Origin of the sequence: Nocardioides sp. YIM 152315 (assembly GCF_029210375.1) — a bacterium.
Classification (GTDB): Bacteria; Actinomycetota; Actinomycetes; order Propionibacteriales; family Nocardioidaceae; genus Nocardioides.
This window is the reverse complement of record NZ_JARGER010000027.1, coordinates 1-56,277: the sequence shown is the minus strand read 5'-3', so window position 1 is coordinate 56,277 and position 56,277 is coordinate 1. Positions and strand designations below refer to the sequence as shown.

Sequence of the window (56,277 nt, the reverse complement as noted above, 5' to 3'; positions counted from 1 at the left end):
GTCGGAGACCGCGGACCTGCTCGCGGACCTGGTCACCTCCGACGCCCGCACGCTCGCCTTCATCCGGTCCCGCCGCGGCGCCGAGCAGGTCGCGCTGACGGCGGCCGAGCTGCTCGCGGAGGTCGACCCCTCCCTGCCCGGGCGTGTCGCGGCGTACCGCGGCGGCTACCTTCCCGAGGAGCGCCGCGCGCTCGAGGAGTCTCTGCGCAACGGCGAGCTCGTCGGGCTCGCAGCCACCAACGCCCTCGAGCTCGGCATCGACATCAGCGGGCTCGATGCCGTGCTGATGGCCGGCTTCCCCGGCACCCGGGCGGCGCTGTGGCAGCAGGTCGGGCGCGCCGGTCGCGGTGCGCGCGACGCGCTCGGCATGTTGATCGCCCGCGACGACCCCCTCGACACCTACCTGGTCACCCATCCCGAGGCGCTGCTCGGCCAGCCGGTGGAGGCGACCGTCTTCGACCCCGCCAACCCTCACGTCCTCGGTCCCCACCTGTGCGCCGCCGCCCAGGAGATCCCGCTGACGGAGGACGACCTCCCGCTCTTCGGACCGTCCGCCCGCGAGGTCGTGGACGTCCTGACCGACGGCGGACTGCTGCGGCGTCGGCCGCGCGGCTGGTTCTGGACCGACCGCCGCCGGGCCAGCGACCTCGCCGACATCCGATCCGCGGGCGGATCGCCCGTCCAGCTGGTCGAGGGCGAGACCGGTCGCGTGGTCGGCACCGTCGACGCCGCGAGCTGCCACGCGACCGCCCACCAGGGCGCGGTCTACGTGCACCGCGGCGAGACCTGGCTGGTGCGCTCGCTCGACCTCGACGAGCGCGTCGCGGTCATCGACCGCGCCGAGACCGACTACTCCACGACTGCTCGCGAGCTGACGGACATCTCGATCGTCGAGGAGCGGGAGCACGCGCGCTGGGGCGACTGCCGGCTGTCCTTCGGGACGGTCGACGTCAGCCACCAGGTCGTCGCGTACCTGAAGCGGCGTCAGCCCGGTGGAGAGGTGCTCGGCGAGGAGCCCCTCGACCTCCCCGAGCGGTCGCTCCGCACCGCCGCGGTCTGGTGGACGGTGCCGGGGCAGGTGCTCACCGAGGCCGGACTGCAGTCCCGTGACCTGCCCGGCGCCGCGCACGCGGCCGAGCACTGCTCGATCGGCCTGCTGCCGCTGTTCGCGACCTGCGACCGGTGGGACATCGGCGGGGTGTCCACCGCGGTCCACCCGGACACCGGGCAGCTCACCGTCTTCGTGTACGACGGCCACCCGGGTGGCGCCGGCTTCGCCGAGCGCGGCTTCCACGCGGCCCGAGCCTGGCTGACGGCCACCCGCGACACGATCGTCTCGTGCGGCTGCGACGACGGCTGCCCCTCGTGCATCCAGTCGCCGAAGTGCGGCAACCAGAACAACCCGCTCGACAAGGCCGGCGCCGCCGCCCTTCTCGACCTGCTGCTCGGGGACGGATAGCGTCGCTCCATGGTCGCCGGTCTGCTGCTCGTGGTCGTCGGTGCTCTGGCGGTCGTGGCGGCGGTGTTCACCGCCACCGGGACCGACGTCGAGCTCCTCGGCTTCGACGTCACGGCTGTCGGCCTCTACCTGGTCGGCCTGGCCAGCGGTGTGGCCATCCTGTGGGGCCTCGGCCTGACCAAGTGGGGAGCCAAGCGCACCCTGCGGCACCGGCGCGAGTCCCGGAGGCTCGACGAGCTCTCGACGAAGCTCGACCGGCAGGAGGCCGAGCGCCGCGGCGAGAGCGACGGCGAGCGCACCATCTGAGCTCACCGCCGGCCGTTCATCCGGGCCCGGCACGTGCCTCCGCGCCGAGGTCGGCCGTCTGGCCGAGCCACCGGGGTCCGGCGACCTCGACCCGGAGCCGCACCTCCCGGCCGCTGACCTCGCACGACAGGAGTCGCGCGCCGTTGGCGGTGGCGATCCGACCGCCCTCGCCGCAGCCGTCCGCTCCCTGGGCGATCGCCCGCGCCGCGGCCAGGGCCGCGAGGTCGGCGGCACCCTGTGCCTGGCGATGCGCGTGGATGAGGGCGGCGACCACGCCGAGCGCGGCGGCGAGCAGGACCAGCACCCCGAGGCAGGCGACGGCGAACGGGGTCGCCGAGCCGCGGTCGTCCCCGCTCACCCGCTCCCCACCCCGCTCCCCACCCTGCTCGCCGTCTCCTCGACCACGGCGACCGCGTCGGCGGACACCTCGGCGTGCGGCAGGTCGAAGAGGCCGCCCGGCCCGCTGACCCGGCCGACGACCGTGACGACGACCTCGCCGCCGCCGGTGTCGACGCTGACGCGACTCCCCGGCGGCGCCACCTGCTCCCCGCGCGCCACGGCCGCACCGATCTCGTCGCCGCGCGCGACGGCGCGTGCGGTCTCGCGAGCGGCGTCGACCGCACGCACCTGGGCGCTGCCGACCGCGAGCAGCCAGACCAGACCGATCGTGGCGGCGATCAGCAGGGGCAGCACCATGGCGAGCTCGGCCGTGGCAGCGCCGCGCTGGTCGGCCCGGCTCGCGCGCGGAGCGGGGTGTTTCATCGGGGTCCTCGCGGAATCGTGGACCGGAGGAGCGCAGCGGGGGAGGGCCACGATTCCGTGGGGTGAGTCATCCGATGCCCAGGAGCCCGAGGACGTGGTCGAACAGGGTCTTGAGCAGCTGGTCGCCGAAGCCGCCGGTGAGCAGCTTGTAGAGCAGCCCGGCGAGGCCGGCACCGGCCGCGGTGCCGACGGCGTACTCGGCGGTCGTGATGCCGCGCTCGTCACGCCTGCCGAGGCTGCGACGGCGCAAGCGGTGAAGGTGAAGGGACATGCGAATCTCCTTGTCGTGAAGGCTCCTGAGCGCCTTGCCGGGTTGCCCGATGCGACCCGGGAGCACGACGATGCGCCAGCACGGGGACGGTCCGCGACCGGGCGTGGCGCGGTTGTGGACGACCCGGTCGCAACGCGCGCGGTGGACGACTTCTGGCGCGTGCCTCGGCACGACTCACAGGTCGAGCCCGCTCATCAGCGCCACGACGAGCGGCACGATCCCGATCAGCACGAACGCGGGCAGCAGGCAGAGACCGAGCGGCACCGCGGCCCGGACGCCGACGGCGCGGGCCCGCTCCTCCTGGTCGGCGCGCGCGGCGTGCGCCAACTCGGCGGCGAGCCGTTCGACGGCCGCCACCACCGGCGCACCGGTGTCGTGCGCCCGGGCGAGCGTGCGGCCCAACGGGGCCAGCGCCGGCTCGTCCGCCAGCGACGCCCAGACCTCGGCCGCGTCGAGACCGAGCGACAGCCGGGCGGCCACCCCGGTGAGCCGATCGGCCGCCGGTCCGGGCAGCGCGGCGCAGACCTGGGCGACGCCCTCGGGCGGCGCCGCGCCTGAGCGCAGCGTGGCGGCGAAGAGCGCCACGACGTACGGGAGGTCACGGGCGAGGGCGCGCCGACGTGGCGTTCGGAAGCGGGCTCGGCGCGACCGATCACGACCCACACGACGACGCCGGCCATCGCCCCCGTGACGACGCCTCCGGGCCCGGACACGAACACCAGTGCTCCGGCACCGGCGCTGGCCGACCACAGCAGGCGGTGCCGGTGCAGCCAACCGGCTTCGACGGGCGCCGCCGCTGGGACGACACGAGCGGGCAAGGACGGACGCGTGCGCACCAGCAGCGCGGCGGCGGCCGCCGCGGCCAGCGCCGCCAGCCAGCTCATGATGCCGGTCCGGCCCGGTCCGCGTCGCGGGCGATCGCCTCGATCCACCACAGCCCGCCGAGCCCGAACGCCAGCCCCGCGGCCAGACAGGCCATCCCGGCGGGCGTGCCCAGCAGGAAGCCCCAGGGATCTCCCCCGGTGCCCGACCCCATGAGCAGCGCGACGATCGGGAGGCCCGCCACGAGCCGCGCCGTCGCTCGCGCCGAGGCGAGCTCACCGGACACCACCCGGCGGGTGCCGGAGTCGGCGCGGAGGGACTCGGCGACGCGGTCGACCGTCGAGGCGAGCCCCTCACCCGTGCGGTGCGCGACCTGCCAGGCGGCGGCGACGACCCGCAGGTCCGCGGCGCCCTCGACCCCGGCGGCGACCGCGCGCATCGCTCCCGGCACGTCCGCGCCGACCCGGAAGGCGGCCGCCACGGGCGCCAGCGGCTCCCAGGCTCGCGCGGCCCGGTCGAGGCAGTCGCCCGGTGGCAGACCGCCGGCCAGCTCGCTCGCGATGGCCTCACAGGTCTCGAGTACCCGCGCCGCCGTGGCCTCCGCGGCCCTGCGCGCGCGCTGACGGCGCACGAGCGCGACACCGCCGACCGCGGCAGCGCCGCCGACCACGATCAGGGCCGCGAGGTCGGGTACGAGGAGCACGGCGAGCAGGACGACCGCGGCTCCCCCCAGGAGCAACGCCCGAGGCGCCGGCCGGGGCCGACCACCCAGGCGAGGGGGCGGACGCACCAGGAGGGCGACGGCGGCCGCCGCGCACCCGGCGGCCAGCGCCGCGCTCACGGCTCGCCGCGCAGCCGGGACGCCAGGGCGGCGGCTGCCGGCCCGGGACGGGACCTGCCGTCGGCGTCGACCTCGAGCGCGGCGGTCATCGAGACCAGCCCGTCGGCGGACCGGGTCGGCACCGCGACCTGCCGCAGTCGCCGGATCCCCGCGCGGTCGCGCGCGAGATGCAGCACGACGTCGACTGCCGAGGCGAGCTGGCTGTGCGCGGCGTCGCGGCCCAGCCCACCGGCCAGCGCCAGCGCCTCGATGCGAGCCGGGACGTCGAGCGCGGAGTTGGCGTGCAGCGTGCCGCAGCCGCCCTCGTGGCCGGTGTTCAGCGCGGCGAGCAGGTCGACGACCTCACCACCGCGGACCTCGCCCACGACGAGCCGGTCGGGGCGCATCCGCAGCGCCTGGCGCACCAGGGTGCGGACGTCGACGGCGCCGGCCCCCTCGATGTTGGGCGGCCTGCCCTCGAGAGCGACGACGTGGGGATGGTCCGGGCGCAGCTCGCTCGCGTCCTCGACCACCACGACCCGCTCCGTCGCCGGCACCCTGGTGAGCAGCGCGGCGAGCAGCGTGGTCTTGCCGGAGCCGGTGCCCCCGCTGACCAGGAACGCGAGCCGCGCACCGACGATCGCGTCGAGGAGGTCGGCCGTGCCCGGGTCGAGGGTCCCGCGCTCTGTCAGCTCCTCGAGCGTGAACGGCTGGCGGCGCGGCACCCGCAGCGAGATCGCGGTGCCGGGGCGCGACAGGGGTGCGAGGACCGCGTGGAAGCGCGTGCCGTCGGGCAGCCGCAGGTCGACGTACGGCGTCGCGTCGTCGAGCCGGCGCCCGCCGAGTGCGGCGAGCCGCTGCGCGAGCCGGCGGACGCCGCCGTCGTCGGGGAACCGGACCGTCGTGCGCTCGAGCCCTCTCCCGCGGTCGAGGTAGACGTGCTCGGGACCGTTGACGAGCACGTCGGTCACGTGCGGCGTGCGCAGCAGGGGCTCGAGCGGTCCGGCGCCGACCACGTCGCGCCGCAGCGTCTCGTAGACGGCGAGCACGGCTGCGTCGCCGACCGGTCGTCCCCGCTCCCGCAGCGCCTCGGCGACCCGGTGGGGGGTCAGCTCGCCGGGCGAGCTGGCGAGACGGTCGCGAACCGCCTCCAGGTCGGTCGGATCGACGTCCACGGTGCTCATGGGGACGCTCAGGCCGCCGCGCTGGCGTGCATCAGGGACAGTTGGTCGAGGACCTCGCCGGCCGCCCGGCCGAGCGCCCCGCGGTGGGACCGCACCGGCCCGAGCCCGAGGTCGATCGCCTCGGAGAGTCCACGCTGGTCACCCATCGTCGTCAGCACCGGGACGCGCGTCGCCCGGGCGATCGCCTGCGGATCCACGCCGCTGCCACGCACCACGAGACGCACCCGGCCGGGGTCCGGATGGCGGGCGCAGATGCGCACCGCCGACGCGACGCCCGCGACGGTCGGGACGACGACCACGAGCAGCCGATCGCACCGTGCCGCCACCTCGTCGACCAGCGGGTCGCCGGTGCGTGGAAGGTCGACGACCACGAAGTCATGACCCCGCTGCGCGGCCGATAGCACCTCTCGCACGGCGAACGCCTGCAGCGAGCCCGGCGGTCCGGCGCGCCAGGTCAGGGCGGCGAGATGCTCGCGCCGCGGCAGCGCCTCGCGCAGGGACCGGGCGCTGAGCCGCCCGGTCGCGTGGCCCAGGCCGTCCCACCGCACGCCGTCGCGTTCCTCGAGCCCGAGCACCCGGTCGACCCCGGGGCCGAGCGGGTCCGCGTCGACGACGACCGCCCGCCCCCGGCGAGCCGCGAGCTGGCCGAGTGCGCAGGCGAACGTCGTGGCGCCCGCACCTCCGCTCCCCCCGGTCACGCCGATCACCACCCCGACGGTGCGGTGCGGGTCGCCGAGATCGGTGAGCGCCTCCACCAGCCAGCCCTCGGACGCGGGCAGCTCCGCCACGCTCTCGGCGCCGAGGGCGACCGCCACGCGGAAGAGGTCGTCCGGCACCGGCCCCCACGCCACGACGTGCACCCCGGGTCGTCGCGCCGGGAGGATCGCCGCCAGCTCGGGCGCGACGTCGGCGCCGACCAGCACCAGCGGTGCGACCGGCCAGTGGCGAAGAGCGGCACCGAGGTCGGGCGCGACCTCGGGTTCGATGCCTGCCGCGGCCGCCAGGCGGTGCAGCTGGTCGAGGAGGGAGCGATCACGGGTCACGATGAGCGGAGCTGTCATGCCGGCGATGGTTCCCGGATCGCGATCCCGGCGGCGGAGGACGGGATCCCTTTGTGGACAGGGGTGTCGGACTGCGGTGTTGTGGACGAAAGGTGGGCCGCCGACCTCTACGATTGAGGGCATGGCGCCGACCGCGGCCTTCTTCGACCTCGACAAGACGATCATCGCGAAGTCGAGCACGCTCGCGTTCAGCAAGCCGTTCCAAGCGGGCGGGCTGATCTCGCGGCGCGCGGTGCTGCGCTCGGCGTACGCCCAGTTCGTCTACCTCGTCGGCGGCGCGGACCACGACCAGATGGAGAAGATGCGGCAGTTCATGTCGCAGCTGTGCACCGGCTGGGACGTCGCCACGGTGCGCGAGATCGTCGCCGACACCCTGCACAACGTCGTCGAGCCGCTCGTGTACGACGAGGCCGTCTCGCTCATCGAGGAGCACCAGCTCGCCGGGCGGGACGTCGTCATCGTGTCCGCGTCCGGCGCGGAGGTCGTCGAGCCCATCGCCGCGATGCTCGGCGCCGACCGGGTGATCGCGACCCGGATGGAGATCGTCGACGGTCGCTACAGCGGCGAGATCGAGTACTACGCGTACGCCGAGGAGAAGGCGCGTGCGATCCGCGAGCTCGCCGACGAGGTGGGCTACGACCTCGCCAGCTCCTACGCCTACAGCGACTCCGTCACCGACGTCCCGATGCTGGAGGCGGTGGGGCACTCCTACGCGGTCAACCCCGACAAGGAGCTGCGGCGGGCCGCGGCCACCCACGAGTGGCCGGTGCTCGTCTTCACCAAGCCCGTCGCCCTGCGCGCGCGGGTGCCGCTGCCGCCTCCCAAGCCGACCCTCGCCGCCCTCGCCGTCGGCGGCGTCGTGGCCGTCGGCGGCGTGATCTGGGCGAACGCACGCAAGCGCCGCCTCGGCGCCTGACCGGCCCACCCTCAGCTCCCAAAGTCAAGGGACGCCGGGGGTTGAAGAGCCCCGGAGACCGGCGTACAAACGAAGCCAAGAACTCCACATCCGCACGTGAGCCGGGTACCCACGCGGCGATCTACCCTTCCTACAGGGCGCAGGCCGAGCCGGGACACTCCCGGGGCCGCAGTTGGATGATGCACGCCTGGTAGCCGACGGACTCACGTGTCAGCGGCGGCACCCGGCCCAACCACTCGAGATCCGGGTGCCGTTCGCATCTCCGAGTGCCGCGAGTCTCGAGACCCGGTGACCTTCGGGCGAACGGTGGGCGGACACCGAGCGGGGTTTCGAGAGGGGACTTCGTCCCTCCTCAACCACCGCAGGACGGACTCCGTCCCTCCTCAACCACCGTGGACGGGGCTGGCCTGGGCGCCGGCGGCGTACGCCTCCGCCGCGTAGAGCAGCCAGGCGTGCGTGCCCGCGGGGCCACCGTCGGCGTACCCCCGCAGGTTCGACTCGTACGCCGCGCGCAGGGCCAGGTGCCCCGCCTCCGGCACGACCAGCGACTTCTCGTCCACGCCGCGCGCGACGAGCACCAGCCGCTCGGCGGCCCGGGCGACGATGCCGTTGTGCGACGGGAACGCCGCCGCGGTGACCAGCTCCGCGTGCACCACCGCGGCCACGAGCAGAGCGGGCGCCGAGGTCGTGGCCGACAGCAGATCGGCGACCGCGCGCAGCCGGGCGGCGGCGGCGCCGGCGCGCGGGCGGCCGCGGCTCTCGTCCGGCAGCCCGGCGGCCGCGAGGGCATGGATCCGCGCCAGCGCCTGCAGCGGCGACCGGCCGAGCACCGGCGCCAGGCCGAGCAGCTCGGTCGAGACCCGGACGGCGTCGACGGCGACCTCGTCGCCGCGGCCTTCCCGCACCTCGGCGAGCGTCGAGCCCGAACCCTCGAGCACGGCGCTGGCGTGCGCCCCGCGCAGCAGGCTCTCGGCCGTCGTCTCCGGGGAGGTACGGCGCAGCCCGCGGTCGCGCAGCGTCACGTCGATGCCGTCGCGCGCGGCGGCGTACGCCGAGGGCACCCCCTCGAGGGCGATCAGCCGCGACAAGGCATCGTCACTCATTCGGGGTCCCCGCGGAATCGTGGGCTGGAGGAGCGCAGCGGGGGAAGCACGCGATTGCGTGGGGTGAGCTCACGTCCGGAAGGCTATCCAGCAGGTACGGTGAGCCCGATGACCGACCAGCCCGACCGCGCCCTCTCCTTCGGCTCCGTGGCCGAGGCCTACGACCGCGGCCGGCCGACCTACCCGCGCGAGGCCGCGGCCTGGCTGGTCGGAGACGAACCGGTCGTCGTGCTCGAGGTCGGCGCGGGCACTGGCAAGCTCACCGAGGCGCTGCTCGCCCTCGGGCACGAGGTCCACGCGACCGACCCCGACGACGCGATGCTGGCGCGGCTGCGCGCGCGGCTGCCCGACGTACCGACGTCCGTCGCCTCCGCCGAGCGACTCCCCGCGGCCGACGCGTCGTACGACGTGGTCGTGGCCGGCCAGGCGTTCCACTGGTTCGACCACGAGCGGGCGCTGCCCGAGATCGCGCGCGTCCTGCGGCCCGGTGGCCGGCTCGCGCTGGTGTGGAACGAGCGCGACGAGCGCATCCCGTGGGTCAAGAGGCTCGGCGCGATCATCGGCAGCCAGGAGCAGGCGACCGACCCCACCGAGACGATCGCGGCGTCGGGTCGCTTCGGCGAGGTCGAGCGGACGACGTTCAAGCATTGGCAGGTGATCGACCGCGAGTCCGTGCAGGACCTCGTGGTCTCGCGGTCCAACGTCGCCACCCTCGACCACGACGCGCGGCAGGCGAAGCTGGCCGAGGTGCTGGCGTTCTACGACGACTACGGCCGCGGCATGGACGGCATGCAGCTGCCGTACGACGCCTCGTGCTTCCGGGCCACGACCGCCGACCGTCCCGAAGGCGCGTCGGGCGCCCCCACGGACGCCACCGACGCGGGCAGCACTCCGACGGCGACCGGGGGCGAGCCGGCCGGCACCGACGACGTCCTGCTCATCGACTTCCGCTAGCGACCGGCGACGACATGCCCCGACCGTGGCGCCGCCGTCACCTGGGCACGGAGGCGGACCGCGCCACGTTCCGCACCCTGCACAGCGCGTCGCTGGCGGCGCCGGCGCTGCGCGCCGGTCTGACCGCGGAGAGCGCCGAGCGCAGCATCCGGCACCTCCACGACCTGCTCGGCAGCCCCGCGCTCGCGATGACCGACACGGCGGGCGTCCTCGCCTGGCACGGGTCCGGGCAGCACCACGAGGAGCAGTGCGGTCGGATCGCCGCCCTGACCGTCGAGGCCGGCCGCACCCGCGTCTACGACCGGCACGACCTGCCCTGCGACCTGCCCGGCTGCGACGTCCGCGGCGCCATCGCCAGCCCGCTCGTCGTCGACGAGCGGGTGGTCGGCACCCTCCAGGTCTTCGCGACGGCGCCCACCGCGGGGCTGGCCCGCGCCACCGACGAGGTCGCGGCCTGGGTCGCCTCGCAGCTCGAGCTCGCCGAGCTCGACGCCTCCCGCAACCGGCTGATGGAGGCCGAGGTGCGCGCGATGCGCGCCCAGATCAGCCCGCACTTCATCTACAACTCACTCGGCGCGATCGCGAGCTTCGTGCGCACCGACCCCGACCGGGCCCGTGAGCTGCTGCTGGAGTTCGCGGACTTCACCCGCTACTCCTTCCGCAGGCACGGCGAGTACACGACGCTCGCCGAGGAACTGCGCTCGGTCGAGCGCTACCTGCTGCTCGAGCAGGCCCGCTTCGGCGAGCGGCTCCAGGTGACGCTCCGCATCGCGCCGGAGGTGCTGCCGGTCGCCGTACCCTTCCTGTGCATCCAGCCGTTGGTCGAGAACGCCGTCCGGCACGGGCTCGAGTCGGCGGAGGGCGGCGGGGCGATCCGGATCGTCGCGCGTGACCAGGACCAGGAGTGCGTGATCGAGGTGGAGGACGACGGCGTGGGCGAGGACCCGGACGTCGTACGCCGGGCGCTGGCCGGCGAGACCGGTCTGGACTCCGTCGGTCTCGGCAACGTCGACGGCCGGCTGCGCACGACGTTCGGCGACGACTACGGGCTGGTGGTGGAGACCGCGCCCGGCGCGGGCACCCGGGTCGTGGTGAGAGTGCCCAAGTTCGCCCCGGGGGTGCACGCATGACCACCCCACGAAATCGCGGTCTTCCCCCGCTTCGCTCCTCCAGCCCACGATTCCGCGGGGACCCCGGATGAGCCCGCTGACCGTGCTCGTCATCGACGACGAGCGACCCGCGCTCGACGAGCTGGCCTACCTGCTCGACACCGACGACCGGATCGGCGAGGTGCTCACCAGCGACTCGGCGACCGACGGGCTGCGGATCCTGCGCGAAGGGGCCGTCGACGCCGTCTTCCTCGACATCCAGATGCCCGGCCTCACCGGGCTCGAGCTCGCGCAGGTGCTGAGCCGCTTCCGCACCCCGCCGCCGGTCGTCTTCGTCACGGCCCACGAGAAGCACGCGGTCGAGGCGTTCGACCTGCGCGCGGTCGACTACGTGCTCAAGCCCGTGCGCCGGGAGCGGCTCGCCGAGGCGGTACGCCGCGTCTGCGGCGTGCTCGACGGCGTCGCGGAGTCCTCCCCGGCCCGCGACGACGCGCAGGTCGCGGTCGAGCGCGGGGGCGTCACCCGCTTCGTCAACCGCTCCGACATCACCCACGTCGAGGCGCAGGGCGACTACGCGCGGCTGCACACCGCCACGGAGTCCCACCTGGTCCGCAGCCCGCTGACGACGCTCGAGGTGGAGTGGGCCACGGCCGGATTCGTACGCATCCACCGGTCGCTCCTCGTCTCGCTCGCGCACGTGACCGAGGTGCGCATGGACGGCGGCCGCTGCACGGTCGTGGTCGGCCCCCGCGCGGTCGAGCTCGGCGTCAGCCGTCGCCACACCCGCGAGCTGCGGGAGCTGCTGATGGACAAGCGCACGGTGCAGCCGCGGACCGGGTCGTGACCCAGCCCGTCGGGCCTCCCTCGCGGGTGCGCGTCACCGGGCCCCCGCGCCGCCGGCCGCCCGCCGGCCGCACGTCGGACATCGACGCGGGCACGCGGCTCGGGGGCGTCTACATGCGCTCGCTGCTGCGCGAGCAGCTCCGGCTCGCGGTCGGCGTCCTGCTGGTGATGGGGTCGACGATCGGGCTGCTGCCGCTCGTCTTCTACCTGGCACCCGGGCTGTCCGACGTACGCCTCCTCGGCCTGCCGCTCGGCTGGCTGCTGCTCGGCGTCGTGGTCTACCCGACCCTGGTGCTGCTCGGCTGGGGCTACGTGCGCCGGGCCGAGCGCAACGAGCGCGACTTCGCCGAGATCCTCTCCGAGGCCGACAGATGAGTCACACCCCGTGAGTCCGGGCCTCGACGCCGCGCCCGGCATCGTCGCGATCACGCTGGTCACGATCGCGACGCTGGCGATCGGCACCTGGGGCCTGCGGTTCTCCCGCACGACGAGCGACTTCTTCGTCGCGTCCCGCACCGTGCACCCGCGGCTCAACGCCAGCGCGATCGGCGGCGAGTACCTCTCGGCCGCGTCGTTCCTCGGCGTCGCCGGGCTGGTGCTGATCAACGGCGCCGACATGCTGTGGTACCCGGTCGGCTGGACCGCCGGCTACCTCGTGCTCCTCGTGCTCGTGGCCGCTCCGCTGCGCCGATCGGGCGCCTACACGCTGCCGGACTTCGCCGAGGCGCGGCTCGGCTCCCGCGGCGTACGAGCCGTCTGCTCGGTGCTGGTGGTCGCGATCGGCTGGCTCTACCTGATCCCGCAGTTCAAGGGCGCCGGGCTCACCCTGCGCTCGGCGGTGGGCGCCCCCATCTGGGTCGGTCCGGTCATCGTGAGCATGGTCGTGCTCGCGAACGTCACGATGGGCGGGATGCGCAGCATCACGTTCGTGCAGGCCTTCCAGTACTGGCTCAAGCTGACCGCCCTCCTCGTCCCCGCGGCCGTGCTGCTCGTCGTGTGGGCCGGCGACGGCGCCACCCGCACGGACGGCGGTGGCGAGTGGTCGCTGCCGCTCGCCCCGGGCGGAGCGGAGGGGCTCTACGTCACGTACTCGCTGATCGTCGCGACGTTCCTCGGCACGATGGGGCTGCCGCACGTGGTCGTGCGTTTCTACACCAACCCGGACGGCCGCGCGGCCCGTCGTACGACGCTGGCCGTGCTCGTGCTGCTGGGCCTCTTCTACCTGCTGCCTCCGGTGTACGGCGCGCTCGGGCGGATCTACGCGCCGGAGCTGGCCACCGCGGGGTCCTCCGACGCGCTCGTGCTGGAGCTGCCCCGCATCATGGTCGACGGGCCGCTCGGGGAGGTGCTGACGGGGATGGTCACGGCGGGAGCGTTCGCGGCGTTCCTGTCGACGTCGTCCGGGCTGTCGATCGCGGTCGCGGGCGTGATGAGCCAGGACATCACCGGGCGGGCGCGGTTGCGCGGGCGCCGGCTGGGCGGGGTCGCGGCGTTCCGCCTCGGTGCGGTCGCGGCGGTGACGGTGCCGTGCATCATCGCGCTGCTCGCACCCGACCTGGGCGTCGCCCGGGCGGTCGGGCTCGCGTTCGCGATGGCGGCGGCGACCTTCTGTCCGCTGCTGCTGCTCGGCATCTGGTGGCGCGGGCTGACCTCGGTGGGCGCGATCGCCGGGCTGGTGGCGGGCGGGATCGGCTCGGCGGTGGCGATCGCGTGGACCGTGCGGGTCTCGGCCCCGTCGGGCTGGGTCGACGCGCTCATGGGGCAGCCGGCGGCGTGGACGGTGCCCCTCGCGCTCGTGACGATGGTGGCGGTGTCGCGGCTGACGCGGGCCCGGGTGCCCGCCGACGCGGGACGGTTCCTGGTGCGGCTGCACACGCCGGAGACCCTGGAGCTCGACCGTGGATGACTTGGCCGTCCTCGTAGCCTTGCCGACGTGCGCCTGATCCTGATCCGCCACGGCGAGACGCCGTCCAACGTCGCGGGCGCGCTGGACACCGCCCGGCCCGGCGCGCCCCTCACACCGCTCGGTCATCGCCAGGCCTCGGCCCTCCCGGCGGTGCTCACCACCGAGCGGATCGCCGCCGTCCACGCGTCGCCGCTGGTCCGCACCCAGCTGACGGCCGCGCCGCTCGCCACGGCACGCGGCCTCGACGTCGTCGTCAGCGAGGGGCTGGAGGAGGTCGGCGCCGGGTCGCTGGAGATGCACACCTCGGTGGAGTCGATCGACACCTACGCCGACACCGTCGCCGCCTGGATCGGCGGCGACCTGGACGCCACGATGCCGGGCGCCGAGAACGGGCGCACGTTCCTCGGGCGCTACAACGCGGCCGTCCGCGACCTCACCAGCAGGCACCCCGACGACGCGACGGTGGTCGCCTTCAGCCACGGCGCCGCCATCCGCACCTTCGCCTCGATGCACGGCGGTCCGCGCGAGGAGCGGCTGCTCAACACCGGAGCGGTGGTGCTGGAGGGATCGCCCACCAGCGGCTGGAAGGTCGCCGCATGGTCGCGCGACCCGCTCGGCGGTCCGCACCTGATCGACGCCGGCGCCGTCGACCCGACCGGCGACCCCGACCCGGTCTGAGGGGGGCCGCCCGGGCCGGCGCGGTCGGGCGGCGCGGAGGGATGTAACGGGGTGTTGTGGGGTCTTCCACCCCGTCATGACGGGTCAGCAGACCCCACAACACCCCGTTACAGCGCTACGACGGCGACACGACCGCCAGCCGGTACCCCCGCTTGACGACCGTCTGGACGGCGCGGGTGCCGAGGGCCGCGCGCAGGCGGGCGACCGCCATCTCGACGGCGTGCTCGGAGCCGGCGGTGCCGGAGGGCAGCATCGACAGCAGCGCCGGACGGGAGACGACGTTGCCGGGGTTGGCGACGAGCGCGTTGAGCACCGCGGCGGGTGCGGGCGTGAGCCTCACCGGGCTGCCGTCGAGGAGCACGTCGTCGCCGTGGAGCAGCAGCTGGTGGCCGCCGACGAGCTCGACCACCAGGCCCGAACGACGTGACGGCAGCTCGACCTCGAGCTGCTTGACCATCGCGGCGAGCCGGGAGCGGGCGGGGTGGATCGACGGCACGCCCCACATCTCGAAGGCGGCCGCGGTCACCGGGCCGACGCACGAGGCGACGACATCGGCCTGGAAGGCCCCGACCAGCTCGTCGCGGCGCCCGGTCGACCCGGCCGCCTCCATCAGCGCCGCCACCGCGGGAGCGGAGGTGAACGTCACCGCGTCGAGCGCCCGGTCGCAGACCAGGTCGACGAGCTCGAACACCGGCTCCGGGTCGCCGGCGGGCTCCACCCGGTAGACCGTCACGGTCGTCACGTCGGCCCCCTGCCGGCGCAGCGCGTGCGCGACCATCGACAGCGACTGACCGTGCTCCTGCACGACGATCCGACACCCCTCGAGGGGCCGCCCGCGAAGGTGCTCCAGCACGTCCTCGAAGCACTCCGACTCCGGTGCCCACAGCTCACGCAGCCCGCGCCGCCGCAGGGCCCCCACGCTCTTCGGCCCGCGGGCGAGGATGTCCGCCGACCCCAGGGCGGTCAGCAGGTCCGGCAGCACGCCCCACCGCTCGGCGGCGTCGAACCAGGAGCGCATCCCGATGCCGGTCGTGGCGACGAAGACGTCGACCGGCCGCGTCAGCACGTCGTCGGTCGCCACCCTCAGCCGTTCGTCGTCGATCCGGTTCGGGTCCAGGGACAGGGCCGGCGCCCACGCCACCGAGGCGCCGCGGCGCTCGAGCAGCGCGACCTGCTCGTCCGCCTTCCGCGCGGCCGTCACACCGATGCGAAAGCCGCTCAACGGAAGGGACTGGTTCACGGACTCTCCAAGCGTGGACCGACGAGCACCACGCCCTCGTCGACCCGGACATCGTAGGTCGGGACCCGGACGGCCGCGTCGTCGAGGCACTGCCCGGTGCGCAGGTCGAAGGCCTGCTTGTGCATCGGCGAGGCGACGAACGGCGTGCCACCGCGAGTGCCGATGATGCCGCGCGCCAGCACCGATGCCCTGGAGCAAGGGTCGTAGTTGGACATCGCATAGACGTTTCCGTCGTGTGTCCGGAAGATTGCGACCGCCACGCCGTCGACGAGCGCCGCGACACCGCCCTCGACCTCGATCTGGTCGACGCGGCAGACCGGGGTCATGTCCTCGGGGTCCCCGCGGCGTTGTTCGCCGGAGGAGCGAAGCGGGGGAGGCGAAGAACGTCGTGGGGTGTTCACCGGGCTCCCCCCACCGGGATCGTGGGTCCGAGGGACACGGCCGGGGCGATCTGCCCGCGCTCCTCGCGGAAGCTGATGTCCGGATCCGGTACGTCGGGCGCGTTCACGAAGGAGACGAACCGGGCGAGCTTCTCCGGATCCTCGATCGTGGCCCGCCACTCGTCGAAGTAGCCGTCGACGTGCCGCGCCATCGCCTCCTCCAGCTCGGTCCCGAGGCCGAGCACGTCGTCGACCACGACCTCCCGCACCCGGTCGAGCCCGCCGTCGAGGGAGTCGATCCACGACGCCGTGCGCTGGAGCCGGTCGGCCGTGCGCACGTAGTACATGAGGAACCGGTCGAGGTAGCGGACCAGCGTCGCGGTGTCGAGGTCGCCGGCCAGCAGCCGGGCGTGGGCCGGGGTGGCGCCGCCGTTGCCGCCGACGTACAGGTTCCAGCCCTTCTCGGTGGCGATGACGCCGAAGTCCTTGGCCCGCGCCTCCGCGCACTCCCGGGCGCAGCCGCTGACCCCGCCCTTGAGCTTGTGCGGCGAGCGCAGCCCGCGGTAGCGCAGCTCCAGGTCGATCGCGAGCTGCACGGAGTCCTGGACGCCGTAGCGGCACCACGTCGACCCGACGCAGGACTTCACGGTGCGCAGTGCCTTGCCGTAGGCGTGCCCGGACTCGAAGCCCGCGTCGACCAGCCGTCGCCAGATGGCCGGCAACTGCTCCATCCGGGCGCCGAGGAGGTCGATGCGCTGTCCGCCGGTGATCTTCGTGTAGAGCCCGTGGTCGCGGGCTATCTCGCCGATGACTATCAGCCCCTCGGGGGTGATCTCGCCGCCGGGGATGCGCGGCACGACGGAGTAGGTGCCGTTGCGCTGGATGTTGGCGAGATAGGCGTCGTTGGTGTCCTGGAGGGTGCGGGTGCTGCCCGCGAGCACGTGCCCGCCCAGCTGCGAGGCGAGGATCGAGGCGATCGCCGGCTTGCAGATGTCGCAACCGCGGCCGGTCCCGTGCGCCTCGACGATCCGGTCGAAGCTGCGGTAGCCGTGGACCGCCACGACGTCGAAGAGCTCCTGCCGGGTCAGCGGGAAGTGCTCGCAGATGCTCCGGTCGACCACCTGGCCCTGGCCGGCGTAGTGGTCCTCGATGATCTTCCTGGTCTGTGCCTTGCAGGAGCCGCACGTCGTGCCCGCGCGGGTGACGGCGCCCGCCTCGGCGGCCGCGATGATGTCGCCCTTGGTGACGTCGTTGCACGAGCAGACCTGCGCCTCGGTCGGCAGCGTGAGCCCTCCGCCACCACCTGCCGGCAGGATGAGGTCCTCCGGGTTGTCGGGGAGCGGCAGCCCGGAGGCGGCCAGCGGGCGCAGCACGCCGTACGCCGACGCGTCGCCCACGAGCACGCCGCCGAGCAGACGCCTGCCGTCCTCGGAGATCACCAGCTTCTTGTAGACGCCGGTCACGTCGTCGGCGTACGTCAGCTCCAGCGCGCCCTCGGTGGTGCCGTGCGCGTCGCCGAAGGAGGCGACGTCGACGCCGAGCAGCTTGAGCTTGGTGGACATGTCGGCGCCCTCGAAGCTGCCCTCGCCGCCGAGGAGCCGGTCGACGACGACCTCGGCCATCGAGTACCCCGGGGCGACCAGGCCGTACATCACGCCGCCCGGCGCGGCGCACTCGCCGATCGCCCAGATGTGCTCGTCGCTGGTGCGGCAGTGCTCGTCGACCAGGATCCCGCCGCGCTCGGCGACCGCCAGCTCGGCGGCCCGGGCGAGCGAGTCCTGCGGGCGGATGCCGGCGGAGAAGACGACCAGGTCGACGTCGAGCGACTTGCGGTCCTTGAGCGCCATGCCCGTGACCTTGCGGGCGCCGAGGATCGCCTCGGTCATGGCGCCGGTGTGCACGCTGAGCCCGAGCCGCTCGACGTGACGGCTCAGCGTGCGGCCACCGGCCGCGTCGACCTGGATCGCCATCAGCCGCGGCGCGAGCTCGACCACATGGGTCTCGAGGCCCAGCCGGCGCAGGGCGTTCGCGGCCTCGAGGCCGAGCAGGCCGCCGCCGACGACGGCGCCGCTCCGCGCCCGCCTGGCCGCCTTGCGGATCGCCTCGAGGTCCTCGATGGTGCGGTAGACGAAGACTCCCGGGAGGTCCTTGCCCGGCACCGGCGGCACGAACGGGTAGGCACCCGTCGCGAGCACCAGCGCGTCGTAGTGCAGGTCCTCGCCGGTGCTGAGCGTGACGATCCGCCGCCGTGGGGAGACCGCGACGACCTCGGAGCCGGTGCGCAGGGTGACCCGCGGGTCGTCGTACCTGCCCTTCGGCAGGAGGCTCAGCGCCTTGGCGCCGACCTCGAAGTACGACGTCAGCGCGACCCGGTCGTACGCCGGCCGCGCCTCCGCCGCGAGCACCGTGATGTCGTGCGTCTCGGTCAGGCCGCGCTCGATCGCGGCCTGCACGAAGCGGTGGCCGACCATGCCGTGACCGACGACGACGATCCTCTTCCTCAGGTGGGTCATGCGGGGTCCTCGCGAAGTTGTTGGGCGGAGGAGCGAAGCGGGGGAGGCCAAGAACTTCGTGGGGTGCTCATGCGGGGGCTCCTTCCAGGACGAGCTCGCGGACGGCGCTGGTGCAACCGCCGCAGCCGGTGGTGGCGCGGGTGGTGTCCCGGGCCTCGTCGACCGAGGCGCAGGCGCGGACCCGGCCGGCGCTGACGCCGGCACAGGCGCAGACCTCGGCCTCGTCGGGCAGCACGACGGGGGCGGCCGGCCGCTCGTTCGCGAGCAGGTCGCCGGCCTCCCCGTGCCCCAGCACGGTCGCGCGGTCGTAGTGCTGGGTGATCAGCCCGATCCGGGAGAGATCGCCCAAGAGGGTGGCGGCGACGATGACGCCGTCGCGGACGACGAGCTTGCGGTGGCTGCCGGTGACCGGGTTGGACATCTCGACCACCTCGCCGTCGGTGCGCTCGGGGTCACCGAGGACGGCGACGTCGAGGCCGGTGGCGCGCAGCCGGGCGACGGTGCGGGCGCCTGCGTATGCCACCTCCGCACCGCCCAGGTGGCGCGCCAGCAGCCCGGCCTGCTCCCACGCGGGCGGGACGAAGCCCGTCACCTGGTCGCCGCGCTGGGCGCAGTCGCCGATCGCGTGGATGTGCGGGTCGCTGGTGCGCAGGTGGCGGTCGACCACCACTCCGCGGCGCACGTCGAGACCGGCCCGGCGGGCGAGCGCCGTCGACGGGCGGCCGCCGGCCGTGAGGACGACCAGGTCGGTCTCGAGCGCGACCCCGTTGTCGAGGACCAGCCCCGAGTCGGTCCGTCGGGTGGCGCGGGCGCCGGTGTAGACAGCGGTGCCGAGCCTCGCCAGGTCGCGCGCCAGGATCGCGCCGGCCTTCGCGTCGACCTGGCCGCGGAGCAGGTGCTCGCCACCCTCGACGACCTCGGTCACCACGCCGCGGACGCTCAGCGCCCGCGCGACCTGGAGGCCGAGCAGGCCACCGCCGACGACCACCGCCCGCCGGGCCGTCGGCACCGCGGCGTCGAGCCGCTCGCAGTCGGCGAGCGTGCGGAACGCGTGCACGCGTTCGTCCAGCCGCCCGTCGACGCGCACCAGCCCGCGGATCGGCGGCAACGTCGGGGTGCTGCCGGTCGCGAGCACCAGCCGGTCGTACGGGACCCGGCTGCGGTCGGCGAGCTCGACCTCGCGCTCCGCGCGGTGGATCTCGACGACCCGCGTGCCGACGCGCAGGTCCACGCCGTCCGGCACTCGCATCGCCAGAGCCTGCGGGTCGTGGGTGCCCTCGAGCACCGCCGACAGCAGGATCCGGTTGTACGGCGCGTGCGGCTCGTCGCCGAGCAGCGTCACGTCGTGGTCCGGGAGCCCCTCGGCCAGGCGGGCGGCGGCCATGCCGGCGCCGACGATGACGACCCGGCTCATGCGGTCACCGCGCAGGCGCAGGCCTTGAACTCCGGCATCCCGCTGGACGGGTCGAGGGCGTCGTTGGTGAGCCGGTTGGCGCCGACCCAGTGGAAGGGCACGAACACCGTGTCCGGCCGGATGGTGTCGACCACCCGCGCCGGCGCCTTCAGCTCCCCGCGCCGGGTGCGCACGACGACGGGCCGCCCGTCGGCCGCACCGATCCGTCGCGCCAGTATCGGGTGCAGCTCGACGTACGGGCCGGCGTCGGGGAGGTCGCCGATCCGGCGGGTCTGCGCGCCGGACTGGTACTGCGCGAGCACGCGGCCCGTCGTCAGGTGCACCGGGTACGCCGCGTCGACCGGCTCGGCCGCGCCACGGTGCTCGACCGCCACGAACCGCGCCCGGCCGTCGGGATGCGCGAAGGCGCCGTCGAACATCCGCGGCGAGCCCCAGAAGACACCGTGCTCGTCGCGGATCCGGGCGTAGGTGATCTCGGAGTAGTCGGCACGCCCGCCGGCGGAGGCCCGGCCGAGCTCGGCGAAGACCTCCTCCGGGTCGGTCGCGAAGTCGTGGCCCAGGCGCGCGGCCAGGCCGGCGATCACGTCGAGGTCGCTGCGCACCCCGGACGGCGGCGCGACCGCCTGCTGGCGCAGGATCACCCGTCCCTCGAGGTTCGTCATCGTGCCGGTCTCCTCGGCCCACTGGGTGATCGGCAGCACGACGTCGGCCAGCGCGGCGGTCTCGCTCATCACGAGGTCGGCGACGACGAGCAGGTCGAGGTCACCGAGGCGCGACGCGACGTGCGAGGCGTTGGGCGCGGAGACGACGATGTTGGAGCCGAAGACCAGCAGCGCCTTCGGGCCGCTGCTGGTGCCGAGCGCGTCGAGCAGCTCGTACGCCGACCGCCCGGCGCCCGGCAGCGAAGACGGGTCGACGCCCCACACGCCGGCGACGTGCGCCCGAGCGGCGGGGTCGTCGATCATCCGGTAGCCGGGGAGCTGGTCGGCCTTCTGCCCGTGCTCGCGACCGCCCTGGCCGTTGCCCTGGCCTGTGAGACAGCCGTAGCCGGCGTACGGCCTACCCGGCATGCCGAGGGCCAGCGCGACGTCGATCCAGGCGAGCACCGTGTCGGTGCCCTGCGCGTGCTGCTCGGCGCCGCGGGCGGTGAGGATCGTGACCCGCTCCGAGGCGGCCAAGAGCGCGGCCAGCCGGCGCAGCTGAGCGGCTTCGACGCCCGTGACCCGCTCGACCCGCTCCGGCCACCATGTCGCGACCACGCGCCGGACGTCGGCCCAGCCGACGGTGCGCGCCGCGACGTACTCCTCGGCGACCGCACCCGCCGCGTCGAGCAGGTGCAGCAGCCCCAGCGCCAGGGCGAGGTCGGTGCCCGGCACCGGCTGGAGGAACGTGTCGGCGCGTTCGGCGGTCGGCGTGCGCCGCGGGTCGATCACGACGACGTGGCCACCACGCGCCCGCAGCCGGTCGAGGTGCCGGGCGGCCGGGGGCATGGTCTCGGCGAGGTTCGACCCGACCAGCACCAGCACGTCGGTCTGCTCGACGTCGGCGAGAGGGAACGGCAGCCCACGGTCGATCCCGAACGCCCGGTTGGCTGCCGACGCCGCCGACGACATGCACCAGCGGCCGTTGTAGTCGACCTGCGAGGTGCCGAGCGCGACCCGGGCGAGCTTGCCGAGCTGGTAGGCCTTCTCGTTGGTCAGGCCGCCACCCCCGAAGACCGCAACGGCGTCCGCGCCGTACGACGCGCGCAGGTCGCGCAGCCGGCCCGCCACGAGGTCGAGCGCCTCGTCCCACCCCGCCGCCCGCAGCTCGCCGGTCGTCCGGTCGCGCACCAGCGGCGTGGTCAGCCGCTCGCGGTGCCCGCGCAGGCCGGTGGCCGTCCAGCCCTTGCGGCACAGGGCTCCCTCGTTGACCGGGAACTCCGGCCACGGCTGCACCTCGAGCGTGCGCCGGCCCTCGAGGACCATCCCGCACTGGAGCGAGCAGTAGGGGCAGTGCGTCTTCATTCAGACCCCGGCCATCGCCGGCTTCGTGGCCTTCGCGGGCGCGCGGAGGTAGACGGCGACGGTCACCAGCGCGCAGACCACGTAGAAGCACGCGAACACCACGAACGCGCCCCGGGTCGCCGACAGCGGGTCGCCGACCCACGGCGAGCTGAACGCGAGCGGGATCAGGAACCCGCCCAGCGCACCGACCGCGCCGATGACGCCGAGCGCCGCCGAGGACTGCCTGGTCGCGGCGGACAGCGCGGCCGCCCGCTCCGGCGTACCCGCCTCGGTGGCGGCCTCGGCCTCGCGGCGCCAGATCGCCGGGATCATCTTGTACGTCGAGCCGTTGCCGATGCCGGTGGAGGCGAAGATCAGCAGGAAGAACCCGAGGAACCACGGGAACGACTCCCGGTTGTCGGAGCCCGCCGACATCCGGCCCAGGGTCCAGAGCAGGCCGAGCGTGCAGGCGGCCAGACCGACGAACGCCGCGAGGGTGACCCGCGCGCCGCCGTACCGGTCGGCGAGCCAGCCACCGAAGGGACGTGTCAGCGAGCCGACCGCGGCACCCAGGAACGCGTAGTAGGCGAAGACGATGCCGGAGAAGTTGAGCTCGATCAGCAGCGGCATCGCGGCCGAGTAGCCGATGAAGGACCCGAACGTGCCGATGTAGAGGAACGCCATGGTCCACGTGTGCGGCTTGCGCACCACCGCGAGCTGCTCGCGCGGCTTCGAGGTCGCCGAGGTCAGGTTGTCCATCCAGAGGTACGCCGCGATCGTCGCGACCACCGCCAGCCCGGCGTACACGAAGCCCGCCGTCTGCAGGTGGACCCCGCCGTCCGACGCCCGGACCAGGCCGAAGATCCCGGCACCGCCGACGAGGACCGGCAGCAGCAGCTGGATGATCGCGACCCCGAGGTTGCCGCCCGCGGCGTTGAGGCCGAGCGCCGTGCCCTTGCGGTGCGCCGGGTAGAAGAAGTTGATGTTCGCCATCGAGCTGGCGAAGTTGCCGCCCCCGAAGCCCGCGGTCGCGGCGATCAGGCAGAAGACCCAGTACGGCGTGCCCGGGTTCTGCACGGCGACCGCGAAGAGCAGGGTCGGCACCAGCAGCAGGCCGGCGCTCACCATCGTCCAGTTGCGGCCGCCGAACCTCGGCACCGCGAAGGTGTAGGGCAGCCGCAGCAGCGAACCGACCAGGTTGGGCACGGCGACGAGCAGGAAGAGCTGCTGCGCGGTGAACTCGAAGCCCGTCTGCAGCAGGAACGCCGAGCTCACGCTCCAGATCAGCCAGACCGAGAAGCCGAGGTGCTCGGCGAAGATCGACCAGACCAGGTTGCGGCGAGCCACCTGGCGGCCGCCGTTCGCCCAGAACTCCGGGTCCTCCGGCCGCCAGTCGTCGATCCAGTGTCGGGTGCGGCGGGTCATGGCGACCACGCTCGGCGGCGCAGATTTCGCCGGGCGCCGGGCGCCGTGCCGGGGACGTCAACTTGTCCTCACGGCCTCACGGGACACCCGGCGGTCGAGGTGGGCGTCCCACCGGACGGCGTACGGCGGGAAACCGCTCGTCCCGCGAGACCGACCGCTCGTCGTTTCGACCGCCCCGTTCGGCGCGGATCCGGCTCGCACCCGTGCCGCACGCCGACGCGCGCGGGCATCGTGACGGCGATCACACCATTCCCCCGAGAAGGGTGCCCCCGTGACCGAGCCCGCCGTTTCCCATGACCACGCTCGTCGACACGACCCGGTGTACGACGACCTGCACGCCCTGCCCGAGTTCGCGCGGCTGCGCGCGCTCTTCCGCGGCTTCGTCTTCCCGGCGACCGTCGCCTTCCTGGCCTGGTACCTCCTCTACGTCGTCATGAGCAACTGGGCCACCGACTTCATGAGCACCGAGGTGGTCGGCAACGTCAACGTCGCGCTCGTCTTCGGGCTGCTCCAGTTCGCGACGACCTTCGCCATCGCCTGGCTGTACGCGCGGTACATGAACCGCAACGTCGACCCGATCGCGCGCGACATCGAGAAGCGCTACAACGACTCGATCGGGGGTGCTGCCCGATGAGCTCGGACACCCTCACCGCGATCCTCTTCCTCATCGTCGTCGCCATCACGATCGGCATCACGTTCTGGGCCAGCCGGCAGACCCGGGGCGCGGCCGACTACTACGCGGGCGGCCGGTCGTTCAGCGGCTTCCAGAACGGCATGGCGATCTCGGGCGATTACATGTCCGCCGCGTCGTTCCTCGGCATCTCGGGAGCGATCGCGCTCTACGGCTACGACGGCTTCCTCTACTCGATCGGCTTCCTGGTCGCCTGGCTGGTCGCGCTGCTGCTCGTCGCGGAGCTGCTGCGCAACTCCGGCCGCTACACGATGGCCGACCAGCTCGCCTACCGGATGAAGCAGCGTCCCGTGCGCACCGCCGCCGCCACGTCGACGGTCGTGGTGTCGATCTTCTACCTGCTCGCCCAGATGGTCGGCGCCGGCGCGCTGGTCGCACTCCTGCTCGGCGCGAGCTCGGACGCCGCGAAGAACCTGACGATCGCGGTCGTCGGCCTGCTGATGATCTTCTACGTGACCGTCGGCGGCATGAAGGGCACCACGTGGGTCCAGATCGTCAAGGCGGTGCTGCTGATGGGCGGCACGATCCTGATCACGATCCTCGTGCTGGCCGAGTTCAACTTCAACATCTCCGACCTGCTGGGGTCCGCCGCGGCCAACACGGGCAAGGGCGACGCGTTCCTCCAGCCCGGCCTGAGGTACGGCGTCGACACGACGTCGAAGATCGACTTCCTCAGCCTCGGCCTGGCTCTCGTCCTCGGCACCGCCGGCCTCCCCCACATCCTGATCCGCTTCTACACGGTGCCGACCGCCCGGCACGCCCGCCAGTCGGTGCTGTGGGCGATCGGCCTGATCGGCGCGTTCTACCTGATGACGCTGGCGCTCGGGTTCGGTGCCGCCGCGCTGCTCGACACCGGCCCGGAGAGCAAGGTCGCGACCTCCGCCGGCAACCTGGCCTCGCCGTTGCTGGCCGAGGAGGTCGGCGGCGGAGCCGGGTCGACCGGAGGGTCGATCCTGCTGGCGCTGATCGGGGCGGTGGCGTTCGCGACGATCCTCGCGGTGGTGGCGGGACTGACGCTCACCTCCGCGTCGTCGGTGGCGCACGACCTCTACGCGACCGTGTTCAAGCGCGGCGCGGCCTCCGAGCGTGACGAGGTGCGGGTCGCCAAGATCGCGGCGTTCGTCATCGGTGGCGTGGCGATCGCACTGGCGATCCCGGCGCAGTCGCTGAACATCGCGTTCCTGGTCGCGCTCGCGTTCGCGGTCGCCGCATCGGCGAACCTGCCGTCGCTGATCTACAACCTCTTCTGGCGCCGCTTCAACACCCGCGGCGCCGTGTGGGCGATCTACGGCGGCCTGATCATCTGCGTCGGCCTGGTGTTCTTCTCGCCGGTCGTCTCCGGGACGCCGACGGCGATGTTTCCCGACCACGACTGGCAGTGGTTCCCGCTGAGCAACCCCGGCATCATCTCGATCCCCGCCGGCTTCCTGCTCGGCTGGCTCGGCACGGTCACCTCGCGCGAGCCGGACACGGCCGAGCGCTACACCGAGCTGGAGGTGCGCGCGCTGACCGGTGCCGGCGCGGAGCAGGCCGTCCAGCACTGAGCCGCGCGCACCCGCGCACACTGGCCACTCACCCACCGGTACCCGCCACGTCCTAATGTGGCGGGTACCCCTACTTGTGACGACCGAGCCCAGGAGAGACCGTGAGCGAAGAGACGCTGTCCAACCTCCTCAAGGAAGACCGTCGGTTCGAGCCGCCGGCCGAGATCGCCGAGCACGCGAACCTCAAGTCCGAGGCCTACGACCGGGCCCGGCAGGACCGCGAGGCGTTCTGGGCCGAGCAGGCCGAGCGCCTGGACTGGTCGCAGAAGTGGGACCGCGTCCTGGACTGGGACGACCCGCCGTTCGCGAAGTGGTACGTCGGCGGCAAGCTCAACGCGGCGTACAACTGCGTCGACCGGCACGTCGAGGCAGGCCGCGGCGACAAGGTCGCGCTGCACTGGGTGGGCGAGCCGGTGGACGACAAGCGCGACATCACCTACGCCGAGCTGCAGGACGAGGTGTGCCGGGCCGCCAACGCCCTCCTCTCGTTGGGCGTCGGGGCGGGCGACCGAGTGGCGATCTACCTGCCGATGATCCCGGAGGCCGTGGTCGCCATGCTCGCCTGCGCGCGCATCGGCGCCCCGCACACGGTGGTCTTCGGCGGCTTCTCGGCCGACGCCCTGGCCTCCCGGCTCGAGGACTGCCAGGCCAAGGTCGTGATCACCTCCGACGGCGGCTACCGGCGCGGCAACCCCTCGGCGCTGAAGCCCGCGGTCGACGAGGCGCGCACCAAGACGGACGTCGTCGAGAAGGTGCTCGTCGTGCGCCGTACCGGCCAGGACCTCGGCGAGGGGGGCTGGGACGACGCGGTCGACGTGTGGTGGCACGACGTGGTCGACGGCGCCTCGGCCGACCACACCCCCGAGGCGTTCGACGCCGAGCACCCGCTCTACGTCATGTACACCTCCGGCACGACCGGCAAGCCGAAGGGCATCCTGCACACGACGGGCGGCTACCTCGTGGGCTCGGCGTACACGCACTGGGCGGTCTTCGACCTCAAGCCCGAGACCGACGTCTACTGGTGCTCGGCCGACATCGGCTGGGTGACCGGCCACTCCTACCTGGTCTACGGGCCGCTCGCGAACGGCGTGACCCAGGTGATGTACGAGGGCGTGCCCGACAGCCCCGAGCGCGGCCGCTGGTGGAAGATCATCCAGGACTACGGGGTCACGATCTTCTACACCGCCCCGACCGCGATCCGCTCGTTCATGAAGCAGGGTGCCGAGATCCCGGACAGGCACGACATGTCCTCGCTGCGGATCCTCGGGTCGGTGGGCGAGCCGATCAACCCGGAGGCCTACGTCTGGTACCGCCACGTCATCGGCGGCGACCGCACGCCGGTCGTCGACACCTGGTGGCAGACCGAGACCGGCATGATCATGATCAGCCCCCTGCCCGGCGTCACCCACGGCAAGCCGGGCTCGGCGATGACCCCGATCCCCGGCGTCGCCGCCGAGGTCGTCGACGAGGCCGGCGAGCCGGTGCCCGACGGGTCGGGCGGCTACCTGGTGCTCACCGAGCCGTGGCCGGCGATGCTGCGCACCATCTGGGGCGACGACGAACGGTTCAAGGACACCTACTGGGCGCGCTTCGCCGAGCAGGGCTACTACTTCGCCGGCGACGGCGCGAAGAAGGACGACGACGGCGACATCTGGGTGCTCGGCCGGGTCGACGACGTCATGAACGTCTCCGGCCACCGGCTCTCCACCACCGAGATCGAGTCCGCCCTGGTCTCGCACCCGAAGGTGGCCGAGGCCGCGGTCGTCGGCGCCAAGGACGAGGACACCGGTCAGGCCGTCTGCGCGTTCGTGATCCTTCGCGAGGACGCTGGTGACGGGGGCGACGACATCGTCAAGGAGCTGCGCGGGCACGTCCGCAAGGAGATCGGCCCGATCGCGACCCCGCGGCAGATCATGATCGTCCCCGAGCTGCCCAAGACCCGCTCCGGCAAGATCATGCGCCGCCTGCTCCGCGACGTCGCCGAGCACCGCGAGGTCGGCGACGTGACCACCCTCGCCGACTCCTCGGTGATGGACCTGATCTCGCAGGGCATCGACTCCGGCAGGTCCGAGGACTGACCCCCGCTGACCCGCCCGAAACTTTCGGGCGGGTCAGCGTCTAGGGTGGTGGCGGTGCGCCGGGAAGTCTGGTCGGCAGTCGACTCGACCTACCCCGAGGAGCAGCGTGAGCCCCACCGACGAGCCCCGCGACGCCCCTCGCGACGACCCCCGGGATGGGCGAGCGCCACGTCGTACGGCGCGGCTCTTCGCCCGGGGCTCGTGGCTGGAGAGCTCGCGCGCCGCCGAGATCCTGCGGGCCGAGACCACGGGCGGCCTGATCCTCATCGTCGCCGCGGCGGTCGCGCTCGTCTGGGCGAACACCCCCTGGGGAGGCTCCTACTTCGACCTCCGGGACGCCGTCGTCGGGCCTGAGGTCGTGCACCTCGACCTGCCCGTCGGACTGTGGGCCGCCGACGGGCTCCTGGCGATCTTCTTCTTCGTCGCCGGGCTCGAGCTCAAGCGGGAGTTCGTCGCCGGCGACCTCCGGGACCCCCGCCGCGCCGCGCTGCCCGTCGTCGCCGCGGTCGGAGGCATGGCGGCGCCGGCCCTCATCTACGTGCTCTGGAACCTGGGCACCGACGACCTGGTCGGCTGGGCCGTCCCCACTGCGACCGACATCGCCTTCGCGGTCGCGGTGCTCGCCGTGATCAGCACCCACCTTCCGTCGGGGCTGCGGACCTTCCTCCTCACCCTCGCGGTCGTCGACGACCTCCTCGCGATCACGGTGATCGCCCTGTTCTACACCGACGACCTGCACCTGCCCTACCTCGCGCTCGCGCTGCTCCCGATCGCGGCGTTCGGGCTCCTCGTGCAGCGGCACGTGCACCGCTGGTGGCTGCTCATCCCGCTGGCCGTCGTCGCCTGGACGCTGGTGCACGAGTCCGGCGTGCACGCCACGGTCGCGGGCGTCCTGCTCGCCTTCACCGTGCCGGTCCTGCGCCGCGACGGCGAGCAGGGTCCCGGGCTCGCCGAGCACCTCGAGCACCTCGTGCGGCCGGTCTCCGCCGGCTTCGCCGTGCCCGCCTTCGCGTTCTTCGCGGCCGGCGTCCACATCGGCGGCTGGGCGGGCCTGACGGACTCGATGAGCGACCGGGTCGCGCTCGGCATCGTCTGCGGGCTCGTCCTCGGGAAGCCGCTGGGCATCGTCGCCAGCACCTGGCTGCTGCGCACCTTCACCCGCGCCGACCTCGACGACGAGCTCTCGTGGCTCGACGTCGTCGGCATGGCGATGCTCGCCGGCATCGGCTTCACGGTCTCACTGCTGATCGGCGAGCTCGCGTTCGACGACCACTCGACGACCGGCGAGCGGGTGAAGGTCGCGGTGCTGGTGGGCTCGGTGGTCGCCGCCTCGATCGCGGCCGTGGTGCTCCGCCTGCGCAACCGCGTCTATCGGCGGATCTGCGAGGCCGAGGAGATCGACAGCGACCACGACGGGGTGCCCGACGCATTCGAGTCCGTCACGGATCGGTGATCCGGCCGGGCAGCAACGCAGCGAGCACGGACGTCAACGTGATCGCGCCGAGCAGCGCGCCCTTGGTCCCGGGGCCCTGGACCACCGCGACGATCGGGCTCCGCTCCGCGGCCATGAGTGCGGCGACCGCCAGCAGCGACTCGTCGGGCCCGACCACCGGTAGCCGGGACCGGTCCCGCGGCAGCAGCTCGACCACCGTCTTGTGCTCGAGCGCATCGCACATGTGGTCGACGAAGTCGTCGTCCACCACGCCCGCCAGGGTGCGGTCGTCGCGGATGTAGCCGGGAATCACCAGGCGCAGCACCTGCGAGCCCGGCAGCACGGCGACCGGATGGTCGTCGTCGTCGACCACGATCAGTCCCGGCCGCTGCTCCTCGGTGAGGAGTCGGGCGGCGTCGACGGCACCGCTCCCCTGCGCGACGACCGGGTAGGGCTTCGCGAGCTCAGACGCCTTCACGCCGCCGACGCTATCCCACCGGTGCCGGGGCCACGGCCGGTCGCGGGATAGGGTCGGCCGGGGCGTGCCGGGAAGTCTGGTCGGCATCGACGACCCGACCCCTGAGGAGCCGCCGTGGCCATCGCAGCCATCGCCATCTTCGTCGGTGCCTACGTCCTGCTGGTGACCGAGAAGGTGCATCGCACCGCGGTCGCGCTCGGCGGTGCGTCCCTGATGCTGCTGCTGCGGATCACCGACTCCGAGCACGCGTTCTTCTCCGAGGAGACCGGGATCGAGTGGAACGTCATCTTCCTGCTGCTCGGGATGATGATGATCGTCGCGGTCCTGAGGCAGACCGGCGTCTTCGAGTACGTCGCGATCTGGTCGGCCAAACGCACCCGGGGCCGGCCCTACCAGCTCATGGTGATGCTGTGCGTCCTGACGGCGGTGGCCTCGGCGCTGCTCGACAACGTCACGACCATCCTGCTCATCGCCCCGGTGACCTTCCTGGTGTGCCAGCGGCTCGACCTGCGGCCGACGCCGTACCTGATGGCCGAGGTGTTCGCGTCCAACATCGGCGGCGCCGCGACCCTGGTCGGCGACCCCCCGAACATCATCATCGCGGCCCGCGGTGACCTCAGCTTCAACGACTTCCTCGTCCACCTCGCACCGATCGTCGTGGTGCTCATCGTCGCCTTCTGCCTGCTCTGCCGATGGCTGTTCCGGCGTGAGTTCCGGTACGACGCGGAGCGCGCCGCCTCGGTGATGTTGCTCAACGAGCGGGAGGCGATCACCAACCCCGGGCTGCTGGTCAAGTCCCTGGCCGTGCTCGCCCTGGTCATCGCCGCGTTCGTGCTCCACCCGGTGCTGCACTACGAGCCCTCGGTCGTCGCGCTGCTCGGAGCCGGCCTGCTCCTCCTCATCACCGAGGTGGAGGTCTCCGACGCCCTCCGCGAGGTCGAGTGGCCGACCCTCGCCTTCTTCGCCGGCCTCTTCGTGATGGTCGGCGGCCTGGTCGAGGCCGGGGTGATCGGTCGGGTCGCGGAGGCCACCGCGGACGCGACCGAGGGTCGACTCGGGCTCGCCACCTTCGGCCTCCTGGGCGGGTCGGCGCTGATCTCCGCCATCGTCGACAACATCCCCTACGTCGCGACGATGAGTCCCATCGTCGCCGAGCTCGTCGCGGCGCAGCACGGCGACGGCCAGGTCCTCTGGTGGGCGCTCGCCCTCGGTGCGGACCTCGGCGGCAACGCCACGGCGATCGGCGCCTCCGCCAACGTGGTGGCGCTGGGCATCGCCGACCGCGAGGGCCACCACATCGGGTTCTGGGAGTTCACGAAGTACGGCCTGGTCGTCACCGCCGTCACGGTGACCTTGTGCATGCCTTACCTGTGGCTGCGGTACCTCTGAGTCAGCCGATCGGTAAGGTCGGTCCCGTCAGCAGCCGATCGATCCGAGGATGAGCATGGCCCAGCAGGTGCAGGACGAGGATCCGACCATCGGTCGGTTGGTGCACGACGCCACCAAGGACATCTCCACGCTGATCCAGAAGGAGATCCAGCTCGCGAAGTCCGAGCTCAAGGTCAGCGTCCGCGCCGGCGGCACCGGCATCGGTCTGTTCCTCGCCGCGGCTTTCCTGCTGGTCCTCGCCGTGATCATGCTGTCGGTCGCGATCGCCTACTTCATCAACTGGAACGGCGACGGCCTGGCCCTGCACTGGGCATTGCTGATCGTCTTCGGCTTCTACCTGCTGGTCGCCGCGCTGCTGGTGTACGTCGGGGTGCGCCAGGTGAAGCGGGTCCGCGCCCCCGAGCGCGCGATCGAGCAGGGCAAGGAGATCCCGAAGGCGCTGAAGGGCAAGAGCTAGCCGGCACAGCCCTGGGTGTCGACCTCGTCGGCACCGGCGACCCCGGCCGCGGCGGCCTCGGCGACCTGCCCGGCCGTCAGCGCGTAGCCGGTGTCGTGGTCGTTGACCGACGCTGCGAACACCACGCCCACCACGTCGCCGCGCGACGACACGATCGGGCCGCCGGAGTTGCCGGGCCGGATCAGGCCGCGCAAGGAGTAGACGTCCCGGATGACCGTGCCGCCGCCGTAGATGTCGGGCGAGCGCAGCCGCTGCTGCGACCGGATCCGCGCGGGCTGCACGTCGTACGGCCCGTCCTCGGGGTAGCCGAGCACCGCGACCCCATCACCCGCCCCCGCGGTGCGGTCGAGGTCGAGCAGGTCGGTAGCACCGCTGTCGTAGGCCAGCACCGCCACGTCGACGTCGGGGTTGTAGTAGACGACCGAGGCGGGCAGCGTCGTCTCGCCGACGACGACCTCGGGGTCGTCGACGCCGGCGACGACGTGGGCGTTGGTCATCAGCCGGTTCTGCGCGTAGAGGAAGCCGGAACCCTCGACGCCGCGACCGCACTCGTTGGTGCCGCGGATCTTCACGACGCTGTCGGCCGCGCGCTCCACGTCCGGGTCCTTCAACAGCCGCCGCGGCCCGGGGCCGACCTCGACGATCCGCTCCGGGGCGAACGGCTCGAGGTAGCGCGGGAAGAACGTCGTACCCACGACGTTGTTGAACGCCTGCAGCGCGCCGTCGGCGCTGTCGGGCAGCACGTCGTCGACGCTCGAGAGCACGCGGGAGTCGCGCACCATCGGGGTGATGCCCTCGATCCGCGATCCGGAGATCGCGACGCCGAGCGCCCACGCCACCAGCAGGACCGCCACCGCGCTGAGCACGGCGCCGCCGGCCGCGTCGACGGCCCGCGCGGGCTGCCACGTGATGCGCTCGCGGATGCGGGAGCCGGCGAACTGGAAGAGCGCCTGGCCGAGCGACGCCGCCAGGATCACGATGAAGAGCGCGCCCAGCGAGACCAGCATCGACGGGTCGGCGTCGCCGAGCGCGGTCGGGGCGAGCCAGACGCCGAAGAGGCCGCCGAGCAGCAGGCCGGTCGTCGCGAACGCTCCGGTGATGAAGCCCTGCCAGTAGCCGGAGAGCGCATAGGCGAGGACGAGCACGACGAGCAGCCAGTCGAGCAGGTTCACCTGGCACCCCCGCGGCGCTGGTCGTCGTCGATGTCGAGCAGGTCCGCGCTGCGTCCGCGCCGCTCCTGCCCGGTGAACATGTAAGCGGGCAGGTCGCGCACGCGGGACTCGTCCCACGGGACGGACCACCCGAGGAAGTCCAGCAGCCGGGCGATGATCCCGCCGGTGAATCCCCACAGGATGACGTCGTGGTCTGGACCGATGAGGAAGCCGGGGCTCTGGTAGCCGCCACGCGGCATCCGCACGGTGATGCGGTGGGAGGGGTCGACGAGCTCGGCGAGCGGCACGTGGTGGATCGCGTGGACCTCGGCGTGGCTCACCACCGAGACCTCCGTGGGCTCGGCCCACCAGCCGAGGACGGGGGTGACGGCGAAGTTGCTCGGCGGCAGCCAGAGCTCGGGCAGCCGCCCGAACACCGTGACCGTGCCCGGGTCGACGCCGACCTCCTCGTCCGCCTCACGCAGGGCGGCCTCGACCACGTCCTCGCCGGCGTCGACCGATCCCCCGGGGAAGGACACCTGGCCGGGGTGGGAGCGCATGTCGTGGGCGCGCTCGGTGAGCAGCAGCTCCCCGCCGTGCGGTCCCTCGCCGAACAGCATGAGCACGGCGCCGCGCCGCGCATCGCCGCCCGGCGGCGGCACGAAGCGGGTGAGGTCCTCGGCCTGGATCTGGCGCGCCGCCCGCTCGACGGGGCGCAGCCAGTCGGGGAGGCCCGGTGTCGGCCCGTCGCTCACAGGGCGACCTCGAGGTTGTCCTCGACCAGCTCGACGAGCTCGCCGTAGGAGTCGACGCCGCCGAACTTCTGGTAGACCAGCGTGCCGTCCGCGTCGAGGATCGCGAGATAGGGATACCCGCGGATGAACGGGAACGGGTCCGCGGCGCTGAGGTCGCCGTTCGGGTCGGCCAGCAGCGGGTAGGTCACGCCGGTCTTCTGCGCGAACTCCAGCGCGGCCAGCGGCTGCAGGTCGGCCGAGTCGATGCCGAGGACCGCCACCCGGTCGCCGTACCTCTCGTGGAACTGCTGCAGCGCGGGCATCTCGCGCCGGCACGGATCGCAGAACGACTGCCACAGGTTGACGATCATCGGTCCGTCGAGCGTCGCGAGGTCGACGTCGGGCCCTCCGCCCAGGCACGGCAGGGTGATCGCCGGCAGCCCGCCCTCCTCGGCGGTGCCGGGCGCGCAGTCCTCGATGCCGGCCTCGGCCTTCAGCTCCCGAAGCTGCGGGGTGTCGACGTCGACGTCCACCCTGCCGGGCGCGGGCACGTCGTCGGTGCACCCGGACAGCAGCAGCACGGCCGCCGTCGCGACGGCCAGCAGGGCTCGCCTCATGCTCTGCCCTCGGTCTTGACCAGCTTGGCCGCGGCGACGGGGTCGGTCGGGCCCTCGCCGTACGCCGGGCACCACTTCGCGACCGGGCAGGCGCCGCACGCGGGGTTGCGCGCGTGGCAGCGGCGGCGCCCGTGCCAGATCAGGTGGTGGCTGAGCATCGTCCAGTCCTTCTTCTCGAAGAGGTCGCCGATCGCGTGCTCGACCTTGACCGGATCGGTCTCCTCGGTCCAGCCGAACCGGCGGACCAGCCGCCCGAAGTGGGTGTCGACGGTGATGCCCGGGATGCCGAACGCGTTGCCGAGCACGACGTTCGCGGTCTTGCGGCCGACGCCCGGGAGCTTGACCAGGTCGTCGAGGCGCGGCGGCACCTGTCCGTCGTGGTGCTCGACCAGCGCGGCGCTCAGCTTGAGCAGCGACTCGGTCTTGGCGCGGAAGAAGCCGAGCGGGCCGACGATGCCCTCGAGCGTCGCCCGGTCGGCGGCGGCCATCGCCTTCGCGTCGGGGTACGCCGCGAACAGGGTCGGCCGCACCGCGTTGACCCGCTTGTCGGTCGTCTGCGCCGACAGCACCGTCACCACCAGCAGCTGGAACGGGTCGTCGAAGTCGAGCTCGCAGTGGGCGTCCGGGTAGGTCTCGGCCAGCACCCGGTCGATCTTGCGGGCGCGCCGCACCAGTCCGGTGCGGGTCTCCCCGCTGCTGATCACGGTCTCGGGCGCGTCGGACACGCGGCCCAGCGTACGGCGCGGCGCCGACACCTCCGATTCGCCCTCTCCGACGACTTGCGGGGGCCGCTGCTGTCTGTGAAGTTCCCCACTGGCTAGGATCGGCGGCGGAACCCGTGCGCTCGCGGGAAGGTCTCGAGGAGGATCCGTGGACAACGACGTGCTGCGTCAGGCACCGCTCTTCAGCGCGCTCGACGACGAGGCGGCGACCGCGCTGCGGGCGTCGATGGCCGAGACGCGGCTGCGCCGCGGGGACGTCCTCTTCCACGAGGGCGACTCGGGCGACAAGCTCTACATCGTGCTCGACGGCAAGGTGAAGCTCGGGCGCACGTCGTCCGACGGCCGCGAGAACCTCCTGGCGATCCTCGGCCCGGGACAGATGTTCGGCGAGCTCTCGCTCTTCGACCCCGGCCCGCGCTCGGCGACCGTGACCGCGGTCACCGACGCGACGTTCGCCTCGCTCTCCCACGAGGACCTGCTGCGCTGGCTCGAGGGCCGGCCCGTCGTGGCCCGCGGCCTGCTCGCCCAGCTCGCCGGCCGGCTGCGCAAGGCCAACGACGTCGTCGCCGACCTGGTCTTCTCCGACGTCCCCGGCCGGGTCGCCAAGGCGCTGCTCGACCTCGCCGACCGCTTCGGCCGCACCGCCGACGACGGCGTGCACGTCCACCACGACCTCACCCAGGAGGAGCTCGCCCAGCTGGTCGGCGCCTCCCGCGAGACCGTCAACAAGGCGCTCGCCGACTTCGCCTCCCGTGGCTGGCTGCGCCTCGAACCCCGCTCCGTCGTGATCATGGACGTCGAGCGCCTCGCCCGCCGCGCCCGCTGACGGTTGAATCGAGACTTCTCGTCACTCGAATCGAGAGTTTCGGTCACCAGCGGCGGTTCGAGTACGGCGGCTGGAGCGCCGCGCGGAGCTCACGAAGCCATCGATCGCGTCTGGCATCGGTGAAATCACCTCTGCGAACGACGATGACGGTCCAGCCATGGCGCCGCAGCCAGTCTCGACGTTCCTCGTCCTCGGCGTCCCGGCCCGCGTGAGCCTCCTCGCCGTCGTACTCGACGACGACGCGCGCCCGCCTGTAGGCGAAGTCCAGCCGGTACGTCGGCACGCCATCGATCTCGATCCATGCCTGCGGCTCGGGCAGCGGCAGCCCGGCGTCGACGATGTCCAGGTAGACCCACGCCTCCCGTTGAGACTCCATGCGTGGGTCGACAGACCGGCCAGGCCACGCAGCTGGATGACTCCTCGGCGCCGGCGGTAGCGGCCGAGCTCACGCTCCAGCTCGTGCGCGGTGAAGTCGTGGAGCCGCGCGAGCATGACCATCGCGGCGAAGGCCTCCCGCCGCTTGAGGCAGCACCCGAGATCGAGTGCCGTGCGCAGCGGAGTCGTCACGCAGACACCGTGCAACGTCATCACGTCCGGCGGGCGCAGGTCGCGAGTCCGACCGTCGACCCCGGACACCTTGGTCGGAGCGTGCCAACGGAGCGCGCACGTCTCGATCGGCGGCGCGCTGTCGTGCTCGGCGTAGACATGCGCATCGACACCGTGCAGCCACGCCGCCGTGCGATCGGTGACGACGTGGTGCGGCTTCAGGACGAGGGCGACGGCTCGTGCCCGAAGCTCGATCGAGTCGGGCACATGATTCGAGACGTACACGCCGCGGACGACGGGCCGGACGTCACCGCTCCGCTGCGCGCGTCGCAGCGTTGAAGCCGGCAGGTCGCCGTACGCGAACGGAACGTCGGGCCAGGTCCCCATGGAAGGACGCTCCCCAGCCGACGCCCGCCACTCACCCGTGGATCGCGAAGTTGTGGATGACCGAAAGTCTCGATTCGAATGTCGAGAAGTCTCGACTCGACCGTCAGAGGTCTCGATTCAACGGTGGGCGAGGTGGGCGAGCTGGGCGCGGACGGAGAGCTCGGCGGCGTCCCAGAGCGACTCGTCGACGTCGGCGTACACGACCTCGACGACCTGGCGGGGCAGCGACTGGTCCTCGGCGAGGTCGGGCGAGATCGGGACGGAGAGCTCCGCGAGGGCGCGCTCGACCTGGGCGAGCCGCTCGCGGCGGTGGGCGAGGTAGAAGTCGAGCACGCCGAGGGCGTCGTCGAGGACCGGCCCGTGGGCGGGCCACAGGGCGCGCACGTCGCCGGACGCGGCGAGGGCGCGCATCCGCTCGATGGACGAGAAGTACGGGCCGAGCTGCCCGTCGGGGTGCGCGACGACGGTCGTGCCACGCCCGAGCACCATGTCGCCGGTCAGCAGCGCGCCGTCGGCGGGAAGCAGCAGCGAGATCGAGTCCGCGGTGTGGCCGGGGGTGGTGAGCACCCGCACCGACAGCCCGTCGACGTCGATCGACTCGCCGTCGGTCAGCGGGTCGGCGTCCACGCACAGCGACGGATAGAGCGCGCGTACGGCGCAACCCTTGCGCCGCGCGAACTCCGCCGCCACCTCCGCGTGGTCGAAGTGGTGATGGGTGAGCAGCACCAGCCCGACGTCTCCCAGCTCCGAGGTGAGGCGCTCGAGGTGGCCGTCCTCGATCGGACCCGGGTCGACGACGACCGAGGCCGAGGCCCCGGGCTCCTGCAGCACCCAGGTGTTGGTGCCGTCGAGCGTCATGATCCCGGGGTTGGGCGCCAGCAGGCACCGCCCCCGCGACCCGAAGGAGCCGCCCGACCAGGCGCTCATGCGCGACGACGATCGGCGACGAGCGGGCGCAGCCGCTCGGGCATCGAGAGCGTCCACCCCGCGCCGAGCGGCTCGACCGACGGGCAGAACATCTCGACCGAGCGAGCGGCGGCCACGGACAGCACCGCCTCCGGGGAGTCGTGCTCCCCGACCTCCATCGAGGTGAGGTACGTCGGGGGCATCAGCGCCAGCTCGCCCGCATCGGCCTGGACGACGGCGGCCCGGGCCGGGATCCACTCCACCGAGGACGACTCGGTCGAGACGTCGCGCGTCACCTGCCCGGTCGGCAGGGAGGCCACGAAGAACCAGGTGCGAAAGCGCTTCGGCTCGAAGATCGGCGTCAACCACGCGTCCCACACGCCGAGCAGGTCGGTGCGCAGCACCAGCCCGCGCCGGTTGAGGAAGTCGGTCATCGACAGCTCCCGCGTCTCCAGCGCGACCCGGTCGGCCTCCCAGTCGTCGGCCGTCGTGTCGGCGACGACGTCGGTCTCCGACGTGCCGGCCAGCAGCACCCCCGACTCCTCGAACGTCTCCCGCACCGCGGCGCACACCAGCGCCCGGGCGGTGTCTTCGTCGCAGCCGAGCCGCGTCGCCCACTCCGTCGGGGACGGCCCGGCCCACGCCACCGTGGCGTCGAAGTCGCGCGGGTCCACGCCGCCGCCGGGGTAGACGCACATGCCGCCCGCGAAGTCCATCGAGACCTGGCGACGCAGGTAGTAGACCTCCGGACCCTCGTCCGAGGGGCGCATCAGGATCACCGTCGCGGCGTTGCGCGGCTCGACCGGCGTCTGCCGGCCGTCGTCGAACTCGCGCGCGAGCTCGACCAGCCGGTCCGGCAGCGGCACCGGCGGGAGCGGGATCCTCACTCCGCAGACCCCGGGGCGACCCGGACGACGACCTCGACCTCGACCGGCGAGTCGAGCGGCAGCACGGGTACGCCGACGGCCGACCGGGCGTGCACGCCCGCGTCGCCGAAGACCTTGCCGAGCAGCTCGGACGCGCCGTTGGCGACCTGCGGCTGGCCGGTGAAGTCGGGCGTCGACGCCACGAACACGACCACCTTGACGACCTGCACCACCCGGTCGAGGTCGCCGACCCTCGACTTCACGGCGGCGATCGCGTTGAGCGCACACTGCTCCGCGCAGGCGGCCGCCTCCTCGAGTCCGACCTCCCCGCCGACCTTGCCGGTCAGCATCAGCTCGCCGTTCTTCATCGGCAGCTGACCGGAGGTGAAGACCAGGTCGTCGGAGACGACCGCGGGGACGTAGACCGCGACCGGCGTGGGCACCTCGGGCACCGAGAGCCCGAGCCCGGCGAGGCGCTCCTCTGCTGCGCTCATCCCGCTCACCCCTCGACCGGACGCTTGAAGTAGCCGACCAGGTTCTCCGGGTTCATGCCCGGCGCGATCTGCACGAGCTCCCACCCGTCGGCGCCGAAGTTGTCCAGGATCTGCTTCGCCGCGTGCGTGAGGATCGGCGCGGTCAGGTACTCCCACTTGGTCATGCGGGGTCCCCGAGGAAGCGTGAGCGGTGGGAGCGCAGCGACTGGAGCGAGCGGTTTCTTGGGGTGCTCATGGCTCGCACCCTACTCGCGACGTACGGGCCGTCCACCCGTGGTTGGACGCGCCCACCCGGGCACCCGGTCTAGGGTCGCGCCGTGACCCTCGCGCCCCACGACGACCGGCCCTGGCGGCTGGGCGTGCGCGCCCAACGGTGGTTCGACGTGGCGCTCGCGACCGGGCTGCTGCTTCCGGCGCTCGCGACGCCGCTCACCGGCGCCGGGTGGGTCGGCCTCGTGGTGTCCCTGGCGCAGCTGGTCCCCCTCTACTGGCGGCGCCACCACGCGCTCGTCGTCTTCGCGGTCGTCGCGACCGCCAGTGCCGCGCAGGCGGCCCTGCTCGACGTCCCCCTGTGGAGCCAGGTCGCCTTCCCCGTCGCGACGTACTCGGTCGCCCGCTACGCGTCGATCGGCTGGGGCCTCGCCGCGGTCGGTGTGGGCGTGTGCGGCGCCGTGGTGGCGGCGATGCGCTGGGTCCTCGGCTTCGGGGGCACGCTCGAGGCCGACCCGGTGATCGCCTACGTCGTCACGATCACCACGATCGTGGTCAGCGCGTGGGCGCTCGGCGCCCTGGCCCGCACGCGTCGGGCGTACGTCGACGCGCTGGTCGAGCGGGCCGAGCAGATCCAGCGGGAGGCTGCCCAGCAGGTCGCCCTCGCGGCCTCCGACGAGCGCGCCCGGATCGCCCGGGAGATGCACGACGTGGTCGCCCACGGGCTGTCGACGATCGTGGTGCAGGCCGACGGCGCCCGGTACGCCGCGCGGCACGACCCCGCCGTCGCCGCCGGTGCCCTGGAGACGATCGCCGTGACCGGCCGGGAGTCGCTCACCGAGATGCGCCGGATGCTCGGCCTGCTCCGCTCGGGCGAGGGGACCGGCCTCCGGCCGCAGCCGGGGCTGCCGGACCTCGCCGGCCTGGTGGTCGGCGACCACGTCGACGCGGCGCTGCCGGACCCGACGGCGGTGGTGCCGGACGGGATCGCGCTCACGACCTACCGCGTCGTCCAGGAGGCGCTCACGAACGTACGCCGGCACGCCGGTCCCGACGCTCGCGCGCGCGTCGAGGTGGTGGTGAGCGACGCGGTGTCCGTGCTGGTCGAGGACGAGGGCCGCGGCACCGGGACCGCCGACGAGGGGCACGGACTCGGGCTCGTCGGCATGCGCGAGCGGGTCACGGCCCACGGCGGCACGCTCGAGGCCGGGCCCCGCCCGGGCGGCGGCTGGCGGGTGGCTGCGAGGCTTCCCCTGTGAGGTGGACGCCGTGAGCATCAGGGTCTTCCTGGTCGACGACCAGCAGCTCGTGCGCGGCGGCTTCCGGATGCTCGTCGACAGCCAGCCCGACATGGAGGTCGTCGGCGAGGCCGGCGACGGCGGTGAGGCGGTGCAGCGGCTCGCGGTGACGGCGGCCGACGTCGTGCTGATGGACGTCCGGATGCCGCGCATGGACGGCGTCGCCGCGACCCGCGAGCTGACCGCGCGCGGCGAGCTCCCGCGGGTGGTGGTGCTGACGACCTTCGACCTGGACGAGTACGCGTTCTCGGCGATCAAGGCCGGCGCCGCGGCGTTCCTGCTCAAGGACGCCCCACCCGAGGACCTGCTCGCCGCGATCCGCACCGTGCACGCGGGCGACTCCGTCGTCGCGCCGAGCACGACCCGCCGGCTGCTCGACCGGTTCGCGGCGGTGCTGCCCGATGCCGCGGGCACCACGACGGACGACCGGCTGGCCGGGTTGACCGACCGCGAGCGCGAGGTGCTCGTGCTGGTCGGACGCGGCCGGACCAACACCGAGATCGCCGCCGAGCTCGTGGTCGCCGAGGCGACGGTGAAGACTCACGTCGGCCGGCTGCTCGCCAAGACCGGCTCGCGCGACCGGGTGCAGCTGGTCGTGCTGGCGTACGAGACCGGGCTGGCGCGTACGACCTGAGTCGTACGCCGGGTCCGGCCCGCGGGCTGACGATCCGGGCGCCGGGAGCCGGGATCGTCCTCGTCATGACGATCACCCAGACCTCCGTCCGCGTCGCGGCCCGGGCCCGCGGCCTCACCCGCGTCTACGGCCACGGCGACTCCGACCACACCGCCGTGCACGCCCTCCGCGGCGTCGACCTCGACCTGCCGGCCGGCCGCTTCACCGCGATCATGGGCCCGTCCGGCTCGGGCAAGTCGACCCTGATGCACTGCCTGGCGGGCCTCGACACGCCCACCGCCGGTGCCGTCGAGGTCGCCGGCCGCGCCCTGGAGGACATGGACGACACCGCGCTGACCGTCTTCCGGCGAGAGCACATCGGCTTCATCTTCCAGTCCTTCAACCTGCTGCCCATGCTGACCGCGGGCCAGAACGTGCTGCTCCCGCTCGAGCTCGCCGGCCGCCGCGTCGACGCCGAGGTCCGCGACCGCCACGACCTGGTCGTCGACGTCCTCGGCATCCGCGACCGGCTGGGCCATCGCCCGTCGGAGCTCTCCGGCGGTCAGCAGCAGCGGGTGGCGATCGCCCGCGCGCTGGTCAGCCAGCCCGACATCGTGTTCGCCGACGAGCCGACCGGCAACCTCGACAGCGAGGCGTCGGCCGAGGTGCTCGGCTTCCTGCGCCGCTCGGTGCGCGAGCTCGGCCAGACCGTCGTCATGGTGACGCACGAGCTCGACGCCGCGGCGTACGCCGACGACGTCGTCGTGATCGCGGACGGACGGATCCGGGCGCACCTCACCGAGCCGTCGACCGAGCAGCTGGTCGCCACTCTCCGGGGGGACGCTCGATGAGGACGGTGCTGCGCGCGTCGCTGCGCACCCACACCCGCCGCTACGTCTCGGCGGCGGTGGCCGTGGTCATCGGGGTAGCGTTCGTCGTCGTCACCAGCCTGCTCTCGGACGCGACCAGGGCCGGCCTGGTCGCCGGCGTCGAGCTGCCCTACCGCGGCGCCGACGTCGTCGTCAGCGACGTGGACGCCGACCAGGCGGAGCGCGTCGTCGACCGGGCGGAGGCCGACGGCGACTCCGCCGCCGTCCTCGGCTGGACTCCCCAGTCCGTGCGGGTCGGCGACGCTCTCCTCGGCGAGCGCACCGACGTCGGCGCGATCGCGACCGACCCCGACCTGCGCTGGCAGGTGCTCCGCGACGGCCGCTTCCCCGAGCAGCCCGGCGAGGTCGTCGCCGACGCCAACTCGGTGAAGGGCGAGGAGGTCGCGATCGGTGACATCGTCGAGGTCGGCACCGGCCGGGACGCGGTCGAGGCCACGCTCGTCGGCCTCGTCGACACCCCGTCGGCCAGCGTCGGGGCGCAGCTCTACCTCACCTGGCCGGACCTGCGCGGTCTCGACTCGGACCTCTGGGTCGACTCCGTGGTGTACGCCGGGCCGGGCGCGTCCGCCCTCGCCGAGGCCCTGCCCGAGGGCGCGCGGGTGCAACCGCGCGACGAGTTCGTCGAGGACCGTCAGGCCGAGCTCACCAACGAGGTGAACGTGCTGGCGATCCTGCTGCTGATCTTCGCGGCGATCGCGCTCTTCGTGTCGGTGCTGGTCATCGCGAACACCTTCTCGATCCTCTTCGCCCAGCGCGCCCGCGACTTCGCGCTGCTGCGCTGCGTCGGCGGGACCCGTCGTCAGGTTCTCCGGTCGGTGCGGGTCGAGGCGCTCGCCCTCGGCCTGGTCTCCGCCCTGCTCGGGCTCGGCGTCGGCACCGGGCTCGGCTACGCACTGGTGGCGCTGGCGAAGTCGGCGCTTCCCACCGGGACCATGGCGTTCCCGGTGCCGTCGCTGCCGTGGTACGCCGGTGCCCTCGCCACCGGCGTCCTCGTCACGGTGGTGGCGGCCTGGCTCCCCACCCGGCGCGTGGTGCGCATCAGCCCGCTGGCCGCGCTGCGCCCGGACGACTCGACCGGCGTGCGGTCCGGCGCCGGCCGGCTGCGGGTCCTCCTGGGGGTCGTCGCGATCGCCCTCGGCGGCGCGCTCCTGGCCCTGTCGGTCGGCGCGGGGAGCGCGGCCGTCATGGTGGCCGGCGGGGCCGCCTCCTTCACCGGCGTGCTGCTGCTCGGACCGGTCCTCGTCCCGGCACTCATCCGCGCCGTCGGCGGCGCGGTCGGGCGGGTTGCGGGGGCACCCGCCCGCCTCGCGGCCGAGAACGCCGTGCGCAACCCACGGCGCACCGCCGCCACGACCGCGTCCCTGCTCGTCGGCGTCACGCTGACCACGGCGGTGCTGGTGGGCCTCGCCAGTTCGCGCAGCGCGGTCGCGGACGACCTCGACACGGACCACCCGGTCGACGTGACGCTCACCGGCACCGACCGGGCGCTGTCCGCGGACCTCGTCGACGAGGTCGGTGCGGCGCCGGGCGTCGACTCCACCGTCGCGCTCACCGGCACCTCGGCGACCGTCTCCGGCGTCGGCCGGCTGCCGGTGGTCGCGATGACCGACGACGCCGACGTGGTCCGCGGGCCTCAGCGGATGCCGGAGCCGGGCGAGGTCTGGGTGCCGGTCGACCTCATGGACGGGCTCGCAGACGGCTCCGAGGTCACCGTCCGGGCGGGTGCGCACAGCCAGGTCCTGCGGGTCCGGACCGGCGACGGCTTCGGCGAGGCCGCGCTCGTGGCGCCCGCCACGCTGACCGCGCTGACCAGCACCACCGAGCCCTGGGCGATCTGGGTCCGAGCCTCCGACGACGCCGATGCCGAGGACCTCGGCGGCGACCTCGACGCGCTCGCCCGGCCGGCGGGCGCGGACCTGGTCAACGGCCTGCGGGACCGCGCGTGGGTGACCCTCCAGCTCGACGTCCTCACCGGCACCGTGGTCGCGCTGCTCGGCATCGCCGTCGTGATCGCACTGATCGGCATCGGCAACACGCTCGGCCTCTCGGTGCTCGAGCGCGGCCGCGAGAACGCCCTGCTCCGTGCGCTCGGCCTCACCCGGCGCCAGCTGCGCGCGACGCTCGCCACCGAGGCCGTGCTGCTCTCCGTGGTCGCGACCGCCCTCGGGACGGCGATCGGCGTGACCTTCGCCTGGGTCGCCGTGCAGGCCCTGGTGAGCAGGGCGGTCGACGACGCCGCGATGGTGCTGCCGTGGGGTCAGCTGGCGCTCGTCGTGCTGGTCGCCGGGATCGCCGGCCTCGTCTCGGCACTCCTGCCCGCTCGGCGCGCCGCCCGCGTCGCCCCTGCGGCCGGCCTCAGCCTCGACTGAGGGCCCCGCGCCTCACCACCACCCGACGTACGGCGCGAGCACGCCCTTGAGCTCGTTGACGGCCAGCGCCGCGAAGAGGACCGCGCACAGCAGCATCAGCCCGTTGGAGAGCCAGCCGTTGCGCCACTCCCGCGGCACCTCGGAGTGCGGGAGGGCACCCTCGCGGCGCCGGTTGAGGAGCACGAGCAGCGTGACCGCGAGGAAGGGCATGAAGAGCGCGCCGAGGGTGCCGTAGGCCAGGATCAGGCCGACGGGCTCGTCGAGCAGCAGGAGCAGCATCGGCGGGAAGGTGAGCCAGAGCATATAGGCGCGGAAGTAGCGGCCCCCGGTGCGGGTGTCGGGGTGACCAGACGGCAGGTCGCGGAGGTTGCCGACGTAGTCGGCGAACATCAGGCTCACCCCGCTCCACACGCCGATCAGCGACGAGAACGACGAGGCGAAGAAGCCGACGAGGAAGACCTTGCCGAAGACCTCGCCGTACCGGTCGTCGAGCACGTCGGAGAGCTGGACGAGCGCCTGGTCACCGGTCTTGGCGGCGATGCCGGCGGAGTAGTAGAGCTCGGCGCCCACGATCAGCATCGCGACCACGAAGATCCCGGTGACGGCGTAGGCCACGCCGTTGTCGAGACGCATCACCCGCATGAACGCCGGGCTGTCCCACCCCTTCTCGCGCAGCCAGTAGCCGTACGCCGCGAGCGTGATCGTCCCGCCCACGCCACCCGCGATCGCCAGCACGTTGATAACCGAGTCGTCCGGGAACACCGGCCGCAGGCCGAGGACGATCTCGCCGAGATTCGGGGTCGCGAGGAGCGCGGCGCCCACGACGGCGAGGAACATGACGCCGACCAGCGCGGCCATCACCTTCTCGAACGTCGCGTAGGTGCCGAACCAGACCATCAGCAGCCCGATCACGCCGAGCACGACGGCCGTCCACCGCAGCGACAGGTCGGGGAAGAGCGCGATGACGGGCAGCGCCGACGACGACATCGCGGTGGCGCCGTACACCAGGCCCCAGACGACGATGTACGGCGCGAAGTACCACGTCGTCCACCGGCCCAGGCTGCGCCAGCCCTCGAAGATCGTCCGGCCGGTGGCCAGCGAGTAGCGCCCGGCGCCCTCGACGAGCACGACCTTGATGATCGCGCCGAGGACGGCGACCCACAGCAGCGTGTAGCCGAACTTCGCGCCGGCGACGAGCGTCGCCACGAGGTCCGCGGCGCCGACGCCGGTGGCCGCGACCACGAGGCCGGGGCCGACGATCCTCCACTTCGGTGGCCGTCGTTCCTGCTGCTCGGTGTCGGCGCTCATGAGGAGCGCCTACCCACCCGGGCGCGGGCTCAGTCCCCCGGGAGCCTCAGCCTGGATCCGCCGATGGCCGCCGTCGCGAGCGTCACCAGGCGGGTGCGATGGCAAGGCGTCCGTCGCGAAGGCATACCGGGCGTCTTCCGAGCGGCGGCAACGAAGCCAGCGTGCCCGGATGGTGGCGCGCAGCAGGCGGAGAGCGGCGGATCCAGGCTCAGGCGGTCTGCACCATCGGCACGCGCAGGCGCGCCGCGTAGCGGGCCTGGACGGACTCGGCGTACGCCGCCTTGCGTCGCGCGGCGACGCCGGTCGGGTTGGCTGGCTCCTCGACCAGGTGCGGCTCGAGAGCCGACGCGAGCGCGCCGCGGAGCAGCACGAGCGCCTCGGCGCGCAGCTGGGAGACGCGCGACTCGGTGACGCCCAGCTCGGCGCCGATCTCCGCCATCGGCCGCTCCTCGAGGAAGTAGGCGCGGACGACGAACTGCAGCCGCTCGGGGAGCTCGTCGATGGCGTCGGCGAGGTAGGCGAGCTGCTCGCCGCGCTCGAGGAGCGCCTCGGGGCCGAGCGCGGCGGTCGGCACCTCGTCGGCGAGGTCGCGGTCGGTGCCGTGGATCGAGAGGACGCTCGCCCGGGCGACGTCGGCGTCGGCCCGGACGACCTCGGCGGTCGGGACTCCGAGCGACTCGGCGACGGCGCGGTCGTCGGGGAACTGACCCATCGCGGCGGCGAGCCGCTGCCGGGTGGCCTCGATCTCGCGACCCTTCCGACGCACGGAGCGGGAGGCCCAGTCGACCGAGCGGAGCTCATCGAGGAGCGCGCCGCGGATGCGCTGCGCGGCGTACGCCGCGAAGGGGACGCCCAGGTCGGGGTCGAACGCGCGGGACGCCGCGACGAGCGCGACCAGTCCGGCCGATCGCAGGTCGTCGCGATCGACGGAGGCCGGGATACGGCCGGAGACCTCGCGCACCAGGTGCGCAACCAGGGGGATGTGGTCCACTGCCAGCTGCTCGGCGGTGGTCGCGGCGGAGTCGATGATCGTGCTCGTCACACGGTCGGAACGGTTCACGGAGAAGATCGTGACGCGTTCTTGCGGCTTTTCTGTACTTACTTGTCCGTAATGGTCTAGACGGGCTATGCGAACCACCGCGCGGACCAGTCGAACCACGCGAGGGGGTTACCCGAACCACCCGATTGCGACTACGGAGGACCACCTGAGCGAGCGCGGCGACGATCCCGGTTGACCTCGACCGCGGTTGAAGTCCTACCGTCCTGCCGTGACCGCGACCACACCGCGAGCCGAGTCGCGGCCGCGACTGCTCTCCCCGACGTACGCCGCCACCACGATCGGGATGTTCGCGCTGTGTGCCTTCGTGGCGTTCGAGGCGACCGCGGTCACGACCGTGATGCCGACGGTCGCCGACGAGCTCGACGGCGTCGGGCTCTACGCGCTCTCGTTCGCGGCGCCGCTCGCGAGCGCCGTCGTCGGCATGGTCGCGGCCGGCGCGTGGAGCGACCGGCGGGGGCCGGTGCGGCCGCTCGCGGTGGCGCTGGTGCTCTTCGCGCTCGGCCTCGTCGTCTGCGGGGTCGCGCCCTCGATGGAGGTGCTGGTCGGTGGCCGGGTCCTCCAGGGGCTCGGCGGGGGCGCGCTCACCGTCTGCCTGTACGTCGTGGTCGGCCTGGTGTTCCCCGCCATGCTCCAGCCCGCGGTGTTCGCGAGCTTCGCGGCGGCGTGGGTGCTGCCCTCGCTGTTCGGCCCGGCCCTGGCGGCGTTCGTCGCCGATGCCCTCGGGTGGCGTTGGGTCTTCCTCGGCGTCGTCGCGCTGGTGGCGCTGGCGGCGGTGCTGATCGGGCCGGCGCTGCGCACCCTCGAGAGGCGGGAGGAGGGCACGCCCGCCTCGCGGTCGCGGCTGGCGTGGGCGGTCGTGGTCGCCGTCGCCGTGCTCGCGCTCGAGCTGCTCGGCTCGCGGCGGGGCCCCACCGCGGTCCTCGCGGTCGCCGCGCTCGCCGTCGTGCTGGTGGCGCTGCGGCGGATGCTGCCCGCCGGCTCGCTGGTCGCCCGGCGCGGCCTGCCGGCCGTGATCGGCACCCGCGGCCTGCTCAGCGCGTCGTTCTTCTGCGCCGAGGCCTACATCGTCTTCGTGCTCCAGGAGCGCTGGGGCCTGACCGCCGCCACCGCCGGCCTCGCGCTCACGGGCGTGGGCATCGTGTGGGCGGCGTCCAGCCAGGTGCAGTCCCGGCTCGGCGAGCGGGTCTCCGACGTCGCCGCGATGCGCTGGGGCAGCGGGCTCCTGCTCCTCGGCACGCTCGGGCTCGTCCTGGTCGTGGCGACGCACGGGCCCTGGGCGCTCACGATGGCGACGTACGTCGTCGCCGGCGCCGGCATGGGCTTCGGCTACCCGCGCACCGGCGTCGCGATGCTCGCCGCCTCCACCGATGCCGACCGCGGCTTCAACTCGTCCGCGCTGTCGATCGCCGACTCGCTCGGCGGCGCGCTCGCGCTCTCGATCTCCGGCATCGTGTTCGGCGCGGCGCACCGGGCGGACGTCGACCCGTTCCTGTCCGTCTTCGTCCTGGCGACCGCGCTCGGCGCGCTCTCGGTCGCCACGGCGGCTCGGACCGCCACCGTTCGACGCTGACCCGCCGGGCGGGCCGGATGCAGGAATACCCGGTGCACCGGGTATCCCTGCACTTCTCGGCCGATGCAACACCCGAGAAGTGCAGGCACTGCCCGAGAAGTCGTCCGTCTCCCACCGCGGACCGTGGACAGCTCAGCCGGCGCGAACCTCGGGCTCGGTCTTCTCCCGGACCTCCTGCTCGGTGACGCCGGGCGCGAGCTCGACCAGACGGAGCCCTCCCCCGACTGATGCGGGAGCGACGTCGAGGACGCACAGGTCGGTGATGATCCGCTGCACGACCCCGCGGCCGGTGTAGGGCAGCGAGCACTCGTCGACGATCTTGTACGAGCCGTCCTTGGCGACGTGCTCCATGAGCACGATGACCTTCTTCGCACCGTGGACCAGGTCCATGGCGCCGCCCATCCCCTTGACCATCTTGCCGGGGATCATCCAGTTCGCGATGTCGCCGGTCCTGGAGACCTGCATCGCGCCGAGGATCGCGGCGTCGATCTTGCCGCCGCGGATCATCCCGAACGACGTGGCCGAGTCGAAGAACGACGCGCCCCGCCGCAGCGTGACGGTCTCCTTGCCGGCGTTGATCAGGTCCGGGTCCTCCTCGCCCTCGAACGGGTAGGCGCCGACGCCGAGGATGCCGTTCTCCGACTGCAGCACCAGCTCGACGTCGTCGCCGACGTAGTTGGGCACCAGCGTCGGCAGCCCGATGCCCAGGTTCACGTACGACCCGTCGTGCAGCTCCGAGGCCGCCCGCGCGGCCATCTCCTCACGCGACCAGCTCATGCGCGCGCCCCTTCTCGTGATCGCACAGTCCTCTTCTCGATCCGCTTGTCCGCCGCCTGCTCGGGCGTCAGCGGTACGACGCGCGCCACGTTCACCCCGGGGGTGTGGACCTCGTTGGGGTCCAGCTCGCCGGGCTCGACCAGCTCCTCGACCTCCGCGATCGTGACCCGGCCGCACATCGCGGCGAGCGGGTTGAAGTTGCGCGCGGAGTCGCGGTAGACGAGGTTGCCGTGCCGGTCGCCCTTCCAGGCCCGCACCAGACCGAAGTCCGCGACGATCGCGTGCTCGAGCACGAACTCCTTGGGCCCCTCGGCCGTGTCGAACACCTGCGTCTGCTTGGCCGGAGACGAGACCACGACGTTCCCGGAGTCGTCGTACCTCCACGGCAGCCCGCCCTCGGCGACCTGGGTGCCGACCCCGGTCGCGGTGAAGAACGCCGGGATCCCCGAGCCGCCGGCTCGCATCCGCTCCGCGAGCGTGCCCTGCGGCGTCAGCTCCACCTCCAGCTCACCGGAGAGGTACTGCCGCGCGAACTCCTTGTTCTCGCCGACGTACGACGAGATCATCCGCCGGAGCCGCCGCTGCCCCAGCAGCACCCCCAGCCCCCAGTCGTCGACACCGCAGTTGTTCGACACCGCTTCGAGATCGCTCGTGCCGGCCTCCAGCAACGCCGCGATCAGCACCGACGGGATCCCGCACAGCCCGAAGCCCCCGACCGACAGCGTCGCACCGTCGGGGATGTCCGCGACCGCCTCAGCGGCCGACCTCACCACCTTGTCCATGCGGCTGATCCTAGAGCTCGCGGGACTCGTCTAGGCTCGGCACATGGTCGATGCCGACTGGTCGCGCGTGCGCCTGCACGTGGTCACCGGCAAGGGCGGGACGGGCAAGTCGACGGTCGCCGCCGCCCTGGCGCTCGCGCTGGCGTCCCACGGCAAGCAGGTCCTGCTGTGCGAGGTGGAGGGCCGCCAGGGCATCGCGCGGATGTTCGACGTCGACCCGCTCCCGTACGCCGAGCGCCGCATCGCCACGGGGCTACGGCACGACGACCGCCGGCCGGGCGTGGTCCACGCGCTGCACATCGACGCCGAGGCGGCGCTGCTCGAGTACCTCGCGATGTACTACAAGCTGGGCCGGGCCGGCCGCGCGCTCGACCGATTCGGCGTCATCGAGTTCGCCACGACGATCGCGCCCGGGGTGCGCGACGTGCTGCTGACCGGCAAGGTCTTCGAGGCCGTGCAGCGCAACAGCCGCAACAAGTCCGCCACCCGCTACGACGCGGTCGTGCTCGATGCACCGCCCACCGGGCGGATCACGCAGTTCCTCAACGTCAACGACGAGCTCGCCGGACTCGCCAAGGTCGGACCGATCAAGAGCCAGGCCGACACCGTGATGACCCTCTTCCGGTCGCCGCGCACCGCGGTGCACCTCGTCACGGTGCTGGAGGAGATGCCGGTGCAGGAGACCGCGGACGGCATCGTCGAGCTGACGAGGGCCCGGCTGCCGGTCGGCGCCGTCATCGTCAACCAGGTGCGCCCCCGCGACATCTCGGCCGACGAGCTCTACGCGGTCCGCTCGGAGGGCGTCGACCCCGCCCGGATCACCGCCGACCTCAAGGAGGCCGGCGTCGAGCCCGACGACGGGCTCGTCGAGGAGCTTCTCGAGGAGGCACGCGACCACGCCGTACGCCGCGCGCTCGAGGACGGCCAGCGCGACCTCGTCACAGGGCTCGGCCGCCCGACCTACGAGCTGCCCCGGCTGCCCGGCGGCATCGACCTCGGCGGGCTCTACGAGCTCGCCGAGGACCTCAAGGTCCAGGGGCTCGCATGACCCGCGCCCGCGGCCGCGTCGGCCCCCTCGCCAGCAGCCCGGGCCCGGTGCCCGAGCTCGACGTCGACGCACTGCTCGACGACCGCGGCATCGGGATCATCGTGTGCTGCGGCTCCGGCGGGGTCGGCAAGACCACCGCGTCCGCGGCACTGGCCCTGCGGGCCGCCGAGCGGGGTCGCCGGGTCGTGGTGCTCACGATCGACCCGGCCCGGCGGCTCGCCCAGTCGATGGGCATCGAGCGGCTCGACAACACGCCGCGACCGGTCGCCGGGCTGCGCAGCAACGCTCGCGGCAACCGCAGGGGCGGCGGGCTCGACGCGATGATGCTCGACATGAAGCGCACCTTCGACGAGGTGGTCGAGAGCCAGGCCACGCCGGAGAAGGCCCGCCAGATCCTCGACAACCCCTTCTACCAGGCCCTGTCGAGCTCGTTCGCCGGCACGCAGGAGTACATGGCGATGGAGAAGCTCGGCCAGATCCACGCCGACGCGCAGCGGGACGGCAGCTACGACCTGATCGTCGTCGACACCCCGCCCTCGCGCTCCGCGCTGGACTTCCTCGACGCGCCCGAGCGGCTGTCGAGCTTCCTCGACGGACGCTTCATCCGGCTGCTCCTGACCCCGGCCAAGGGACCGGCGCGGATGATGTCGGCGGGCTTCGGCATGATCACCGGTGCGCTCACCAAGGTCCTCGGCACCCAGGTGCTGCGCGACATGCAGACCTTCGTCGCGGCGTTCGACACGCTCTTCGGGGGGTTCCGTCAGCGCGCGCAGAAGACCTTCGAGCTCCTCCAGGCGGAGGGTACGGCGTTCCTCGTCGTGGCGGCCCCGGAGCCCGACGCGCTCCGCGAGGCGGCGTACTTCGTCGAGCGGCTCGCCGAGGACGACATGCCCCTCGCCGGGCTGATCGTGAACCGGGCCAGCCCGGAGCCGTCCGGCACGCTCTCCGCCGACGAGGCGATGGCCGCCGCGGCGCGACTGCGCCAGCGCGAACCGGCGTCACTCACGGCCGGCCTGCTGCGCCTGCACGCAGACCGGTCGCGCATCGTGCAGCGCGAGGAGCAGCTGCGCGCGCGGTTCGCCGCGGCACACCCGCAGGTGGCCACCGCCCTGGTGCCGGCGCTGCCGGGCGACGTGCACGACCTCGCCGGCCTGCGCCGGGTCGGTCAGCTGGTGGCCGGAGCCGAGTCGGTGTGAGTCACACCGCGGACGGCGTCAGCGCGCCGTCCTTCTCCCGGGCGGCCTCGAGCACCGCCCGCCACGAGGCGTTCGGACGACGACGCAGCAGCGCGCGGCGCTCCCGCTCGGTCATCCCGCCCCAGACTCCCCACTCGATCTGGTTGTCGAGCGCCTCCGCGAGGCACTCGGTCCGCACCGGACAGGCGGAGCACAGCTGCTTCGCCTTGTTCTGCTCCGCGCCACGCACGAACAGCTGGTCCGGGTGCGACTCGCGGCACGCAGCCGCGCTGGCCCAATCCTCAACCCACATGTCGGATGTCCCCACATCACTCCGAGATAGGCGGCGTCCCCATGACGCCTACCCGGGATACAAGCTCCCCTCGGTGCCCAAAGTTAAGGAACCTCACAGCACAGAAACAGACCAAATGTGCCCAATTCGTCTAGTCCATTCGGACTAGTCCACCTGGGTCAGGCGCGTCCGCGGGGCGGGCGCCGCGAAATCGGGCATCGTCGGGAAGGTCCCGTACCCTAGGGCGCATGGTTGTCCCACGCGAGGAGCGTCTCCCCGCCGGTCGCGTCGCGTCCCACCTGCTGGTCATGGTCGCGGTCGCGGCGGTGGTCGGCGTCCTCGTCGCCGGTCTGGCGATCCCGTTCGCCGGGGTGATGGGCATCGGGGCCCGCAACGTCGCCACCGCGATGGACAACCTGCCGGCCGAGCTCGAGACCGACCCGCTGCCGCAGCGGACCCGGCTGCTCGACTCCGACGGCGACACGATCGCCACCTTCTACGACGAGAACCGCGTCAACGTCTCGCTCGACCAGATCTCGCGGACCATGGTCGAGGCGATCGTCGCCATCGAGGACTCCCGCTTCTACGAGCACGGCGCGCTCGACCTCAAGGGCACCGTGCGCGCGTTGATCACCAACCAGGCCAACGACGGGGTGGTGCAGGGCGGCTCGTCGATCACCCAGCAGATGGTCAAGATGACGCTGCTGACGCAGGCCCGCACCAAGGCCGAGCGCGCGGCCGCGACCGACGACACCTACGCCCGCAAGCTCCGTGAGCTCCGCTACGCCATCGCCTTCGAGCAGCACCACACCAAGGACTGGATCCTCGAGCGCTACCTCAACATCGCCTACTTCGGCGACGGCACCTACGGCGTGCAGTCGGCGGCGCGCCACTACTTCGGCGTCAACGCCAAGAAGCTCAACCTGCGGCAGTCGGCGATGCTGGCCGGCCTGGTGAAGAACCCCACCGGCTACGACCCGACCAACTCCCCCGACCGTGCGCTCGAGCGCCGCAACATCGTGCTCGACCGGATGGCCCAGCTCAACGTGATCACCCGCGAGAAGGCGGAGAAGGTCAAGGAGAAGAAGCTCGGGCTCCACGTCGTCGCCTCCAAGAACGGCTGCTGGTACTCCCGGGCCCCCTTCTTCTGCGACTACGCCTGGAACTACCTCCTCGACGACCCGTCGCTCGGCGAGACCGTCTCGCAGCGCCGCCAGCTGCTGAAGTCCGGCGGACTCACCATCCGCACGACGCTCGACCTCGACTACCAGGCCGCCGCCGAGACCGCGGTGTCCGGCCACGTGTCGCAGGGCGACCGGGCGGTCGGTGCGCTCGCGATGGTCGAGCCGGGGACCGGGTACGTGCGGGCGATCGCGCAGTCCCGGCCGATGGGTCGCAGCGAGAAGGAGGGCGAGACCTTCCTCAACTACGCGGTGCCCACGAAGTACGGCGACTCCGCCGGCTTCCAGGCCGGCTCGACGTTCAAGCCGTTCGTGCTGGCCGCGGCCGTCGAGCAGGGCATCCCGCTCACCACCACGTTCAACGCCCCGATGTCGATGACGATCGACACCGCCGAGTACGAGAACTGCGAGGGAGCCGGCAACTTCGTCGGACCCTGGAACGTGTCGAGCTCGACGTCCTCCGGCACGATGGACCTCTACCGGGGCACGCGTGAGTCGGTGAACACGTTCTACGCCATGCTCGAGCGCGAGACCGGTGTCTGCGAGCCCTTCCGGCTCGCGAAGAAGATGGGCGTCCAGCTCACCTACGCCAAGGGCGATGGCACCCACCTGCCCGAGCGGGTGCCGACCTTCACCCTCGGCATCGCCGACGCCAGCCCGCTCGAGATGGCCGAGGCGTACGCGACGTTCGCGGCCCGCGGGCTGCACTGCGACTCGGTGCCGATCACCTCGATCTCCGACTCGCGGGACAACGTGCTGAAGAAGTACGGCAGCTCCTGCCAGCAGGTGATCGAGCAGTCCTCGGCCGACGCCGTCAACGACGTGCTGCGCGGCGTCCAGGAGCCGGGCGGGTTCGGGTACGACCAGGGCACCGGCCTGACCGTGCCCTCGGCGGCCAAGACCGGCACCACCCAGGACGGCAAGTCGGTCTGGTACGTCGGCTACACCCCGAAGGTCTCGACCGCCGCGATGATCGCGGGCGCCAGCAAGGACGGCCAGAAGCCGATCCCGCTCGCCGGCCAGACCATCCACGGCAACTACGTCTACTCGGTGTCCGGCTCCGGCTTCGCGGGACCGATGTGGGCCCAGGCGATGCACGCCATCCAGGGCAGCCTCGAGTCCGTCGACTTCACCCCGCCGACCGAGACCGCGGTCGAGGGCGTCCCGGCGACCGTCCCGAGCGTCGGCGGCATGAGCATGGACGAGGCCGAGCGCACGATCGAGCAGGCCGGGTTCAACGCGATCCGCGGCGGCACGACGTACTCCGACTACTCGGCCGGCACGGCGGCCTACTCCAGCCCGTCGGGCGGCTCGTCGATCGCGAAGGGCTCGGTCGTCACGATCTACGAGTCCAACGGTCAGTCACCGCCCAAGCCGCCCAAGCCCGACAAGGGTGGCCGGGGCGGCGGCAACGGGCACGGCAACGGCGGCGGCAACGGGCACGGCGGCGGCCGCGGTCGCTGACCGGCTCCTCGGGAACCGCCCTTCGAGACGCCTCGTCCCTCGGCTCCTCAGGAACCGCCGAGTTGGCGGCGCACCTCCGCCGCGACGGCGGCGCCGTCGGCGCGGCCCTTGACCTGCGGCTGCACCATGCCCATGACCTTGCCCATCGCCCTCATCCCCTCGCCGGTCGCACCCACCTGCGCGATCGCGGAGGTGACGATGTCGGCGATCTCCTGCTCCGACAGCTGCGCGGGCAGGTAGTCGGCGATGACCGCCGCCTCCGCGGTCTCCTTCTCGGCCATCGCGGTGCGGCCGCCGTCGGTGAACGCAGCGGCCGCCTCGCGACGCTTCTTGGCCTCGCTGGAGAGCACCCCGATGATGTCGTCGTCGCTGAGCTCGCGCGCCGTCTTGCCTGCGACCTCGGCGTTCGTGATCGCCGAGAGCACCATCCGCAGCGTCGAGGAGCGCACCTCGTCGCGGGCCTTGATCGACGCGGTGAGGTCGGCGCGGAGACGGTCCTTGAGCGCGCTCATGCCCGCACTCGCTTCGCTCCGTGCGCGCATGAGGCACAGGTCGCGCCGTACTGGATGGTTCGCTCGCTCCGCTCGCTCATGGCCGCCATTGTGGCAGCCTTGCCGAGTGACCTCCGCCGACGCCGTGCGCCGCAGCCTGCTGGGCGTCGTGGGCTCGGGGGCGGTCGCGGCGGCGGCGCTCACGACGTACGCGGTGGTGGAGGCGCGTGACTACACCCTGCGCCGGGCGACGGTGCCGGTCCTGCCGCCCGGGAGCCCCGCGCTGCGGGTGCTCCACCTCAGCGACGTGCACCTCACGCCCGGGCAGCGTCGCAAGCGGGAGTGGCTGCGCGGGCTGGCCGACCTCCGGCCGGACCTGGTCGTCGACACCGGCGACAACCTCGCCCACCGCGACGCCGTCCCGGCCGTGCTCGAGAGCCTGGGCGACCTGCTCGGCGTGCCCGGGGTGTTCGTCTTCGGCTCCAACGACTACTTCGAGCCCAGCCTGCGCAACCCTCTCCGCTACCTGCTGCCCGACGACGGCAAGCGGCACACGAGCGTCCCGCAGCTGCCGTGGCGCGAGCTGCGCTCGTCCCTCACCGCCGCCGGCTGGACCGACCTCACCAACCGGCGGGCGGAGGTCGGGGTGCGGGGGCTGCGGATCGCGTTCGCCGGCGTCGACGACCCGCACCTCGGCTACGACCGCCTCGACCTCGTCGCCGGGCGCGCCGACCCCGTCGCCGACGTACGCCTCGGTGTCGCGCACGCGCCGTACCTGCGCGTGCTGGACCGCTTCGCCGCCGACGGGTACGACGCGGTGCTCGCCGGCCACACCCACGGCGGCCAGGTCTGCCTGCCCGGCGTCGGCGCACTGACCACCAACTGCGACCTCGAGCCGGCGCGCGCGAAGGGCCTGCACCGCCACCCGGCCGACTCCCGGCCCGGCGATCCCGGCTCGTCGTGGCTGCACGTCTCGGCGGGCCTGGGCACCAGCCCCTATGCCCGGATCCGGGTCGCCTGCCGCCCCGAGGCCACGCTGCTCACCCTGGTCGAGTCACCGGCACCGACGGGCGCGCAGACCCGGGCACGGACCGAGGCCTGAACCGATTTCGGGGCGCCGGAGGTGCTCGGGTATGGTTGCCCCGGCTCGCTCCGGTGAGCCGTTCGGGCTGTGGCGCAGCTTGGTAGCGCGCCTCGTTCGGGACGAGGAGGCCGCAGGTTCAAATCCTGTCAGCCCGACCAGTGTGATGTCTCAGGGCATCGTGGAGGGCCGAACCCAA

The 56,277-nt window shown here is 73.0% G+C and carries 56 protein-coding genes and 1 tRNA gene (1 of these 57 only partly in view); 27 read left to right on the top strand and 30 right to left on the bottom strand.

Annotated elements, in window-relative coordinates:
• A protein-coding gene (locus PZ894_RS08680; protein ID WP_275744106.1) for a DEAD/DEAH box helicase crosses the window boundary here: on the top strand, positions 1–1,459 show its 3' portion. The gene continues 869 nt to the left of window position 1, outside the view; 1,459 of the gene's 2,328 nt are visible here — the last part of the coding sequence; its start codon lies beyond the left edge, outside the window; its stop codon occupies positions 1,457–1,459.
• Between the two features lie 9 nt (positions 1,460–1,468).
• Positions 1,469–1,765 (top strand): hypothetical protein, encoded by a 297-nt coding sequence (locus PZ894_RS08675; protein ID WP_275744105.1) that lies wholly within the window; start codon positions 1,469–1,471, stop codon positions 1,763–1,765.
• A 16-nt stretch (positions 1,766–1,781) separates the two neighbouring features.
• On the opposite strand, the gene PZ894_RS08670 is transcribed toward PZ894_RS08675, so the two are convergent.
• The 7 genes from PZ894_RS08670 to ssd all read right to left on the bottom strand — a co-directional run bounded on the left by PZ894_RS08670 (position 1,782) and on the right by ssd (position 6,685).
• Positions 1,782–2,123, bottom strand: coding sequence for an Rv3654c family TadE-like protein (locus tag PZ894_RS08670; protein WP_275744104.1), 342 nt, complete (start codon positions 2,121–2,123; stop codon positions 1,782–1,784).
• Positions 2,120–2,527, bottom strand: a complete 408-nt coding sequence (locus tag PZ894_RS08665; RefSeq protein WP_275744103.1) for a TadE family protein — start codon at positions 2,525–2,527, stop codon at positions 2,120–2,122. The genes PZ894_RS08670 and PZ894_RS08665 overlap by 4 nt, the downstream gene beginning before the upstream one ends.
• Before the next feature lie 67 nt (positions 2,528–2,594).
• On the bottom strand, positions 2,595–2,798 hold the full coding sequence (locus tag PZ894_RS08660; protein WP_275744102.1) for a DUF4244 domain-containing protein: 204 nt from the start codon (positions 2,796–2,798) through the stop codon (positions 2,595–2,597).
• A 174-nt stretch (positions 2,799–2,972) separates the two neighbouring features.
• On the bottom strand, positions 2,973–3,383 hold the full coding sequence (locus PZ894_RS08655; protein ID WP_275744101.1) for a type II secretion system F family protein: 411 nt from the start codon (positions 3,381–3,383) through the stop codon (positions 2,973–2,975).
• Positions 3,384–3,678: 295 nt separating this feature from the next.
• Positions 3,679–4,461: a type II secretion system F family protein gene (locus PZ894_RS08650; protein ID WP_275744100.1), complete on the bottom strand. Its 783-nt coding sequence runs from the start codon at positions 4,459–4,461 to the stop codon at positions 3,679–3,681.
• Positions 4,458–5,624 carry a TadA family conjugal transfer-associated ATPase gene (locus PZ894_RS08645; protein WP_275744099.1) on the bottom strand — a complete coding sequence of 389 codons (1,167 nt, stop codon included), beginning with the start codon at positions 5,622–5,624 and terminating at the stop codon, positions 4,458–4,460. Before PZ894_RS08645 ends, PZ894_RS08650 begins: the two co-directional genes overlap by 4 nt.
• A gap of 8 nt (positions 5,625–5,632) precedes the next feature.
• Positions 5,633–6,685 (bottom strand): septum site-determining protein Ssd, encoded by a 1,053-nt coding sequence (gene ssd / locus PZ894_RS08640; RefSeq protein WP_275744098.1) that lies wholly within the window; start codon positions 6,683–6,685, stop codon positions 5,633–5,635.
• A 121-nt stretch (positions 6,686–6,806) separates the two neighbouring features.
• On the opposite strand from ssd, the gene PZ894_RS08635 reads away from it, so the two are divergent.
• Entirely contained in the window at positions 6,807–7,601 is a 795-nt protein-coding gene (locus tag PZ894_RS08635) for an HAD family hydrolase (protein WP_275744097.1), read from the top strand.
• A 383-nt stretch (positions 7,602–7,984) separates the two neighbouring features.
• On the opposite strand, the gene PZ894_RS08630 is transcribed toward PZ894_RS08635, so the two are convergent.
• Positions 7,985–8,704 carry an oxidoreductase gene (locus tag PZ894_RS08630; RefSeq protein ID WP_275744096.1) on the bottom strand — a complete coding sequence of 240 codons (720 nt, stop codon included), beginning with the start codon at positions 8,702–8,704 and terminating at the stop codon, positions 7,985–7,987.
• 108 nt (positions 8,705–8,812) lie between these two features.
• Here PZ894_RS08630 and PZ894_RS08625 point away from each other — a divergent pair, with 108 nt between their 5' ends.
• From PZ894_RS08625 to PZ894_RS08600, 6 genes are all read left to right on the top strand, one after another.
• A complete protein-coding gene (locus tag PZ894_RS08625; protein ID WP_275744095.1) occupies positions 8,813–9,658 on the top strand; it encodes a class I SAM-dependent methyltransferase in 846 nt (281 codons plus the stop codon).
• A gap of 14 nt (positions 9,659–9,672) precedes the next feature.
• The gene (locus PZ894_RS08620; protein ID WP_275744094.1) at positions 9,673–10,788 is read left to right on the top strand and encodes a histidine kinase; all 1,116 of its coding nucleotides are present in this window, start codon (positions 9,673–9,675) and stop codon (positions 10,786–10,788) included.
• Positions 10,789–10,855: 67 nt separating this feature from the next.
• Positions 10,856–11,611 carry a LytTR family DNA-binding domain-containing protein gene (locus PZ894_RS08615; RefSeq protein ID WP_275744093.1) on the top strand — a complete coding sequence of 252 codons (756 nt, stop codon included), beginning with the start codon at positions 10,856–10,858 and terminating at the stop codon, positions 11,609–11,611.
• A complete protein-coding gene (locus tag PZ894_RS08610; RefSeq protein ID WP_275744092.1) occupies positions 11,608–11,985 on the top strand; it encodes a hypothetical protein in 378 nt (125 codons plus the stop codon). Before PZ894_RS08615 ends, PZ894_RS08610 begins: the two co-directional genes overlap by 4 nt.
• A 10-nt stretch (positions 11,986–11,995) precedes the next feature.
• Positions 11,996–13,516: a cation acetate symporter gene (locus PZ894_RS08605; protein ID WP_275744091.1), complete on the top strand. Its 1,521-nt coding sequence runs from the start codon at positions 11,996–11,998 to the stop codon at positions 13,514–13,516.
• 27 nt (positions 13,517–13,543) lie between these two features.
• Positions 13,544–14,194: a histidine phosphatase family protein gene (locus PZ894_RS08600; protein ID WP_275744090.1), complete on the top strand. Its 651-nt coding sequence runs from the start codon at positions 13,544–13,546 to the stop codon at positions 14,192–14,194.
• A gap of 115 nt (positions 14,195–14,309) precedes the next feature.
• On the opposite strand, the gene PZ894_RS08595 is transcribed toward PZ894_RS08600, so the two are convergent.
• The 6 genes from PZ894_RS08595 to PZ894_RS08570 all read right to left on the bottom strand — a co-directional run bounded on the left by PZ894_RS08595 (position 14,310) and on the right by PZ894_RS08570 (position 23,151).
• Entirely contained in the window at positions 14,310–15,434 is a 1,125-nt protein-coding gene (locus PZ894_RS08595) for a uroporphyrinogen-III synthase (protein ID WP_275744089.1), read from the bottom strand.
• On the bottom strand, positions 15,431–15,760 hold the full coding sequence (gene nirD, locus PZ894_RS08590; RefSeq protein ID WP_275744088.1) for a nitrite reductase small subunit NirD: 330 nt from the start codon (positions 15,758–15,760) through the stop codon (positions 15,431–15,433). Before nirD ends, PZ894_RS08595 begins: the two co-directional genes overlap by 4 nt.
• 71 nt (positions 15,761–15,831) lie before the next feature.
• Complete coding sequence (gene nirB, locus PZ894_RS08585) at positions 15,832–18,327, bottom strand: nitrite reductase large subunit NirB (protein ID WP_275744087.1); 2,496 nt, start codon at positions 18,325–18,327, stop codon at positions 15,832–15,834.
• Between the two features lie 67 nt (positions 18,328–18,394).
• Positions 18,395–19,741, bottom strand: a complete 1,347-nt coding sequence (locus PZ894_RS08580) for an FAD-dependent oxidoreductase (RefSeq protein ID WP_275744086.1) — start codon at positions 19,739–19,741, stop codon at positions 18,395–18,397.
• A complete protein-coding gene (locus tag PZ894_RS08575; protein ID WP_275744085.1) occupies positions 19,738–21,747 on the bottom strand; it encodes a molybdopterin oxidoreductase family protein in 2,010 nt (669 codons plus the stop codon). Before PZ894_RS08575 ends, PZ894_RS08580 begins: the two co-directional genes overlap by 4 nt.
• Positions 21,748–23,151: an MFS transporter gene (locus PZ894_RS08570; protein ID WP_275744084.1), complete on the bottom strand. Its 1,404-nt coding sequence runs from the start codon at positions 23,149–23,151 to the stop codon at positions 21,748–21,750.
• 271 nt (positions 23,152–23,422) lie between these two features.
• Here PZ894_RS08570 and PZ894_RS08565 point away from each other — a divergent pair, with 271 nt between their 5' ends.
• The 4 genes from PZ894_RS08565 to nhaA all read left to right on the top strand — a co-directional run bounded on the left by PZ894_RS08565 (position 23,423) and on the right by nhaA (position 28,917).
• Positions 23,423–23,785: a DUF485 domain-containing protein gene (locus PZ894_RS08565; protein ID WP_275744083.1), complete on the top strand. Its 363-nt coding sequence runs from the start codon at positions 23,423–23,425 to the stop codon at positions 23,783–23,785.
• The gene (locus PZ894_RS08560; RefSeq protein WP_275744082.1) at positions 23,782–25,386 is read left to right on the top strand and encodes a cation acetate symporter; all 1,605 of its coding nucleotides are present in this window, start codon (positions 23,782–23,784) and stop codon (positions 25,384–25,386) included. Before PZ894_RS08565 ends, PZ894_RS08560 begins: the two co-directional genes overlap by 4 nt.
• A gap of 101 nt (positions 25,387–25,487) precedes the next feature.
• Entirely contained in the window at positions 25,488–27,464 is a 1,977-nt protein-coding gene (acs, locus tag PZ894_RS08555; protein WP_275744081.1) for an acetate--CoA ligase, read from the top strand.
• Between the two features lie 106 nt (positions 27,465–27,570).
• On the top strand, positions 27,571–28,917 hold the full coding sequence (nhaA, locus tag PZ894_RS08550; RefSeq protein WP_275744080.1) for a Na+/H+ antiporter NhaA: 1,347 nt from the start codon (positions 27,571–27,573) through the stop codon (positions 28,915–28,917).
• On the opposite strand, the gene PZ894_RS08545 is transcribed toward nhaA, so the two are convergent.
• Entirely contained in the window at positions 28,904–29,374 is a 471-nt protein-coding gene (locus tag PZ894_RS08545; protein WP_275744079.1) for a CBS domain-containing protein, read from the bottom strand. The two genes, nhaA and PZ894_RS08545, sit on opposite strands and share 14 nt — an antisense overlap.
• 114 nt (positions 29,375–29,488) lie before the next feature.
• Here PZ894_RS08545 and PZ894_RS08540 point away from each other — a divergent pair, with 114 nt between their 5' ends.
• Both PZ894_RS08540 and PZ894_RS08535 read left to right on the top strand, forming a co-directional pair.
• On the top strand, positions 29,489–30,763 hold the full coding sequence (locus PZ894_RS08540; protein WP_275744078.1) for an ArsB/NhaD family transporter: 1,275 nt from the start codon (positions 29,489–29,491) through the stop codon (positions 30,761–30,763).
• A gap of 49 nt (positions 30,764–30,812) precedes the next feature.
• Entirely contained in the window at positions 30,813–31,220 is a 408-nt protein-coding gene (locus tag PZ894_RS08535) for a phage holin family protein (RefSeq protein ID WP_275744077.1), read from the top strand.
• Here the strand turns inward: PZ894_RS08535 and PZ894_RS08530 are convergent.
• Genes PZ894_RS08530 through nth form a run of 4 tightly spaced genes read right to left on the bottom strand, consistent with a single transcriptional unit; the run spans position 31,217 to position 34,447 of the window.
• A complete protein-coding gene (locus PZ894_RS08530) occupies positions 31,217–32,392 on the bottom strand; it encodes a MarP family serine protease (RefSeq protein WP_275744076.1) in 1,176 nt (391 codons plus the stop codon). The two genes, PZ894_RS08535 and PZ894_RS08530, sit on opposite strands and share 4 nt — an antisense overlap.
• Positions 32,389–33,126, bottom strand: a complete 738-nt coding sequence (locus PZ894_RS08525) for a CoA pyrophosphatase (RefSeq protein ID WP_275744075.1) — start codon at positions 33,124–33,126, stop codon at positions 32,389–32,391. The genes PZ894_RS08530 and PZ894_RS08525 overlap by 4 nt, the downstream gene beginning before the upstream one ends.
• Positions 33,123–33,722, bottom strand: coding sequence for a TlpA disulfide reductase family protein (locus PZ894_RS08520; RefSeq protein WP_275744074.1), 600 nt, complete (start codon positions 33,720–33,722; stop codon positions 33,123–33,125). Before PZ894_RS08520 ends, PZ894_RS08525 begins: the two co-directional genes overlap by 4 nt.
• Positions 33,719–34,447: an endonuclease III gene (nth, locus tag PZ894_RS08515; RefSeq protein WP_275744073.1), complete on the bottom strand. Its 729-nt coding sequence runs from the start codon at positions 34,445–34,447 to the stop codon at positions 33,719–33,721. Before nth ends, PZ894_RS08520 begins: the two co-directional genes overlap by 4 nt.
• Before the next feature lie 145 nt (positions 34,448–34,592).
• Between nth and PZ894_RS08510 the strand changes: the two genes are divergently transcribed.
• Complete coding sequence (locus PZ894_RS08510; protein ID WP_275744072.1) at positions 34,593–35,270, top strand: Crp/Fnr family transcriptional regulator; 678 nt, start codon at positions 34,593–34,595, stop codon at positions 35,268–35,270.
• 43 nt (positions 35,271–35,313) lie between these two features.
• On the opposite strand, the gene PZ894_RS08505 is transcribed toward PZ894_RS08510, so the two are convergent.
• Positions 35,314–35,646, bottom strand: a complete 333-nt coding sequence (locus PZ894_RS08505) for a DUF559 domain-containing protein (RefSeq protein WP_275744071.1) — start codon at positions 35,644–35,646, stop codon at positions 35,314–35,316.
• Positions 35,647–35,648: 2 nt separating this feature from the next.
• On the opposite strand from PZ894_RS08505, the gene PZ894_RS08500 reads away from it, so the two are divergent.
• Positions 35,649–36,155 (top strand): hypothetical protein, encoded by a 507-nt coding sequence (locus PZ894_RS08500; protein WP_275744070.1) that lies wholly within the window; start codon positions 35,649–35,651, stop codon positions 36,153–36,155.
• 165 nt (positions 36,156–36,320) lie between these two features.
• Here the strand turns inward: PZ894_RS08500 and PZ894_RS08495 are convergent, their stop codons facing one another.
• From PZ894_RS08495 to PZ894_RS08480, 4 genes are read right to left on the bottom strand one after another with little or no spacing between them, the layout of a single operon-like run.
• Positions 36,321–37,130: an MBL fold metallo-hydrolase gene (locus PZ894_RS08495; RefSeq protein ID WP_275744069.1), complete on the bottom strand. Its 810-nt coding sequence runs from the start codon at positions 37,128–37,130 to the stop codon at positions 36,321–36,323.
• Positions 37,127–37,996, bottom strand: coding sequence for an NUDIX domain-containing protein (locus PZ894_RS08490; protein ID WP_275744068.1), 870 nt, complete (start codon positions 37,994–37,996; stop codon positions 37,127–37,129). The genes PZ894_RS08495 and PZ894_RS08490 overlap by 4 nt, the downstream gene beginning before the upstream one ends.
• Complete coding sequence (locus PZ894_RS08485) at positions 37,993–38,469, bottom strand: RidA family protein (RefSeq protein ID WP_275744067.1); 477 nt, start codon at positions 38,467–38,469, stop codon at positions 37,993–37,995. Before PZ894_RS08485 ends, PZ894_RS08490 begins: the two co-directional genes overlap by 4 nt.
• Positions 38,470–38,474: 5 nt before the next feature.
• Entirely contained in the window at positions 38,475–38,633 is a 159-nt protein-coding gene (locus tag PZ894_RS08480; RefSeq protein WP_275744066.1) for a DUF4177 domain-containing protein, read from the bottom strand.
• Positions 38,634–38,786: 153 nt separating this feature from the next.
• Here PZ894_RS08480 and PZ894_RS08475 point away from each other — a divergent pair, with 153 nt between their 5' ends.
• The 4 genes from PZ894_RS08475 (at position 38,787) to PZ894_RS08460 (ending at position 43,849) form a co-directional block, all read left to right on the top strand.
• A complete protein-coding gene (locus tag PZ894_RS08475) occupies positions 38,787–39,938 on the top strand; it encodes a sensor histidine kinase (protein ID WP_275744065.1) in 1,152 nt (383 codons plus the stop codon).
• 10 nt (positions 39,939–39,948) lie between these two features.
• On the top strand, positions 39,949–40,611 hold the full coding sequence (locus PZ894_RS08470; RefSeq protein WP_275744064.1) for a response regulator transcription factor: 663 nt from the start codon (positions 39,949–39,951) through the stop codon (positions 40,609–40,611).
• 65 nt (positions 40,612–40,676) lie between these two features.
• Positions 40,677–41,441 carry an ABC transporter ATP-binding protein gene (locus PZ894_RS08465; RefSeq protein WP_275744063.1) on the top strand — a complete coding sequence of 255 codons (765 nt, stop codon included), beginning with the start codon at positions 40,677–40,679 and terminating at the stop codon, positions 41,439–41,441.
• The gene (locus tag PZ894_RS08460; protein WP_275744062.1) at positions 41,438–43,849 is read left to right on the top strand and encodes an ABC transporter permease; all 2,412 of its coding nucleotides are present in this window, start codon (positions 41,438–41,440) and stop codon (positions 43,847–43,849) included. The genes PZ894_RS08465 and PZ894_RS08460 overlap by 4 nt, the downstream gene beginning before the upstream one ends.
• Before the next feature lie 12 nt (positions 43,850–43,861).
• On the opposite strand, the gene PZ894_RS08455 is transcribed toward PZ894_RS08460, so the two are convergent.
• Entirely contained in the window at positions 43,862–45,157 is a 1,296-nt protein-coding gene (locus PZ894_RS08455) for an Nramp family divalent metal transporter (protein ID WP_275744061.1), read from the bottom strand.
• A 208-nt stretch (positions 45,158–45,365) separates the two neighbouring features.
• Positions 45,366–46,217 carry a sigma-70 family RNA polymerase sigma factor gene (locus PZ894_RS08450; RefSeq protein WP_275744060.1) on the bottom strand — a complete coding sequence of 284 codons (852 nt, stop codon included), beginning with the start codon at positions 46,215–46,217 and terminating at the stop codon, positions 45,366–45,368.
• 208 nt (positions 46,218–46,425) lie between these two features.
• Between PZ894_RS08450 and PZ894_RS08445 the strand changes: the two genes are divergently transcribed.
• Positions 46,426–47,787, top strand: a complete 1,362-nt coding sequence (locus PZ894_RS08445) for an MFS transporter (protein WP_275744059.1) — start codon at positions 46,426–46,428, stop codon at positions 47,785–47,787.
• A 132-nt stretch (positions 47,788–47,919) separates the two neighbouring features.
• Here the strand turns inward: PZ894_RS08445 and PZ894_RS08440 are convergent, their stop codons facing one another.
• The gene (locus PZ894_RS08440; RefSeq protein WP_275744058.1) at positions 47,920–48,564 is read right to left on the bottom strand and encodes a CoA transferase subunit B; all 645 of its coding nucleotides are present in this window, start codon (positions 48,562–48,564) and stop codon (positions 47,920–47,922) included.
• Positions 48,561–49,346 (bottom strand): CoA transferase subunit A, encoded by a 786-nt coding sequence (locus PZ894_RS08435; protein ID WP_275744057.1) that lies wholly within the window; start codon positions 49,344–49,346, stop codon positions 48,561–48,563. The genes PZ894_RS08440 and PZ894_RS08435 overlap by 4 nt, the downstream gene beginning before the upstream one ends.
• A gap of 43 nt (positions 49,347–49,389) precedes the next feature.
• On the opposite strand from PZ894_RS08435, the gene PZ894_RS08430 reads away from it, so the two are divergent.
• On the top strand, positions 49,390–50,394 hold the full coding sequence (locus PZ894_RS08430; RefSeq protein ID WP_275744056.1) for an ArsA-related P-loop ATPase: 1,005 nt from the start codon (positions 49,390–49,392) through the stop codon (positions 50,392–50,394).
• Positions 50,391–51,590, top strand: coding sequence for an ArsA-related P-loop ATPase (locus PZ894_RS08425; protein ID WP_275744055.1), 1,200 nt, complete (start codon positions 50,391–50,393; stop codon positions 51,588–51,590). Before PZ894_RS08430 ends, PZ894_RS08425 begins: the two co-directional genes overlap by 4 nt.
• Position 51,591: 1 nt before the next feature.
• Here the strand turns inward: PZ894_RS08425 and PZ894_RS08420 are convergent, their stop codons facing one another.
• Positions 51,592–51,882 carry a WhiB family transcriptional regulator gene (locus tag PZ894_RS08420; RefSeq protein ID WP_275744054.1) on the bottom strand — a complete coding sequence of 97 codons (291 nt, stop codon included), beginning with the start codon at positions 51,880–51,882 and terminating at the stop codon, positions 51,592–51,594.
• A 227-nt stretch (positions 51,883–52,109) separates the two neighbouring features.
• On the opposite strand from PZ894_RS08420, the gene PZ894_RS08415 reads away from it, so the two are divergent.
• Positions 52,110–54,506, top strand: a complete 2,397-nt coding sequence (locus PZ894_RS08415; RefSeq protein ID WP_275744053.1) for a transglycosylase domain-containing protein — start codon at positions 52,110–52,112, stop codon at positions 54,504–54,506.
• Positions 54,507–54,553: 47 nt separating this feature from the next.
• Here PZ894_RS08415 and PZ894_RS08410 read toward each other — a convergent pair whose 3' ends face one another.
• Complete coding sequence (locus PZ894_RS08410) at positions 54,554–55,018, bottom strand: GatB/YqeY domain-containing protein (protein ID WP_275744052.1); 465 nt, start codon at positions 55,016–55,018, stop codon at positions 54,554–54,556.
• A gap of 124 nt (positions 55,019–55,142) precedes the next feature.
• Here PZ894_RS08410 and PZ894_RS08405 point away from each other — a divergent pair, with 124 nt between their 5' ends.
• Together PZ894_RS08405 and PZ894_RS08400 are read left to right on the top strand one after the other, a co-directional pair.
• Positions 55,143–56,099: a metallophosphoesterase gene (locus tag PZ894_RS08405; RefSeq protein WP_275744120.1), complete on the top strand. Its 957-nt coding sequence runs from the start codon at positions 55,143–55,145 to the stop codon at positions 56,097–56,099.
• A 63-nt stretch (positions 56,100–56,162) separates the two neighbouring features.
• Positions 56,163–56,239, top strand: a tRNA-Pro gene (locus tag PZ894_RS08400).
• The last annotated feature ends 38 nt before the right edge of the window (positions 56,240–56,277 follow it).

Coding starts and splice junctions, on each gene's coding strand:
- PZ894_RS08675 (WP_275744105.1), top strand. CDS start 1,469: ATGGTCGCCGGTCTGCTGCTCGTGGTCGTCGGTGCTCTGGCGGTCGTG.
- PZ894_RS08665 (WP_275744103.1), bottom strand. CDS start 2,527: ATGAAACACCCCGCTCCGCGCGCGAGCCGGGCCGACCAGCGCGGCGCT.
- PZ894_RS08660 (WP_275744102.1), bottom strand. CDS start 2,798: ATGTCCCTTCACCTTCACCGCTTGCGCCGTCGCAGCCTCGGCAGGCGT.
- PZ894_RS08645 (WP_275744099.1), bottom strand. CDS start 5,624: ATGAGCACCGTGGACGTCGATCCGACCGACCTGGAGGCGGTTCGCGAC.
- ssd (WP_275744098.1), bottom strand. CDS start 6,685: ATGACAGCTCCGCTCATCGTGACCCGTGATCGCTCCCTCCTCGACCAG.
- PZ894_RS08635 (WP_275744097.1), top strand. CDS start 6,807: ATGGCGCCGACCGCGGCCTTCTTCGACCTCGACAAGACGATCATCGCG.
- PZ894_RS08630 (WP_275744096.1), bottom strand. CDS start 8,704: ATGAGTGACGATGCCTTGTCGCGGCTGATCGCCCTCGAGGGGGTGCCC.
- PZ894_RS08625 (WP_275744095.1), top strand. CDS start 8,813: ATGACCGACCAGCCCGACCGCGCCCTCTCCTTCGGCTCCGTGGCCGAG.
- PZ894_RS08620 (WP_275744094.1), top strand. CDS start 9,673: ATGCCCCGACCGTGGCGCCGCCGTCACCTGGGCACGGAGGCGGACCGC.
- PZ894_RS08615 (WP_275744093.1), top strand. CDS start 10,856: ATGAGCCCGCTGACCGTGCTCGTCATCGACGACGAGCGACCCGCGCTC.
- nirD (WP_275744088.1), bottom strand. CDS start 15,760: ATGACCCCGGTCTGCCGCGTCGACCAGATCGAGGTCGAGGGCGGTGTC.
- nirB (WP_275744087.1), bottom strand. CDS start 18,327: ATGACCCACCTGAGGAAGAGGATCGTCGTCGTCGGTCACGGCATGGTC.
- PZ894_RS08580 (WP_275744086.1), bottom strand. CDS start 19,741: ATGAGCCGGGTCGTCATCGTCGGCGCCGGCATGGCCGCCGCCCGCCTG.
- PZ894_RS08575 (WP_275744085.1), bottom strand. CDS start 21,747: ATGAAGACGCACTGCCCCTACTGCTCGCTCCAGTGCGGGATGGTCCTC.
- PZ894_RS08570 (WP_275744084.1), bottom strand. CDS start 23,151: ATGACCCGCCGCACCCGACACTGGATCGACGACTGGCGGCCGGAGGAC.
- PZ894_RS08560 (WP_275744082.1), top strand. CDS start 23,782: ATGAGCTCGGACACCCTCACCGCGATCCTCTTCCTCATCGTCGTCGCC.
- PZ894_RS08535 (WP_275744077.1), top strand. CDS start 30,813: ATGAGCATGGCCCAGCAGGTGCAGGACGAGGATCCGACCATCGGTCGG.
- PZ894_RS08520 (WP_275744074.1), bottom strand. CDS start 33,722: ATGAGGCGAGCCCTGCTGGCCGTCGCGACGGCGGCCGTGCTGCTGCTG.
- PZ894_RS08505 (WP_275744071.1), bottom strand. CDS start 35,646: ATGGAGTCTCAACGGGAGGCGTGGGTCTACCTGGACATCGTCGACGCC.
- PZ894_RS08495 (WP_275744069.1), bottom strand. CDS start 37,130: ATGAGCGCCTGGTCGGGCGGCTCCTTCGGGTCGCGGGGGCGGTGCCTG.
- PZ894_RS08485 (WP_275744067.1), bottom strand. CDS start 38,469: ATGAGCGCAGCAGAGGAGCGCCTCGCCGGGCTCGGGCTCTCGGTGCCC.
- PZ894_RS08480 (WP_275744066.1), bottom strand. CDS start 38,633: ATGACCAAGTGGGAGTACCTGACCGCGCCGATCCTCACGCACGCGGCG.
- PZ894_RS08465 (WP_275744063.1), top strand. CDS start 40,677: ATGACGATCACCCAGACCTCCGTCCGCGTCGCGGCCCGGGCCCGCGGC.
- PZ894_RS08460 (WP_275744062.1), top strand. CDS start 41,438: ATGAGGACGGTGCTGCGCGCGTCGCTGCGCACCCACACCCGCCGCTAC.
- PZ894_RS08455 (WP_275744061.1), bottom strand. CDS start 45,157: ATGAGCGCCGACACCGAGCAGCAGGAACGACGGCCACCGAAGTGGAGG.
- PZ894_RS08440 (WP_275744058.1), bottom strand. CDS start 48,564: ATGAGCTGGTCGCGTGAGGAGATGGCCGCGCGGGCGGCCTCGGAGCTG.
- PZ894_RS08435 (WP_275744057.1), bottom strand. CDS start 49,346: ATGGACAAGGTGGTGAGGTCGGCCGCTGAGGCGGTCGCGGACATCCCC.
- PZ894_RS08430 (WP_275744056.1), top strand. CDS start 49,390: ATGGTCGATGCCGACTGGTCGCGCGTGCGCCTGCACGTGGTCACCGGC.
- PZ894_RS08425 (WP_275744055.1), top strand. CDS start 50,391: ATGACCCGCGCCCGCGGCCGCGTCGGCCCCCTCGCCAGCAGCCCGGGC.
- PZ894_RS08420 (WP_275744054.1), bottom strand. CDS start 51,882: ATGTGGGTTGAGGATTGGGCCAGCGCGGCTGCGTGCCGCGAGTCGCAC.
- PZ894_RS08415 (WP_275744053.1), top strand. CDS start 52,110: ATGGTTGTCCCACGCGAGGAGCGTCTCCCCGCCGGTCGCGTCGCGTCC.
- PZ894_RS08410 (WP_275744052.1), bottom strand. CDS start 55,018: ATGAGCGCGCTCAAGGACCGTCTCCGCGCCGACCTCACCGCGTCGATC.